The 57,671-nt window shown below is 42.4% G+C and carries 40 protein-coding genes and 1 pseudogene (1 of these 41 running past the window's edge); 3 read left to right on the top strand and 38 right to left on the bottom strand.

Annotated features, from left to right (window positions below; translation table 11 throughout):
* Nucleotides 1-123 precede the first annotated feature (123 nt).
* The 25 genes from WFI24_RS01140 to WFI24_RS01020 all read right to left on the bottom strand — a co-directional run bounded on the left by WFI24_RS01140 (nucleotide 124) and on the right by WFI24_RS01020 (nucleotide 40,961).
* On the bottom strand, nucleotides 124-2,286 hold the full coding sequence (locus WFI24_RS01140; protein WP_336758118.1) for an alpha-galactosidase: 2,163 nt from the start codon (nucleotides 2,284-2,286) through the stop codon (nucleotides 124-126).
* A 65-nt stretch (nucleotides 2,287-2,351) separates the two neighbouring features.
* Entirely contained in the window at nucleotides 2,352-3,923 is a 1,572-nt protein-coding gene (locus WFI24_RS01135; protein ID WP_336758117.1) for a glycosyl hydrolase, read from the bottom strand.
* 231 nt (nucleotides 3,924-4,154) lie between these two features.
* Nucleotides 4,155-5,702 (bottom strand): response regulator transcription factor, encoded by a 1,548-nt coding sequence (locus WFI24_RS01130; RefSeq protein WP_336758116.1) that lies wholly within the window; start codon nucleotides 5,700-5,702, stop codon nucleotides 4,155-4,157.
* Nucleotides 5,680-7,482 carry a sensor histidine kinase gene (locus WFI24_RS01125; protein ID WP_336758114.1) on the bottom strand — a complete coding sequence of 601 codons (1,803 nt, stop codon included), beginning with the start codon at nucleotides 7,480-7,482 and terminating at the stop codon, nucleotides 5,680-5,682. The genes WFI24_RS01130 and WFI24_RS01125 overlap by 23 nt, the downstream gene beginning before the upstream one ends.
* Nucleotides 7,483-7,851: 369 nt before the next feature.
* Nucleotides 7,852-8,568, bottom strand: a complete 717-nt coding sequence (locus tag WFI24_RS01120; protein ID WP_336758113.1) for a class I SAM-dependent methyltransferase — start codon at nucleotides 8,566-8,568, stop codon at nucleotides 7,852-7,854.
* A 130-nt stretch (nucleotides 8,569-8,698) separates the two neighbouring features.
* Nucleotides 8,699-8,845, bottom strand: coding sequence for a hypothetical protein (locus WFI24_RS01115; protein WP_336758111.1), 147 nt, complete (start codon nucleotides 8,843-8,845; stop codon nucleotides 8,699-8,701).
* 153 nt (nucleotides 8,846-8,998) lie between these two features.
* Complete coding sequence (locus WFI24_RS01110) at nucleotides 8,999-9,958, bottom strand: NAD(P)H-dependent flavin oxidoreductase (protein WP_336758110.1); 960 nt, start codon at nucleotides 9,956-9,958, stop codon at nucleotides 8,999-9,001.
* Nucleotides 9,959-9,997: 39 nt separating this feature from the next.
* Nucleotides 9,998-10,579, bottom strand: coding sequence for an LLM class flavin-dependent oxidoreductase (locus tag WFI24_RS01105; protein ID WP_336758109.1), 582 nt, complete (start codon nucleotides 10,577-10,579; stop codon nucleotides 9,998-10,000).
* Nucleotides 10,567-11,124 carry an LLM class flavin-dependent oxidoreductase gene (locus WFI24_RS01100; RefSeq protein WP_336758107.1) on the bottom strand — a complete coding sequence of 186 codons (558 nt, stop codon included), beginning with the start codon at nucleotides 11,122-11,124 and terminating at the stop codon, nucleotides 10,567-10,569. Before WFI24_RS01100 ends, WFI24_RS01105 begins: the two co-directional genes overlap by 13 nt.
* The gene (locus WFI24_RS01095; protein ID WP_336758105.1) at nucleotides 11,100-12,185 is read right to left on the bottom strand and encodes an LLM class flavin-dependent oxidoreductase; all 1,086 of its coding nucleotides are present in this window, start codon (nucleotides 12,183-12,185) and stop codon (nucleotides 11,100-11,102) included. The genes WFI24_RS01100 and WFI24_RS01095 overlap by 25 nt, the downstream gene beginning before the upstream one ends.
* Before the next feature lie 336 nt (nucleotides 12,186-12,521).
* Nucleotides 12,522-13,373 (bottom strand): PRD domain-containing protein, encoded by an 852-nt coding sequence (locus WFI24_RS01090; RefSeq protein WP_336758103.1) that lies wholly within the window; start codon nucleotides 13,371-13,373, stop codon nucleotides 12,522-12,524.
* A 17-nt stretch (nucleotides 13,374-13,390) separates the two neighbouring features.
* Nucleotides 13,391-14,833, bottom strand: coding sequence for a glycoside hydrolase family 1 protein (locus WFI24_RS01085; RefSeq protein WP_336758102.1), 1,443 nt, complete (start codon nucleotides 14,831-14,833; stop codon nucleotides 13,391-13,393).
* Nucleotides 14,834-14,892: 59 nt separating this feature from the next.
* Nucleotides 14,893-16,851, bottom strand: coding sequence for a beta-glucoside-specific PTS transporter subunit IIABC (locus tag WFI24_RS01080; protein ID WP_336758101.1), 1,959 nt, complete (start codon nucleotides 16,849-16,851; stop codon nucleotides 14,893-14,895).
* Between the two features lie 284 nt (nucleotides 16,852-17,135).
* On the bottom strand, nucleotides 17,136-20,939 hold the full coding sequence (locus WFI24_RS01075) for a GH32 C-terminal domain-containing protein (RefSeq protein WP_336758099.1): 3,804 nt from the start codon (nucleotides 20,937-20,939) through the stop codon (nucleotides 17,136-17,138).
* A gap of 154 nt (nucleotides 20,940-21,093) precedes the next feature.
* Nucleotides 21,094-22,680 carry a glycoside hydrolase family 32 protein gene (locus WFI24_RS01070; protein WP_336758097.1) on the bottom strand — a complete coding sequence of 529 codons (1,587 nt, stop codon included), beginning with the start codon at nucleotides 22,678-22,680 and terminating at the stop codon, nucleotides 21,094-21,096.
* A gap of 593 nt (nucleotides 22,681-23,273) precedes the next feature.
* Nucleotides 23,274-24,290, bottom strand: coding sequence for a zinc-dependent alcohol dehydrogenase family protein (locus WFI24_RS01065; RefSeq protein WP_336758096.1), 1,017 nt, complete (start codon nucleotides 24,288-24,290; stop codon nucleotides 23,274-23,276).
* Nucleotides 24,291-24,580: 290 nt separating this feature from the next.
* The gene (locus WFI24_RS01060; RefSeq protein WP_145325419.1) at nucleotides 24,581-24,883 is read right to left on the bottom strand and encodes an ArsR/SmtB family transcription factor; all 303 of its coding nucleotides are present in this window, start codon (nucleotides 24,881-24,883) and stop codon (nucleotides 24,581-24,583) included.
* A gap of 256 nt (nucleotides 24,884-25,139) precedes the next feature.
* Nucleotides 25,140-30,206 (bottom strand): golvesin C-terminal-like domain-containing protein, encoded by a 5,067-nt coding sequence (locus WFI24_RS01055; protein ID WP_336758093.1) that lies wholly within the window; start codon nucleotides 30,204-30,206, stop codon nucleotides 25,140-25,142.
* Nucleotides 30,207-30,478: 272 nt separating this feature from the next.
* Nucleotides 30,479-31,687, bottom strand: coding sequence for a GDSL-type esterase/lipase family protein (locus tag WFI24_RS01050; protein ID WP_336758091.1), 1,209 nt, complete (start codon nucleotides 31,685-31,687; stop codon nucleotides 30,479-30,481).
* A 17-nt stretch (nucleotides 31,688-31,704) separates the two neighbouring features.
* Complete coding sequence (locus tag WFI24_RS01045) at nucleotides 31,705-33,921, bottom strand: FAD-dependent oxidoreductase (RefSeq protein ID WP_336758089.1); 2,217 nt, start codon at nucleotides 33,919-33,921, stop codon at nucleotides 31,705-31,707.
* 99 nt (nucleotides 33,922-34,020) lie between these two features.
* A complete protein-coding gene (locus WFI24_RS01040) occupies nucleotides 34,021-35,640 on the bottom strand; it encodes a response regulator transcription factor (RefSeq protein WP_336758087.1) in 1,620 nt (539 codons plus the stop codon).
* A gap of 2 nt (nucleotides 35,641-35,642) precedes the next feature.
* Nucleotides 35,643-37,382: a sensor histidine kinase gene (locus tag WFI24_RS01035; protein ID WP_336758086.1), complete on the bottom strand. Its 1,740-nt coding sequence runs from the start codon at nucleotides 37,380-37,382 to the stop codon at nucleotides 35,643-35,645.
* A gap of 92 nt (nucleotides 37,383-37,474) precedes the next feature.
* Nucleotides 37,475-39,061, bottom strand: a complete 1,587-nt coding sequence (locus WFI24_RS01030; RefSeq protein ID WP_336758084.1) for an extracellular solute-binding protein — start codon at nucleotides 39,059-39,061, stop codon at nucleotides 37,475-37,477.
* A gap of 69 nt (nucleotides 39,062-39,130) precedes the next feature.
* Nucleotides 39,131-40,000: a carbohydrate ABC transporter permease gene (locus WFI24_RS01025; RefSeq protein WP_336758083.1), complete on the bottom strand. Its 870-nt coding sequence runs from the start codon at nucleotides 39,998-40,000 to the stop codon at nucleotides 39,131-39,133.
* A gap of 13 nt (nucleotides 40,001-40,013) precedes the next feature.
* Nucleotides 40,014-40,961 (bottom strand): ABC transporter permease, encoded by a 948-nt coding sequence (locus tag WFI24_RS01020; RefSeq protein WP_336758081.1) that lies wholly within the window; start codon nucleotides 40,959-40,961, stop codon nucleotides 40,014-40,016.
* A 269-nt stretch (nucleotides 40,962-41,230) separates the two neighbouring features.
* Here WFI24_RS01020 and WFI24_RS01015 point away from each other — a divergent pair, with 269 nt between their 5' ends.
* Nucleotides 41,231-42,601 (top strand): amino acid permease, encoded by a 1,371-nt coding sequence (locus WFI24_RS01015; protein WP_336758080.1) that lies wholly within the window; start codon nucleotides 41,231-41,233, stop codon nucleotides 42,599-42,601.
* 52 nt (nucleotides 42,602-42,653) lie between these two features.
* Here the strand turns inward: WFI24_RS01015 and asnA are convergent, their stop codons facing one another.
* The 5 genes and pseudogenes from asnA to WFI24_RS00990 form a co-directional block, all read right to left on the bottom strand.
* The gene (asnA, locus tag WFI24_RS01010) at nucleotides 42,654-43,667 is read right to left on the bottom strand and encodes an aspartate--ammonia ligase (protein WP_336758079.1); all 1,014 of its coding nucleotides are present in this window, start codon (nucleotides 43,665-43,667) and stop codon (nucleotides 42,654-42,656) included.
* Nucleotides 43,668-43,801: 134 nt separating this feature from the next.
* Complete coding sequence (locus tag WFI24_RS01005; RefSeq protein ID WP_336758078.1) at nucleotides 43,802-44,437, bottom strand: LysE family transporter; 636 nt, start codon at nucleotides 44,435-44,437, stop codon at nucleotides 43,802-43,804.
* A gap of 81 nt (nucleotides 44,438-44,518) precedes the next feature.
* Nucleotides 44,519-44,668: pseudogene (locus WFI24_RS01000) on the bottom strand (winged helix-turn-helix transcriptional regulator); the annotation flags it as partial.
* 259 nt (nucleotides 44,669-44,927) lie between these two features.
* Nucleotides 44,928-45,158: an XRE family transcriptional regulator gene (locus tag WFI24_RS00995; RefSeq protein WP_336758076.1), complete on the bottom strand. Its 231-nt coding sequence runs from the start codon at nucleotides 45,156-45,158 to the stop codon at nucleotides 44,928-44,930.
* 115 nt (nucleotides 45,159-45,273) lie between these two features.
* Complete coding sequence (locus tag WFI24_RS00990) at nucleotides 45,274-46,878, bottom strand: alkaline phosphatase family protein (RefSeq protein ID WP_336758074.1); 1,605 nt, start codon at nucleotides 46,876-46,878, stop codon at nucleotides 45,274-45,276.
* A 266-nt stretch (nucleotides 46,879-47,144) separates the two neighbouring features.
* Here WFI24_RS00990 and WFI24_RS00985 point away from each other — a divergent pair, with 266 nt between their 5' ends.
* Complete coding sequence (locus tag WFI24_RS00985; protein WP_336758073.1) at nucleotides 47,145-48,239, top strand: hypothetical protein; 1,095 nt, start codon at nucleotides 47,145-47,147, stop codon at nucleotides 48,237-48,239.
* 94 nt (nucleotides 48,240-48,333) lie between these two features.
* Complete coding sequence (locus WFI24_RS00980) at nucleotides 48,334-49,431, top strand: hypothetical protein (RefSeq protein WP_336758071.1); 1,098 nt, start codon at nucleotides 48,334-48,336, stop codon at nucleotides 49,429-49,431.
* Between the two features lie 188 nt (nucleotides 49,432-49,619).
* Here the strand turns inward: WFI24_RS00980 and WFI24_RS00975 are convergent, their stop codons facing one another.
* The 8 genes from WFI24_RS00975 to WFI24_RS00945 form a co-directional block, all read right to left on the bottom strand.
* Nucleotides 49,620-51,359 (bottom strand): ABC-F family ATP-binding cassette domain-containing protein, encoded by a 1,740-nt coding sequence (locus tag WFI24_RS00975; protein WP_336758069.1) that lies wholly within the window; start codon nucleotides 51,357-51,359, stop codon nucleotides 49,620-49,622.
* 143 nt (nucleotides 51,360-51,502) lie between these two features.
* Nucleotides 51,503-52,885 carry an erythromycin esterase family protein gene (locus tag WFI24_RS00970; protein ID WP_336758068.1) on the bottom strand — a complete coding sequence of 461 codons (1,383 nt, stop codon included), beginning with the start codon at nucleotides 52,883-52,885 and terminating at the stop codon, nucleotides 51,503-51,505.
* A gap of 251 nt (nucleotides 52,886-53,136) precedes the next feature.
* Nucleotides 53,137-54,168: an alpha/beta fold hydrolase gene (locus WFI24_RS00965; protein ID WP_336758067.1), complete on the bottom strand. Its 1,032-nt coding sequence runs from the start codon at nucleotides 54,166-54,168 to the stop codon at nucleotides 53,137-53,139.
* 180 nt (nucleotides 54,169-54,348) lie between these two features.
* Nucleotides 54,349-54,993, bottom strand: a complete 645-nt coding sequence (locus WFI24_RS00960; protein WP_336758066.1) for a response regulator transcription factor — start codon at nucleotides 54,991-54,993, stop codon at nucleotides 54,349-54,351.
* Nucleotides 54,980-56,152: a sensor histidine kinase gene (locus tag WFI24_RS00955; protein ID WP_336758064.1), complete on the bottom strand. Its 1,173-nt coding sequence runs from the start codon at nucleotides 56,150-56,152 to the stop codon at nucleotides 54,980-54,982. Before WFI24_RS00955 ends, WFI24_RS00960 begins: the two co-directional genes overlap by 14 nt.
* Nucleotides 56,153-56,346: 194 nt before the next feature.
* Nucleotides 56,347-56,454: a cysteine-rich KTR domain-containing protein gene (locus WFI24_RS34485; protein WP_442956187.1), complete on the bottom strand. Its 108-nt coding sequence runs from the start codon at nucleotides 56,452-56,454 to the stop codon at nucleotides 56,347-56,349.
* Between the two features lie 16 nt (nucleotides 56,455-56,470).
* Nucleotides 56,471-57,097 (bottom strand): ABC-2 transporter permease, encoded by a 627-nt coding sequence (locus tag WFI24_RS00950; protein ID WP_336758062.1) that lies wholly within the window; start codon nucleotides 57,095-57,097, stop codon nucleotides 56,471-56,473.
* A 55-nt stretch (nucleotides 57,098-57,152) separates the two neighbouring features.
* On the bottom strand, nucleotides 57,153-57,671 hold the 3' portion of the coding sequence (locus tag WFI24_RS00945) for an ABC transporter ATP-binding protein (RefSeq protein WP_336758061.1). The gene runs 282 nt beyond the window's last position; the window shows 519 of its 801 coding nt (coding positions 283-801); its start codon lies beyond the right edge, outside the window; its stop codon occupies nucleotides 57,153-57,155.

Genomic DNA, 57,671 nt, shown 5'->3' with positions numbered 1-57,671 from the left:
TCTAGTAGGATTTCATTCAATAATCCATACTGTTTTCAGAAAAATAAATTTTGTTTTCATAAGTTGGTATAATAAAAATCCCCTGCATTAATATAATGCAGAGAATTTTTAACCTCGCCATATTTATTGAGTAGCGCTTAACTTGAACCATACACTGGTGTAATCTCCTGTAAGAGGAGGGATCATCAAGCCTGCTTGCATTAAACGATCCCCGCCGAAAGATCCCATGTGTCCACTCTCTCCACTCACCTCATAAGTATACGAATGATTCAACCCTTTGAGCTGAAGTACATCAGCAGCAGGATTGGGCTTGGCTAAAACACGAAAGTAAAATACGATAGCTTCCAATCGATTGTCCGAGACGAACATCCAGGAAGTTTCATTGCCTTGAAAAGGGCTCCGAAGTCTAAATAAATCACCCTGTTGTATGAGAGAACGATGTTCTTTGTACATGGCAACCTGTTCTTTCACCTGGATTTTTTCGGCATCTGTGAATTTGGTCAGATCAAGTTCATAGCCAAAGTTCCCCGACATCGCAACGTCCCCTCTGAATTTAAGCGAGGTATCGCGGTGGACTTGATGGTTCGGCACAGCGGAGACATGAGCTCCGATGGTACTGACGGGATAAACCAAACTGGTCCCGTATTGTATTTTTAAGCGTTCCACGGCATCCGTGTTGTCACTTGTCCAAGTCTGCGGCATATAGTAGAGCATTCCGGGATCAAACCGACCTCCGCCGCTGGAACAACTTTCGAATAAAATTTCCGGAAATGCAGCAGTTAGTTTATTTAAAAGATCATAGAGTCCAATCACGTATCGATGTGCAATCTCCTGTTGATTCTCCGGTAAAGCCGTTGCGGAACCAATTTCGGTCAACGCGCGGTTCATGTCCCATTTTACGTAAGAAACAGGTACGTTGGTGAAGATTTCAGCCAGTGCATCATACAAATAATCACGGACTTCCGGCCGTGAAAGATCCAATACCAATTGCCAGCGGGCTTCCGTCCGGCGACGGCCTTCAACGTGCAGGCACCAGTCGGGGTGCTTCCGGTATAGATCACTGTCGGGTGAAATCATTTCAGGTTCAAACCACAATCCGAATTGCAAGCTTTGGCGTTCAATCCGCTCTGCCAAATCACGCAGGCCATTAGGAAGCTTTCTCCGATCTTCAACCCAATCTCCCAGCGAACTATTGTCGCTGTCACGTTTGCCAAACCAGCCATCATCAAGCACCAACAGTTCAATCCCCAGTTGCGAGCCTGCTTCGGCAATCGCTTCAATCTTTTCTGCAGTGAACTTAAAATAAGTTGCCTCCCAATTGTTCACGAGAATCGGTCGCTCCTTGTCCCTATGCACGCCGCGACATAAACGGTTCCGGTAGAGTCGATGATAGATTCGGGACATGCCTCCGATCCCTTCATTTGAATAGACCAATACAGCCTCAGGAGTTTGGAAGGATTCGCCAGGAGGAAGCAGCCAACCAAAATCAAATGGATTCAGACCAATGCCCAAACGAACGACACCAAAAGCATCCACTTCCGCTTCGGCATGGAAATTACCGCTATACACCAGATTTACAGCAAAAACCTCCCCATGATCCTCATCGGCTCCCGGGCTAACGACAGCCGCAAAAGGATTGTGCTGATGACTGCTCATTCCACGTCTGCTCCCAAGACTAGTACCTCCTGGGCCTAGAGGCCTGCGTTGAAGATGCGCCTCTCGAGCCCAATGACCCGCGAGATATAACAATTCATAATGGCTCTTGCCATACAAATCAACATTGGCACTAAGCGCACGTAAAAGTTTGATCGTGCTGTGACCGTTGTTCTTAAAGTGAACTGACCTGGTAATAGCACCATCCCTGAAGATACAATATTTCAGAAGAACGGTGATTCCTGCGTACGCATCCTCCAGTTCTAGCTCCAAGGTATCTGCTTCATGGTCTGTTTCCGTATACACATACGGCAGACCATCAAGTGCTGGTTTACCAGCGCCGGTTGAGTACCCTTTGAAGCGTAGCTCTGTAATGCGGCTCCCGTCTTCAAGTAGAACTTGATAGGCAGGCGATCTGAAGTCACCTGTTCCATATTGCGGATATTCATGAGGCATGGAGCCTAGCTCCGTTTTTTCCAGACCTGGTACAAGTTTTTCAAGGTTTCCTTTCTCGGACAATCTTTGTCCCCAATATACCAGTAATGGAAAGCCGTCTACGATTTGAATAACATAACTGGTTACACGGGATTGCAGATGAAAAATATGCTGTGACTCGTTAATATAGATAGCCATTACATGATTCACTCCTGTTAAACTAGATTGTTCCTGCTCAATAATAAAATGTATTCCTTTTCGATTTAGGGACTACCATACAATCCTTCGGGAAGTTCATCTAGCGTGATTACGTTGTCATGATTGTATACCTTTTTCAAATATTCCTTTGTATTCGTTTTTCCGTCGCGCAGATAATCGCCAGTCCAGGTATTGAAAAAGTTCCAATGTGCGCCGTAAGTCTGGAGCAGATCAGGATCCGGAATAGGCCCGTTTTCTGCAAGCGCTACAAGTTTTTTGTGCTTGCCCAAAAACAAGAGTTCATCATACTTGGCAATGTTTGGGCTATGATCGCCCGCTGGATTGTAAACGTCGATACTTACAATGTCGACCATATCATCGCCCGGGTACCACTCCTCCTTCACAGAGTTCCAAACCCAAATGAGATTGTTTAACTGATGGTGATCGGTCAAACGTTGGTACATTAGTCTATATAATTTTTTGGCAGGTTCGGGCCCTTTGGCTCCCCACCAAAACCAGCCGCCCTCTGCTTCGTGCAGTGGTCTCCAAAGTACGGGAATGTTATGATCCTGTAATCGCTTCAACTGAACAGCAATGGCATCAATGTCTCGAATTAAAAGCTTGTAATCTTCCGATCTCGGATGATTCAGGGCATATTCTACATCGAAGGTCGTAAACTCGGTATTAAAACCTCGCCACCATTCGCGGCCCGGTTCGTTGCCGCCTATTCCATTCGGCGCATTCCAATGCCAGCTTAATGATACTATTCCTCCACGTTCGTACCATTCAATCATCTTCTCCACCTCGTTTGAGGTGCTTCCGTTTTCAACACGGGATGGAGAATAATCCATTAAATCACTGGAAACCAATGCAGGGAATTTTCCTGTCTGCTTGTAGATCCACTTCGCATCTTCCAGTGTTTGCTGTCCTGAAATCATCTTCTTTCCATACTGGCTGGTCATAAAATCCAAGAGTGCTTTCGTTTGCGGAGTTGCTTTGGAATTACTCAAGGTATGCATCTTTATTTGCTGTTTGGAAACATTGGGATTTACACGTTCCAGTTTTAAATACTCAATGCCATAGTATCCCCACCCCCGTAAGATTTGGATGGAGTTGCTGCCTTGGTTCAGAAGCACTTTGGTCACCTTTTTTTCAGCACGGACCTGCCCTGGGTTGGGAGCATTAAGCGTCAATTCACCAGCACCTGAACCATTCACTTGAATAGAGGTCGTTTTGTCCCCATTCCCTTCTGGAATGTAATATCCCAAGCTCAACTCATACAGGCCATCTTCCGGTGCTTCAACTTTGAACGCAGCGCTTCCTTTAGCTGAATTATCCTCTTCAAAAAAATAAGAAATGTAACCTTTACCATCATATGATCTGTCCATTGCTTTGGCAGTTTTCTCGTCCCGTTTCTCAATCCCGTACCCTTCTAGCTGAGCATCTTTAAATGTTACTATTAATGCTTGTGTTTGATTAGGTTCAACAACAAATCCGGGTACCGTAACGGCTGCTTCCACCCTGGAATGAGTGAAACTCGACATGATGATGCCTAAAAAGAAAAGGGCCGATCCTAACATTAGATAGGTTTTATTTGACGCTGCATACCTTATCATTGAACCTGATTTAGTCTTCATTTTATGCCTCCCCTCCGTTCATTACATTCCTGTTATCGCTTTCATTTGTTATGGTCCCTCCTTTCGTATCAACTATATTGGCTGAGGAGGCTCTCGGACATATCACAAATCTTAAATCCTTTCATTCTAAAATCATTTGTATTTTCAGAAAATCATATTTCTTTTCATTTAGAGATTAGAAAACTCCCCTCCGGTTTGTTTACTTCCGTTAGTAGAGGAGTTTGTTTAAAATTATTGTTTTTTTTGATAAAAAGAAGGCGACTCCCCTTCTAGTTTCTTGAATTTGGTATAGAAATAATTGACGTTTGAATATCCTACCCTTTCAGCCACTTCGTAAACCTTCATATCCTGAGCCAGTAATTCTTTCGCTTTTTGAATCCGTATCCGATCAAGATAGGCATTGAAATATTCCCCTGTGTGACTTTTGAATAGTTGGCCCAGATAGGAACTACTGTAATTAAACAATACGGCAAGCATTTCTAACCTTAAGTTCTCCCCATAGTGCCGATCCATATAATCCAGCAATCGCTTCATTTCATTGTCTTTACTATTGTAATCTGCGCATCGAGCGAGCCTCTCCATAACAACAGAAATACGGTCAACGAGATCCTGAATATATCGGGAATGATATACTTCACCAAGGAATTGCGCCGGGTCTCCTGGATAATCGCTTAAAGACCAGACACGGGAATGAATTTTTCGAACCGTTTCATTAGCAAGGTAGAAGAAACGATCACGGATCTCCTTTTCATCAGCTTGATTAGCTACTTGTTGTAATGCTATTTCGTTTAAAAAAGAAGAAATCGCACTTGCATGCCCAACATCTACCAGATAATGCAACCTGAAAGCTTCTTCCTCCTTACTTGATAGAGATAATACGGAAGTTTGAGCGATTTCTTTTTGAAAGGTTTCCGTTGTTTCCTCTGTTAGCAACCTCCCTCTCTCATAAAAGAAACTCCGCTCCAGAAGGGATCGTGCAGTTTTGAAAGAATAAATGATTTCTTCTAGAGAACGAACAGGTTGGCCTATCGCTACGTCCATTTCAAATCGAAGTTCTCCTGATAACAGCTGGAGATTCTTGTGAAGTTCATTCCATCCCAATTCGCCAACAGGAGCATCACCAAGCAAAAGGACAATGTATGGAGCAAAATATAAAACGATCCCTTTACGCTCCAAAGTATACGTTTTACTCAGTACCTTCTTGAAGTTATGAATCTGTTCGCTTTCTTCTTGATGTGAACCTGAAAACCCAATCAAAAGAATTTGAAATGTTCTCCAACTCACCTCAAATGAGTCGGACCTTTCAATCAAAAAGGAATCCTCATAAGCGTTTCTTCCAGATAGTAAAGAGTAAAGTATCCATTCTGGCGTATTTGTCTTTTGTAACATACTTTTTTCCTGCAGTTTTGAGAGTTGTTCATGAATCTTTTGAAGCGATGCTGAAAGTTCTTCCTTGTTTACAGGTTTGAGCAGATATGCTTCAACACCGAATTGAAGAGCTTGCCGCGCGTACTCAAAATCGGCGTAACCACTGAGTATAATGACATGACTGATCCAGCCACGGTGACGGATCTGCTGAAGGAGTTCCAATCCGTCCATGCCTGGCATACGTATATCAACCAACAATACGTCGGGAATCGTTTCTTCGAATATTCGGAGAGCCTCATTTCCACCAGCTGCCGTTCCAATCACTTCAAATCCCAATTCCCTCCAAGGTATTAACGTTTGCAACCCCAAACGTAGTTTGGGTTCATCATCAACAATGATCACTGAGAACATTAGGTTCCCCTCCCTCCTTCGGAATACAAAATGTGATGCAGGTGCCTATGCCCTCTGTACTTTCAATTGAAAGCCTTGAACGTATACCGTAGGTAAGTTCTAATCGGTCGTTCACGTTACGGAGACCAATACGATTTCCAGCTTCATCGGAGTTCATTAACTGTTTTTGTAACGTCTTCATTTTCATTGGAGGAATACCCGCACCATCATCTTGGATTTCTACAAATAACATCCCCTGATCGTTGACCTTCGTTCGAACCGTGATCAACGTTGGACCCTCTTTGCGATCTAACCCATGGAGTATCGAGTTCTCAACCAAAGGTTGAATGATAAGTGGGGGAATTTCAATGTGTACGCTTGCTGGGTCGATTTCCATAATGTATTGAAGTCGGTCTTCATACCGGAATGTTTGAAGTTCCAAGTAACACCGAACCATATTTAACTCATCCGAAAGTGGAATCTGGCGACTTCCGACCTCTAAACTATTTCGGATCAACACGCTAAGCTGCCATACAGCTTGGGCCAAGCCCTCTTCCCCACGAAGATGTGCTTCCATTCGAATGGACTCAAGTGTATTAAACAGGAAGTGGGGATTGACCTGGCTCGCTAACATCTTAAATTTAATATCATTTTGTTTTTGTAATAGTGTCTGTTTCTGCTGGTTACTCTCTTCCACTTCCAACATTAGTTCACTGATTCGATGAACCAGATCATTGAATTGTCTGGAGAGTTGGCCGATTTCATCTTTTCCATCGAGGTCAAGATAAGTATCCCAGGACACCGTACCTATTCGGGACATGTGCTTACTAAGTCGAAGCAATCTTCTTGCAATAAATGATGCCGAAACATAAACAAGCAAAACTGCGATGATTAGACATCCACCTATAACAAATGTAGCCAAGCGAATGATAGCGTTTGCATCATGTAGAATCTCAGACACGGTAAAAACGGAAATGATACGTAGTCCATTCCAGCTATTCTGTGGAGTTATGTTTGCAATGACCACTTTCGAATTTTTCCCATCCATGATAGCTTCATAGCTGCCCTCCGTTTGAGACAACATATTACTCCCGGCATGCACAGCGGCAAGGTTTTTACCGTAGAGATCAGGGCGGTTTGCTGCCACAATATTGTTGTTGTCATCCACGATCATCGTTGAGAAAGTCTCTTGGGATAGAATAGAGTTTAGCAAATCAGAATTCACATTAATCACCAAAACACTTTCATTTTTCAACTCATCCAGATTGATTTTTCGAACCAGACTTAGATAATGTCTATGATCACGCTCATCCTGAATATAGTCCCAACCTGCAAGCCCCTTTTGACTCAAGGCGGATCTATACCACTCAGACTGTTTCGTTTGGTCTTCTGGCTGCATAAATTCCCAATTATTGAGCATCGTTGAATTAGGCGTATATAACCGAATTGATTTTATTTCCTTATACAGCCGCATATAATCTCGAATGTCAGTATATTGACGATAGGTTTGGATAACTTCGTTATAACTTTCATAATTGCGGCTTGCTATGGACTTCATTCGGTTATCATTGGAGAGTTGATAGGAAATATCAATAGCTACATTGATAACTTCCTCGGTCCTTTTTTGTACACGCTCCACGTTATTGGTTGCTTGTTCAGCGGCATTCAGGATCATGACTTCCTTCAGCTTGCTTGTTAGATAGATACCACTTATTAAAAGCGGGAGTACGGCCACGGTTATAAAGATTAATGATAGCTTACTTTTAAGTCTGATGTCATTTAGTATTCGGATAAAGCGCATAATACGGGCCTCTTTCCTAAATTTAGTTCCGATAATTTTGGATGAAATTCACAAATGATTAATATTATAATATTTCCTTTTAACATAAAGCCAAATCTACTCTTCTCTTTTTGAATAGTCAATGAAACATTTTATATGGGATCGAGAGGGTCCGATTGGTTCAGTAGTAGGTCAGAGTCATTTCATATCGAGTTTTTCTAACTAATAATGAAAATAGCAGCCGATCATATGATCGGCTGCTTGGTTGTGTAAGGATGGCTGTTCATCGCATTTTCGACCTAATACTAGTAGTTAGGAGCAGATTTCTTGTCCTTAGCTTGGGACAAATTAAAACAAAAAGAGCCGCATTTCTGTTCTATTTCAATGACTCTATTTTACACAATGATAAATAAACGATCCATTCTCAGAATTTGCATATTTAAACTCCCAATCGCCATATGTTTCAATTTTCGAAAAACCTATTTGTTTCAGCGACTCATCATAATCTTCTTGATTTCGGAACCTTAGCTGCATTTTTTCATGAACTAGGACTTTGTCTATTTTAGTATTTTTTACAGTTTCATAGAATGTATAAATATCTCCCTCAAACCCTTCATATTCTGTATAGATTTCTAGAGGGTCTCCACTTTGCTTATCTTTAGCTAAGTCAGGATTCGTGTCCTTCTCCCACTCTTTCCATACTTTTACCAAAGGGTTTCTTGTATCAAAAATAAAGTGACCGCCCTTTTTTAGGGAACGAAATACGTCAGCAATTACTTGCTTCCAACTATCATCTGTAAGAAATACCTGCGCAACATTGGCTGTCATAACTACCGCATCATAGGTATTCGTTTGTAAATCTGAACTATCACCTACAATCCATTTCACATTGCCTGAATCATCTTTAATTCTCGCCACTTCAATCGCTTCTTTATTGGGATCTATAGCTGTAATATTATAACCGTGCTGAACAAGATGAATAGTCCATCTTCCTGTTCCACAGCCTAGGTCAGCTATAAATTCCAGTTTTAATCTCTTTAGCAATGCAAGGAAAAATTCATCGTCTTTTCCCCAATGGTTAATCTGGTCGTATACTAATGGAATCATAAATAATGTCTCCCCACGTTCTTATAATAAAAAAACCTCAGCTGGGTTAACCGAGCTGAGGTTAATAATTAACTATTTTGTGTTTTTCTTTATTTGATTCTGTTGAATACTAGAGTCGCACCTAGCTTCTTCATTTAATAACTTCAACCTTTTTATCCCCTGCTGACTTGGCTATCTCTAACGTTGTGTTACCTTGGATAGCGACTATCACGCCAGTAGCCAGCATAGAAACGATTAAAGCTGCGCTGAGGGCTGTGGAAATTTTCTTCTTCACCATAACCATACCTCCGATATCGTTTGCTTAGACTCACTGATAAATTGAAATATTTAACTTTTTTGATGGGTAATCCACCTGGTGATTGTATTATAACGTACTGACAATGATTGTAAAAGGTTTTTTCCTTATGCCGCTGTGTTAGCGACTTGGCAATTAATTAAAATCTTGCATTAAGTCATCAATGACTGCTTTTACAGTTCTAATCTCTTTAATTGGTGTAATTCCTGTGCCGACAGTAATATAACCATCGTCTGTATTGCCTTCTAGCATTCCGATACGCATTCCAATTGATCCACGCATCAATTTTGCTGTTTCTTCACGACTGGCACCTTGTTTATCCATTTCGACTAGTTTATTCGCCAATTTAGTAGGTAAAGAACGATAGTATGCTGGTAAAGTACGGAACATTAGTAAATCTTCTGCTGTAGTATCTACAATCATTTGTTTCACCTTTTCTGCTGCTGGATTTTCTTTTGTTGGAATAAAGACACTGCCAGCAAACACACCTTCAGCGCCTAAAGCAAATGCGGCACGAACTCCTCTAACGTCTCCAATACCACCAGCTGCCATTACAGGAATATTTATAGCATCTACAATCATTGGAACAATCGAAAATGTTCCAATAACTCGTTCTGGAACCGTACCACCTTCATCAAATCCAGTCGCTACATAAACATCTATTCCAAATTTTTCTGCAGCTTTTGCATTTTCAATAGTAGGCGTAAGGGGTCTATAAACAATTTTAATATTGTTTTCTTTTAATGGTTTAAAGATTCTTTCATCCAGTGTATCATTCACCAGAACAACAGGAACTTTCTCGTCAATAACTGTTTCTATAAGTGGCCATGTGTAAGCTAAATCACGATTCACGATCACTGGAATTCCAAATGGCTTATTCGTTAAAGATTTTGTTTTTTGTATTTCAGTTCTCATTCTATCCGCACTTATTTCGGGTGAGCGAGTTATATCAACCTGACCGGCATTTGGACCTAGAAATCCTAATCCACCCGCATTGCTTATTGCTGCAACAAATTCGGCATTAGTAACCCAAGACATTGGTCCTTGTATAATTGGCTTTTTAATATCTAATATTTCACATACTCTGTTAATCATTTTATCTGTTCTCCTCTTGTTAAACGAATTTCTATATTGTTACTTCGTGTATTTATTTTCTGGGTAAGGTAGACCTAAATTTCCCCGAAGTGTGTCGTCCTCATATTCCTTACGGAATATGCCTCTATCTTGCAAGATAGGAACAACCAATTGGATAAAGTCCTTAAATCCTGCAGGATGATCTTGTCTAATCAGCAAGATATCCATGACGCCTTCTCGATACCAATGTTCGATTTGTTCGGCAACCTGCTCTGCCGATCCTATCAACCCAGGTTTCGGCATTCGATAACCTTTAGGCATCCATGATTCAATTTCCCTTAGCTTTTCCAGAGCTTCTTTTTCCGTTCTACCAACGATTGGGTTGTGAGAAGGCATCATCAACAGGTCATACGGTGAACGCCCTTGATTTTGAACTTTACGTTTAAGTTCATCAGTGAATGCCTTGAGATATTCCAAATCATGTCCTGGTGCCATGATGACTTCGGCATGCTGTGCAGCAATATCCATGAACTCCGGTGAAGTGCCCGCTTGAAAGACCACGGGTCTTCCTTGCCTTGATCGACTGATATTTAAGGGTCCCTCCACGGAAAAGTAATTCCCGGTATAATCTAGCGGATGCATCTTACGCGGGTCAAAAATACCCCACGTTCCTTATCACGTATAAAGGCATCATCTTCATACGAGTCCCAAAGTCCTTCAACAATCTCCAAGAACTCTTTTTTCATGGGATAAAGATCTGCTTTCTTCAGATGGGACCGACTGTAATTGGCTAATCCTCCAGGATTGGAGGTAATTGCATTCCACCCTGCTCTGCCCTTGCTAATCTTATCGAGGGAAGCGATTTGCCTAGCAACGGTAAAGGGATCAGCATATGAAGTCGCTATCGTTGCGGTTAAACCAATGGAATGAGTTACCATACTCAATGCAGATAAAATAGATACACCCTCAAACATGCTTAGATAGTGCGGGATCATGCCAGGTCCGATATGACTTACGTCTGCCAAAAAGATGAGATCGAACTTTCCCTGTTCAAGTTGTATGGCTTTCTGTACGTAATACTCAATATTTTCACTGGCATCTGCTGGAATATGAGGGTGTCTCCAACCCGTGTAATTCCACCCCACACCATCAATAATTCCTCCTAGTTTAAGCTTTCTTTCTTCCATAATTGAATGATCTCCTTTTCACGAGTCCACTTATTTCCTTGTAGAACACCTAATTCCTTAGCCAATAATTTATGCCCTTTCTTCCGACTATCTTGATTTGGATAGAAGTCAGCAATCATGATTTCATCCACTAAACTTGCTTTCGCAATTTGTCTAAGTTGCTCCGCAACCTGTCCAACACTTCCAATCACAAAGCGATCCTTGTTACGTTCCCTAGCCAGCTCTTCATGAGGTGTGTATCTGTGATTTTTAGCTTCTTCCGGTGTAGGGAAAGTAAGATTTATTGTCCCTGTGCTCATCTGTGCCCACATTAATTCCGCTGGTCCTGCGATATATTTAGCCTCTTCTGCCGTCTCAGCTGTAATAACGATCGTCGCTAACATACTTTGGGGCCCAGTTAAATAAGAAGAGGGTTTAAAATTAGAACGGTAGGCTTTTAACATAGGAATAGCCCGTTGGGGTGCCAAATGAGCTGCAAATACAAATCCTAATCCCTTTTCCAAAGCAAATTGTAACCCACCCTCGCTAGATCCCAGCATAAACATATCTGGAACCATTGAACGATCTCCGGGAGGATGGATGTGACTAAACGGGTGGTTTTCTTTAAAGTCACGGGCAAAGAAAGAAAGCAGGTTATCTAGTTGCTCTGGAAAATCATTAACCTCCATTAATGCCTGGGATCTTAATAATGCCCACATTGTTCTGCCATCCGTACCAGATGCTCGGCCAATCCCGAGGTCAATACGTCCTGGATACAACCCTTCGAGAAGCGTAAAGTTCTCCATCACTTTCAAGGGACTGTGATTCGACAACATAACCCCTCCGGAACCTACTCGAATTGTTCTAGTGTGAGCTGCTGCATGTAAGCTAAGCAAGTCTGGTGAAGTACTCATCAAGGTTGTTGTGTTATGGTGCTCTGTAAACCAATATCTGTTGAACCCCCACTGTTCTGCTAGTTGAACCATTTCCGTCATATTTTGAAGACTTTCCGTAGCCGTGGTTCCGTTATAGATATGAACAAATTCCAAAATCGAAAGCCTGAGCTCATTTGCTGTACTCACATTAATTACTCCTTGCCTTCTTGAGTTTATTAGTTAGCTTGCTAAATAAATTTGAATGGTTTTGTTTGTTTTGGTTGTTGAGCCAATCTTAAGTGTAATCGTTTCGTTTGCAAAGAGGGCAATTTATATGAACATAGTACATCTTTTTGTACCTATAGATTAGGAGTGATTTGAATGAGGGATGCAACGAAAGGATTTGAGCAAGAGTTCATGAACGAAAAACCCAATTCATCGTGATTAGTTTCAATCAAAAAAGTCGCTAAAATAGCGACTTCAATCGGGATATGTTTTTGTCCCTCGACATTTATTCACACTTTTCTATCGTACCCTCATGTTTTATAATCGTCCATCATTCTCTTGCTCTTCCTGCACTATTCGAGCAATGTGAATGATTAAATATAATAATTCTTCGTTTGATATCGTGATCTCCAACATATTTTGCACGTAGGTTTTAATCATCTCCGCGCATTTGTATTCAAGGGGATGCTCTTTCACCATGTGTTGGAATATAAAATCTTTTGACGAATTGCCTAAGCGCCCTTCTTGTAAACGTTGGATAAAAAATTGCAGATGCGTGACTAGTCTCACATAATGGATGGAGTTTTTGTTCAATTGCATATCAAAGCTGTATTGAATGAGATTAAAAATGTCTTTTAACATCTTAACGGATTGCATCGTGCGTTCCATATTCTGCTCGTGTGTCTGGGCATTCACGAAATGAAAAGCGATATTGCCTGCTTCCTCTTCCGGAAGTTCAATATTAAGCTCTTGATTCAACATAAGGACTGCTTCAAGGCCGAGTTCGAATTCGAGGGGATGAAACCTCTGGATTTCCCACAACATGCGATTTTGTAATGATATCCCCTTTTTCCATCGTTCAATGGCAAACGACAGGTGATCCATAAGCGTAAAGAAGATTTGATCGTCAAGAGACAGTTTTTCTTTCGCATTGGAAATGAGTTTGTTTATGACATTCACATGTGATTCGGGCATGTTTTCGATAGTTCGAACGTAAGCCTGAGCAGATGGATTATTTTGCAAAATGAATCGTTTCTGGATGTGTTCTTCATCAAGTCGCTCGCCGATTTTGCCTTTGAATGCCAAACCTTTGCCCATGACAATCACTTCTTGTCCTTGTTCATCCTTGGTCAGAAGTAAGCTGTTATTCAATATTTTGATTACTTTCATGCCTTCATCACGATCCTTTATTCTTTCGTGACCGCCTGATCCGAATTACCGATACATCTGCCGTTCTGCCTTATGACCTGCTGATACCACGAGAAGCTTTTCTTTTTCAAGCGCTTCAAGTCTTTCAGATCCTGTTCACCACGGTTTACATAGATTAGGCCGTAGCGTTTCCCGTAACCCTGATGAGTGCTTACCACGTCAATAACAGACCAAGGGCAATAACCAATCACATCCACCCCATCCGTCAGAGCCAGTCTGATCTGCTCCAGGTGTTTCTCAATAAAATCAATCCGGTACGTATCATTAATCGTATGATCTGCTTCCAGTACATCCGGAGCCCCTATGCCATTTTCCGTAATTATAATTGGGAGACCATAACGTTCGCATACCTTACGCAATGTTAACCTTAGACCAACCGGGTCTATAACCCAGCCATATTTCGTTTTTTCTGTATAAGGATTCTCCGCTGCCCGGTAGACTCCTTGCTCACCAAGCATAATTTGTTGATCACCCGCACGAGCTGTAACATCCGATGCATCGCCAGTACTGGCGGCAATGGTTGCCGTCGAATAATAATTGATAGCCACCAGATCGGGACGGCCTGCCTTGATGTCCTCCAAGTCGCCCTGTTTAATAACCGGCTCGATGCCACGTTCCTGCAAATAACTCCAGAATAATGGATTATACCGTCCCCACACCGATAAGTCGAGAAACCCCCATCCGCGAATCGTCTCCCAGTTATGTGCAGCGATTGCATCTGCTGGTCTGGAGGTTGCCTGATACATGGAAGTCATGTTTAATGCAGGACCGATCTTGCCTTGCGGGAACATGTCATGAAATAACCGCATCGTTCTGCCTTGAGCCACAAACATGTGATGATTTTGCTGATACAGTTCCTTACTGGAAAGCAAACGTCCGCCCTTCGGTGTACCAATGGCGCCCGGATGAAGAATCATCGTATTTTGCTCATTAATGGTCAACCAATACTTCACTTTATGCCCGTAATGCGTAAACAAGATACGCCCATAGTCGACAAAGGCATTGACCGTTTCTCTGTTGTTCCATCCTCCGGTTTTCTCAAGTTCGTAGGGTAAGTCAAAATGATACATGGTCACAATCGGTTCAATGCCATGGAGCAGCAGTTCGTCAATCAATTGGTGATAAAACTGGAGTCCTTTCTCATTAATCGCGCCTACGCCTGAAGGCAAGATTCGAGTCCATGCAATCGAAAAACGATACGCTTTGAGGCCCAGCTCTGCAAAAAGCTTCACGTCCTCTCTGAATCGGTGATAGTGGTCGCTAGCAACTGTGAAATCGGCAGTTCCATCCGGATGGTCACACATATCAATTACGGACAGACCTTTGCCATCTTCATTCCAGGCTCCCTCCACCTGATAAGCAGAGGTAGAACCTCCCCACAGAAAATCATTGGGGAATGGTTTGATGTGTTGATATAACATCTCAAGCACTCCTTCATATTAATGCTATTTAGAATAATGACAGATCCGTGTTCCGGTTGTTACGAAAGTTGGATAATGGTTGTTCCAACCTTCACAGAACTCTGCTTCTCCAGCTTAATGTCTGGGAAACGATCCGAATTGGCGATAATGATCGGGGTTATGACTTCGTAACCCTCCGCCTTGATGGCATCGATATCGAAGCTGATCAACAAGTCCCCTCGATGTACCCGATCCCCCACTTTAATGGAAGAGTCGAAATGCCTCCCCTTCAGGTTAACGGTATCAACTCCAATATGAATCAATACTTCTTCTCCATCATTACCATTTAATTTGACCGCATGTTTGGAGTCCATGAGAGCCGTAACTTCACCTGCAATCGGTGCATACAGTTCTCCTTTTTCAGGAATAATTGCAGCTCCCTTACCCAGTAATCCCAAAGAGAAAACATCGTCGGGTACACGGTCCAGATGGACCAATTCACCTTGCATCGGGCTTGCGATCGTAAGTGGGCGTAATTCATTTTGGCTTGGTACATTCGCATTGGTTGTTGAAGCAGACTGCGTGCTTGGGGTGTTGTCTTTAACAATCTGCTCGGAAAGCGTCTTGTCATCGTTAACGTTGGCATTGCCTTCTTCCTCATCGTCTACTGGATCATCGAAACCAATGATCCATGTCAGAGCAAAGGTAACAACAAAGGCGATTATACAAGTCACAATAGCATGAACGATGTTCATCGGATTGCTGCCAATGAAAGCCGGTAATGCAGCTAGCCCGGGAGAGACGAAGGCATAACGTACTAATCCCGTCAGACCAGCGTATACCCCTGCTACGCCACCACCGATCATTGCGGCAATCAAAGGCTTCTTCAGTTTCAGCGTTACACCGTACAAGGATGGTTCTGTGATGCCCAGCACAGCGGTGAAACCGGATGAAGCAGCGAGCTGTTTAAGTTTTTTGTTTTTTGTTTTTAAGGCTACAGCAAGCGTAGCCCCACCTTGAGCAATATTGGACGCGAGCATCCCCGGACCGTTGATCATTTCATAACCACTTTTGGTCAGTTGGCTAGTTGCAATCGGCGTCATGGCCCATGCAGTGCCTGTCACAATCAGGAACGGTTGCAACGTTCCCATTAACAACGGAATCAGCCAACTGGCTCTAGCATTAATCGCTTCTGCACCCATGGCAACCAGATCATTCAGATACGTTCCGAAAGGCCCGATTGCCACCAATGCAAGTGGTGCTGTAATCAATAGCACAAGCATTGGTTTTGTGAAGAATTTGATCATGGAAGGTGATACCCGATCTGCGAAACGTTCAATATAGGACATGAGCCAGACGACGATGATAATCGGCAGTACGGAGCCTGCATAGTCGGTTAATCGAACTGGAACACCGATGAAAAACACGTCTTTTCCTTCCGCCATTAGGGCGCTCCATCCGGGGTGTAACAACACACCGGCAACCGTCATCGCCAGGATTGGGCTTGTCTCAAATTTAATGGAAGCTCCGTAAGCCAGCAGAATGGGCATGAAATAAAACGCCGCATCCGCAATGGTGTTAAGGATATAATAGTTTTGGCTTTCCGTCGTTACGAGACCTGTCAGTACAAGTACAGCTAATATCGCTTTGATCATACCTGCGCCAATGATTGCCGGTATTACCGGAGTAAATGTCGTCGAGATCACGCTGATGAATCTGGAAATCCAGCTCTGTTTTTGTTTGGGTCCGTTATTCTTTCCAGAATCCGATGTGGAGTCCCCATTTCCAGTTGCTGAACCCATCTGCTTAGTGATAACGCGATAGACTTGCTGCACCTCATTACCCACGACAACCTGGTATTGTCCACCGTTGTTCACAACGGTAATCACACCTGGAAGTGCTTTGATTTTTTCTGTCTCCGCTTTGGAGATGTCGTGCAATTCGAACCGAAGTCGGGTTGCGCAGTGTGTAAGCCGAGCGATATTATCCTTCTTTCCAACCAATTCCGTAATCTCTTGTCCCAACTTACGATAATCCATACCTTAGCCCCATTTCTGAATTTGGATATAAAAAAGACCAAAACGATATGCCTTCCCCTACTCACATAAGGAAAATGCAAAATCATTTTGGTCATGCCTGCTTTACCAGTAACAGCCAAACACTGCTAATATTCAATTCATTATTGATGTAAACGTTTACTGGACCCATGCTATCACACAATAAGTCAGTTAGCAATCACTTTATTCGTCATTTTTCTACATTTAGACTTAAAAATTTCATTAAATCATCACGCAGCTGCATAATCTCATGGGGTATATTTTGATTATTTCGCTAATATCCATTTTTGTCGATTAAGAGATGGATTCAGTTCACTCAGGAAGAGTTGGGTCCCATCTTCCGATACTTCTAATGCTTTTTGATGATGAGCTGAAGTAATATGAACGGATCCGTCTTCGTTCTGGTGAAGGACCCAACGCTGGTTGTTATATCCTAAGTAATGATACAGCTGAAGTTTGTTTTGCCCTATATCCAGATCAAGCGTCTGACCGGCTGTAGTACGAATCGAATACGAACCTGCTTCGTCGCCTGTCGGAACAAATACCCACTTTTGAGTGGAAGCTGCACTTGAATCCTGCAAGGTAACGGGCTCCCCGTTGACAAGGTTAAGTGTATAAATGGATTTCTGTGTTGCGGCATTTACAAGGCTGGACTTGGTGAGGTTTGCAGGTTCACCGTTGCTCACATTGACGTTCTGATAAGATGCGTAGCCGCCAAATACATTGAGTCCAAAGTGGCCTTCTGCAAAAGTACCATCCATTACATCTATGACTTTTTGACTATCTACGTGTACTATAATATGCGGACCATTCGCTTCTATTTTCACCTTATACGTTTGACCTGGCTGAATGAAAGTTGGTACTTTCGCAAGAACCTGCCGTTCTTCAAATCCTCCGTTGATTTTATAGAACAGACGGATCGCCTTCATGTTAGGGTCTAGATTCAGATAGTAACCACTGCGACCATCCTCGCTAGCCCTGAACAAAATAGAACCTGCCCCTCCTGTTTCACCGAGCATCATGTCTGCTTCATACGTAAAATTCCCAGCTTTCTCTTTGGCAATATAATTCGCATCGCTAAAATATTTACCCCGAATCCCATTTTCACTAACTAACCATGAAGCAGCAGACAGATCTTTAGTCCATCCATTCAGGTTTGTCCGGAACTCGCCACCGGTTACTTTAACGAGCACACTAGTGGAAGTTTTGCCATTCGGAGTAGATACGGTGATCGTGGACTCCCCTTCTTTTTTCGCCTTAATTACTGCGTGTGATTTGTCTACCATGTCTATGGCTATTACTTCTTTATTACTGGACTCCCACTTAAGCGGTTGAACACCTAAACCTGGTCCATATTCGACCATCGCCTGCAGTGTATCCGACTCCCCTACCCCCAGTTCCCGAACCCTCGTATCCATCTTTATTTGAGCTTTTGAAGGAATGTCCTCATTCCAGACAGATTGAAGTTGATGCACTTTCAGGGAAACAACATTCACATTCCCGCCTTTCACGTAAAAATTCATCGCTCTACTAGCAGGGTCCGGAAATATAACATCTGAAAAGACGACTTTACCGTCGTTACCAAAGGCTTCAACGGAAGACTCATCCACAAGAATACGCATCTTGATCCGTTTATTTTCCATTTGCATAGGTGCTTTATGTTTCTTACTGAAGAGGTTAGAAAAATCCGTTTCACCGGATGCAGTTCGGTCCACAAACATACGACTATCGCTTGCCGTATAACCCACGACCGTCTTCTGATTTGAACCCTCACGAATGTTAAAGCCAAACTCGGTCACTGTGCTGGCTTCAGGGATTTCAATTTCAGCTTCAATTTCGTAAGCTCCTGAAATAATACCTTTTAGCAGATTACCGGAAGAAGGACTCACCGATTTGTTAGAAGCAGAGTACAGAGGTTTACGCAGTGATTCCAATTCTTTAATTGGACTTTGCACCATCCGAATTCCATCTTCGGTCGTTACCAATGATGCTTCTCTTGGAATGGTTAGTTCACCTTTCCAATTGGACGTTGGGAAAGCGAACGGATAATCCCAATTCGTCATCCACGCCATCATCACTGTGCGATGATCAGGCATGTTAGCGAAAGACATCGAAGCGTAAAATTCTTTACCAAAATCTGTTCTTAGCACCTTACCCGCCGGATTATCGTTCACGAATTTACCATCAGCTGTTAAATCACCGATGAAATACTCGGCATCTGATCCGCCTGTTTTTGGATTCGCTCCTGTACTGATCATCATAACCCACTTCTTCTGTGACGTTCCGTCTACCGGAAGCTGGAACAAATCAGGGCATTCCCATACTCCTCCGCGGACGTAAACCCCGTATCCCCAATTATCTGTCAATGTCCAGTCAAGTAAATTCGTTGAAGTATAGAAACGAATATGATCTCCTCCGGACACAACCATAACCCATCGATTATTCTCATCATCATGGATCACTTTCGGATCGCGGAAATCCCAATTTCCAGCTTCATTTCCGCTCTTACCTGGGTTCTCAATCACAATCGGGCGTTCCTTCGAATACTCCCAAGTACGACCTTGGTCTTTGCTGTAAGCCAGACCTATACGCTGGTTCCCATTGGGGCTATCCGGATTAAAGGAAGTGTAGTATGCAATAAGGCCCTTGCCTCCTGAATCTCCGAATAGACCAGATGCATTCGTCATATCCGCAACAGCCGATCCAGACCAGACATGTCCGTGATCATTCCACGGAAGTGCAATCGGAAGCCGTTTCCAGTTCAACATATCTTTACTTACAGCATGCGCCCATGTTCCTCCATCCTGATGGAAGAGATGATATTCTCCTTCGAAGTATACAAGTCCATTCGGATCACTAGCTGAACCACGTATTGGCGTGTAGTGATACTGTGGACGATATATCTCATTATAATATTGGCTCAGTTCCGTCACATAAGTATCCTGGAAGTAAGCCGTCCCCTGTTTGACGATGATTCCGATATTTCCATTCGTGTAAGTTGAATCTTTCACGTCAATCGCGGCCGGAGTGTATCCATCCATGAAGACCTGAATTCGATCTCCCTTTGCCTTGATTTCCACATGATGTTTGGCTCCCATCTGACTCGGATAAGTACGTGGGGAACTCGCAATTGTTGTTCCTTTTGTATTCGTCAAACTTACACGGACCTGATCTCCTTCCTTCGTAAGAGTAGCTTCATATCCTTCAGATCCCTCGGTGGAAGAACGAAATGCAAGAGCTGCAATAGAATTAGGAAGAAGGGTAATATTCCCTTCATACACCATATCAGCTGCCTGTTTAGTATAGATTTGTTGTGCTTTGTTCTCATGCGCTATCGTCCCTCTTTTGCCGCTAATATCAGGTTGCCAGCTTCCCTTACTTGCAACTACCGTACCTAGATTACCATTCAGATCGCTCACCATGATGTTCGAGAACAAGGCGGATCCATCCCATACATGGAGTCCAAGTTTCCCACTTGGATACGAGTTGTCCTGAACATCAATCAATGGTTTATATTGATTGCCCCAATATACTATTAACGAGGAACCCACTGCCTTCACTTTGAGATGATAGATCTGACCCATTTCTACAGAAACTTTACGCTCCTCCTTTAATTTCCCATCTCCATTTCTTGCATCTCTTAACCGAATCAGACCTGCGTCCGGAACGATTTGCAGCATGTACGAGCTAAAGCCATCCTCATTAGAACGAAACAACAATGTTGCGTCTGCCTTCGTATCCCTGATCATGACATCAGCTTCATAGATAAAATCATCGGACACCGTCTCTGAGATGGCCATTACATTTTCTTTAGGCTGTGAAGTTAGCAAGATTCCTTCTGAAGTATCCTCTAATCCCCCTTTTCCTCTCACTTGCCAGCCTATCAAATTGGTATTTGATTTGGATGCGCTTTCAAAAATATCAAGCCCCTCCTTTGCCTGTTTATTTGTTTCCTCATCAGCGAGCACAGTACTGGCCGCAGCTGATTTAGATGTGAAAATACCGTTTGAAGTCATAGCTAGTCCCATTGCCATCAGAAGACATATTGCGAATTTAGATTTATCTTTCATAGCTTACCCTCTTTTCTAATGAGTTGGTGAAGCAACTAAGGACAAAATCATAGGTAGGAGTGCGAAAGAAGCCCACGTAGGAACTTCCTTCACGTTAAGGTGAGCAAGCTGGAGCGGAATGAGATATATGATAATCCACGGCTTTGCCTTTACTCTACACGCACTCATTTTCCCAAATGCTTACAAGATCATTGATTTGAAGCGAAATAACCTTTAGTTCTCCGCCCAGAGTATAGAGTTCTAATCCTCTACTTTCCAAGTCGGGGAAAATCATGTCTGAAACGATTACTTTTCCTTTATTGCCGAAGACCTCGACACTGGACCAATCAACGTAAATGCTCAATTGTATTCGTTCATGCTCTGGCTTCATGGGGGCATTGTGTTTTGCAGCAAAGTCAGGATGGAAATCCGTGTCGTTCGACTTTGTCCGATCAACAAACAACTCCTCTTTCAAGATACTGTATCCGATGATCGTCTCCTGATTGGCAGATGTTCTTACCTTGAACCCGAATTCTTCTGCAGTACCGATTTCAAATTCCGCAATAATTTCAGCCTTTGCAGTAGAAATATCAGATAAGACGTTGATACCTGGCTTGATCGTTAAATCTTGCAGAGACATAATCGGTCTTCTAAGTTGACTTAGCTCATCTATAGGTACTTGAATTAAGCGAATTCCTTCCGGATATGTCTTAAGCAGAATCTCTCGGGGGATGGACATGTGGCCGCGCCATTCCTTTGAAGGAAGAGTGGAGGCATAACGCCAGTTGTTCATCCAGCCGACCCAAATCTTTCGCCCGTCTTCTTTCGGAATATTGTCCCATGTAACAGCCGCGTAAAAGTCAGATCCATAATCTATCCATCTGATAGCATCTTTAGATTCCAACGTATCATCTGGTATGAATGACCTGCCATCAAAGTTTCCTATGAAGTACATCATACCGGAACCGCCAGCCGGTGGTTCTGGATCCTTTGGATTCACACCATTCCGATCCCCGACGCTTAGGATCAGAATCCACTTAGTTACATCAGGTTCCTCATCTACATGAATTTGAAATACCTCAGGACACTCAAATACTCCTCGGTGAATACCAGCAATGTCGGAACCGAATTCGCTTGCATAAGACCATTCCTTAAGATTCGGGGAGATGTAAAATTCGACACGGTCCTTTACAGCAAGAACCATTACCCACATTGAGGATTCTTCATGCCAAAATACCTTCGGATCACGGAAATCTAGCGTTTCCGTTGGGAATAATACAGGGTTACCTTCATATTTTGTCCAGGTTCGTCCCTTATCCCTGCTATAAGCAATGCTTTGCACCTGTGGTTTTCCGTGCTGAGCATTGTTGCCATCATTAGTATATATGGCAACCAATCCTGATCCGTTTTCGTTGAAAAATCCACTTGTATTGTTTTGGTCGACTACCGCACTTCCCGAGAAGATCGCTCCATCTTCACCAGGAAGAATTGCCGGAGGAAGTTCCTCCCAATGCACTAAATCCTTGCTTACCGCATGCCCCCAATGCATGCTGCCAAAATCAGGTTTAGTATCATGAGGCGTATGTTGGTAGAAAAGGTGATATTCTCCTTCATAGTAAACCATACCGTTGGGGTCGTTCATCCAATTTTTCTTAGGCGAATAATGTAACTGGGGCCTGTATCTATTCTCATAAAAAATAACCTCTGATTCTTTTCTACTGCTCATATCTCCTGATAAATGTAATTCATTAATATTAATCACTCTCCATCTGATATTGGAAGATAATTGCTTCGAAGAGTTATAACACTCATCTCTATTAACAAAATAATCCTATAGAGTGCATTTGTCAAAGTTTTTTTCTATTTTATGTACATATTTTAATGTTTGTCAACCCGTTTACTTTACATTTGCACATTTTTCTATAAATTAATTGGAAATATCAGCTTGTTATTAAGTTTATATACTCTTTCGTCTATAATGGATAATCAATTTGTTTACAAATGCACATTAAAAATATAATCTGTAAGCGTTGATCTAGATTAGCGAGCATGCGCTATCTAGCGATCATATTCACAGTAATGCAATGAGCATAGGAAATCTTGTTAGCAATCATATTCGCTGAACCCAGCACTCACGCTTTCTATTATAAGAATGTGTTGAGCAGTGCTACATGACGTGCCCGTGAGTTGAACAAAGACAGCCGATCATGTTGGTCGGCTGCCTCCTCTTTTAACAATGTTAAATTGTCCCTTTAGTGTAACCTTTCAATCACAATTGTCGAACTAGGTGAAACTGATTAATTGAGGTTGAGTTAACGTTAGTCAAATCAAAGTTCAACAGAACGAAATACAGCGTTACTCAGAGACTTTAATTACAATCTTACCAAAAGCTCCACGTCCTAAGTGCTCATAAGCTTTAATGGCTTCATCAAAGGAATAAACCGTGTCGATCACTGGATTAGTATTTAATTCATTAAATGCCTTATTCATTTCATCAAAAGATTTACGATGTCCTACATAGATTCCCTGTACGTGAGCTTGTTTAGCTAACAAAGAGAACAAATTCACTTCTGCTGTCATGCTCTCTAGGAATCCTACAATATAAATATGACCTTGCAGGGCTACCGCATCAATAGAACGATTAATACTGCTCCCGCCAACAACTTCAATAATATGTTGTGCACCTTCACCGTTCGTAAGTTTTAACACTTCTTTCTCCCAATCCGGTGTTTTCACATAGTTAATAATATTTTTAGCTCCAAGTTTACGTACACGTTCGCCTTTCTCATCACTGCTTGTTGTAACAATGACTTTAGCTCCTAGTGCGGAAGCCATCTGGATAGCGAAAATAGATACACCACCCGTCCCCTGAACTAGAACCGTGTCGCCCGCTTTAATCTTTCCATACTCCACTAAAGAAAACCAAACTGTCAGGGCTGCAATAGGAAGTGTAGAAGCTTCTTCGTCCGTCATATTTGATGGGGACATTACCGCTGCATCCTCATCCAAAAGCATATATTCAGCAAGTCCACCGTTGTTTGGTCCGCCAATAGCAGTGGGAGCATAGTCTTGACTTGGTGCACCATCAATCCATTTTGTATATAGATGAGATACAACTCTGTCGCCATCTTTAAATCGAGTTACGTCAGATCCTACGCTTACCACAACCCCGGCAGCATCAGACACGGGTACAAATGGCTTACTCATCAAGTCAGGTAAGTAATCACCGTCCATAATTGATTTATCACGGAAGTTTAGCGAGACTGCTTTCACTTTAACTAAAATTTGTTTGGGGCCTGGCGTGGGAATTTCTAAGTCAACCAATTTTAAATTTTCGAGTCCTACACCTTGTTTTTGCCATGCTTTCATCATTTTTTATCTTTCCTTTCTAATCATTAGTTTATTTGAAGGGAATGAAGTTAAAAACTCTTTCCCTAATTGTTCATTGACTTCCTCAACGGCCGTCTATTGTTTTAAGAACTAATATTACATGATTTAAACCAATTGATTTTAGCTCTTCTAAGTATTTCACCCCCTTTCAAAATATACATACATTAATGTATTGCAAAATATCAATATGTTAATCTAAAAAAATGTACACTTTGCAAATTGTCAAAATGTACTCTGAAGAAATACTGAATTCCTCAGAATTCAGTTTTCTTTTAGGTATTCTTTTTTAAGAATAAACCAATTTGATCAATAGCATCTTCATTTCTTTTGTAATACGTCCACTTTCCTAAACGAGTGGCACTAATTAAACCGGCTCGCTGCAACATCGACAGATATTGAGAGGCTGTAGATTGATTCATCTTTAATTTTTTTGTTATTTGACTTACGCAAACCCCCACATCAACTAAATCAATCCCTTCTTGGGGAGAAAAATTAGCTTTAGGATCTTTCAGCCAATCTAATATCTGAAGACGTGCTTCGTTAGACAATGCTTTGAAGACTTCAATTTGTTCCATTAGCTTATTATATAGTCATATTGTAAAATGTCAATATGTTGTTGTATACCAAGTGGAATTATTCACCTTAGCGACATGTTGTTGAATGCTTTGTTGGGCATTGCAGCTTCTGCTGTGCTAAACAATATCGGTTTCAATTACTTCTGGCACGCCCTTCCGGAATTCAATAACCATACATGACGAGAGTTTTCTCTAGTCCAAACGAAAGAGCCACAGAATGCGTGGCTCTTGTCTCTATTAATATTAGTGTCTGTCACTATTCAGAAAGTGTCGGTGTACCTGGCTCTTCATCTGCAGGCAGCTCAGTAGCAACGGAATGCCGTTCGAACTTCACTGCGTCAACCCTCGTATAGATCATATCTGCAGGAAGCGTTGGCGGATCTACCGTTGTTGGAGTCTCCCTGGTTAAACGAACATACTCGCTGCCGTCTCCCGTAAAGTCGAACGTCCCTAGATCAACCCAACCCGATGGACCGACCGTTGCATCGATATAGGTGACCTCAGTACCCGTCTTATGCTTCACTTCCACTTTGACATGATTATCGTTCGCCGTCGTGTGGACGAGCTTGTAGATCGAGACCGTATATTTCCCCTCTGGAAACTGGCCTTTCCATGTTGCTGATGATCCTTGAACAGTAGTATAACGGGACTTAACCCCAATTTTGTATCCGGCTAAATTGCTTTGGCTCCAAGATCCTTCTGTCGTGTATAACCCCGTTGTATCTGTACTGTCCACGATAACCGTTAGGTCCTTAATCGTTATGTTCAAAGGTGGGGTTGTTAAGGTCACTCCATCAATCGTGACAGTTGCCCATACCTCAATGTGATCCGTTTCCCCATCGAGATGTAGCAGGGTCAACAACCCGCTGCTGTCCACTTCAGCCACATCCGTACGATCAACGAAATACTGCACATTGGCCTGTGTAAGATCACCAATTAAACCGTTATCCAAATAACCGGTTACGCTCAATTGCGCGGTTTGAGTCATCTGCAGTTCGTTCCGATCGGACGAGATCATAGCAGATTCCAATTGTGGTATCCGGTTCGGGTCCACCCACATGATCGCATCGGCAACGACCCTTGATTTGTTGGCCTTGTTGGTTAGTTCCACGAACCCGCTATCGCCTGCAGCAAAAGGATAATCCCCCAGATGCACCCAAGTACCATTCGCTGTTGTCTCATCAACGGTAACCGTCTCGGAGCCCCCGCTATAATAAACGGTAAATGAGGCATTTGTTGCCCAATTTTCACTTGCAGCAGTTATTTGTGGAAGCTTGTAATACACACTGTATGTGACACTTTCCGGCAGCTCAGGCCGCCATCTCATCTTGCTTGTCGCTGTACCGGCCGTCGATTTCGCATATACATAGTTATCGTAGTAATAGTCATTCGCCGTTGTATCCCTTATCCAGACGCCTTCTGTCTCCGCTTCCGTATTATCCACAATAATAGATGAACCATCCTGCCCATCATCGGGTTGGACTGGCGTTTCGGTTACCTGATCCGGTAGATAAAGTGTCCGCTTGCGGGTCTGTTTCCCCTCTGATTCCAAGTAATACGTGAAGGTTTGGGATAAATCGTTCACCCGTATCGACCATTCCATCGGGTATATCGTATCTGGAATCGTTGTATAGGTAGCCCCGCCATCCAAGGAATAATGGATTGTCGCTGGTTTCGTCGTTTTGGCTTGCACATAAGCATCATAAACCGTTTCGTCGGGCTTAACGATCAGCATGCCTTTAACTGCATCGATTGGACTGTGGATATCGAAGAAATAACTTGCATCCGATGTATCAGCCGTTCTAACCTGATGCAGCGGCACATCAATATCGAGACCCTCTACAATAATAGCGGTAATTCCCTTTGCTGAAACCGTCGCTTCAATGGTTCCGCCACGCATAACGGTTTGCTCTGGTGTACCATTGTCGCGGATGATCGTTACGGTATAATCTTGTGCCGGGTTGAATCCAATGATTTGTTCATTCAATTCAATTGGAGTCTGTACTTCATCTGACGATGCGTTGCTCAGCCCAATGTAGAATTTATCCCCACTCTCACCCGTTATCCAGTTCAATTGAGGATGATTGGTCTTAATAATCCCCTTGGGCATCCACAGCCAAACGTCGGAATTACCATAAAATTGACCTGGTTTATTCCCATAAAGATGATATTTGAACCATAAAAAATTCGTTTCAAATACGGAAGGAAACGTAATACTGCCGTTCGATTTCAATGATTGTTCGCTGATCAAATAATCCATCGTTTGCCCGAGCTGCCCCGGTATATGGTGATAATAGATGGATGTTGCCCCGCTAGGGCCTTCCAGAGGAAAATCCGGTTCAAGTTGGCTAACGGCGAAGCCTTTGTAGTAATAACCTGGATAACTGGAATATCGACCAATCACCGCATTATGAGCGATATCCTGCAGCAGTTTATCCCCTGTATAGAGCGACAATCTCAGCATAAAAGGAGCTTCCTGAGCATTCATCCGATAATAGCCGGTTGTACTGCCTGCTTCAAACGTCAATCCGCTCGGTGAAACAAGCCAATGATCCGCTGGTACCCCTCCGGGTACATCTTCCGGGAGCTTGATCCGAGGATATTGAAATTTACCGCTTTCCGGCCAATGGAACGACTCCGCGTAATTATACGTCTCAGGCTGCGGAATCGTAACGTTTCCTTCAGGAACCGGACGAGCAACAAACATGGTTGCATACCGTTTGGCTTCCTTATAGGCAGCATTCAAGTATTTGGGGTCCTGAGTTTCTTCGTAAAGCTCCAAGATCTCCATCCACAGCTTGCTATAATAATAAATGAACTCATTTTTACTCACATCGACGGATGCTGGCGTATCGATATGCTGCGTGATATAGCTGTCGGCCGCATCCTTCGCAGCCTGTAAATATTGGGCATCTCCTGTCATACGATACATCATCAGAGGCTGAATGACAGGGCCCCGATCTTTCTGGTCAGGATCACGTACGAGGTACTCTTCCTGTGCCAGCGCCCCAATTCCTGCCGAAGTGGCCATCATCTGATTGACAGCGGCTACGCTTGAAACATCGAATGGCAGGGTAGCCATTTTCCATAACGAAGGTACGCCGTATACTTTCTTCTGCGTCGGCGACCAACCGATACCATTTCGCGATACGCCATACTGAACGGACGGTAATGCTCTCGTATCGTATAGCTGGTCATCCTCCGTCAAATAGTAAGCTCCCAGAAGAACTGCATTCGAGCTTGTTCGAACGCTATCTTCGTTTTCGATATCAATAAAGCCCTTTGCACGGCTCCACCACCCGCTGGGTGAAGGGACATAATCAACAGAGTCATCCCCTTGCGGCTCTATCTTAAGCAGATCGATCATATTAAACATCGCGTCAGTAAGCGACTGATCGGATACATTTTCCCGGTATGCCGAATAATCGTACTCATTGCGAAGAATATCCGCGTAGGATTCATACAAATTGTTTTTTTGAGCGATTAGCCCCATATGAAATTGATACGTGCTTTCTGCGGTCATTTGCGAATAAGTCCCTAATTGAGGCGCATAGAGGATAGGCTGCACGCTGCCTTCGTTGTTGACTAGGCTCATGCCAAGCCGCTGTTTCGTAACGCCTCCCGTCGGTTCAAATTCAACCGGAAGCTCTTCCGAAGGTACAAATACCCCATACGTCAAAGGATTCCCTGAACCATCATTCTTCTCAACCAGACTCATCGGAGCGCTCAGTTCCCTCAAACTTGTTGATTCTACGGTACCTACCATCTTGGCATGCGACCTGAATCCATTTAACACTTCATTGATGCCGGAGACTACCTCTGTTGTGAAGGACTGATATCCAATCACATAGTTGCCGTCGCGGCGAGGTGTAAACGCAAAGGAAACATCTGGTTTATCCCCTGCCATGGACCAGTTCACTTCAAAATCGTAATCACTCTCATGCGAGGAATCGGTTAATACCGCCGTGTGGTTGTCGGGAAAAGTGATCCCGTCAAATGTAATCCAGCGTTTGTTCATCGTATCGTAGTAATTGGTTCGACTTCCCGCATTCCCATCCAATAAAACCCATTGCTCCTCGAGTCTTTCCGCCACAGTATTTATCGGCATCCAGTTTCCCGTGTCCGTGTTCTTGTAGAACATGTCACGAACGATGGATTTGCCCCCATCCCATGCTGCCTCATAGAAGGTTGCCTTATAGTTATCATTTTCGATGCTGCCTTTTTCCGTGTAACCGAGATTGGATAATGTGCGGCTCCGCAGCGGGGGCAACGGCGGTGCCTGCTGCCGGATATTTCCTTCGAACTTGACTGCATCAGCCCGAGTAATAATTGTACCCGTCGTAGGTTGGGTTCGAGTCAGCCTGACAAATTCGCTATCATCACCACTGAACTCATACTCCCCCAAATCAACCCATCCGACCGATGGACCTGACGAAGGTCTAAGGTCCATAAACTTCACATCCGTAATCCCGTTATGAACAATCTCAATCTTCACATTACTATCTGCTTTATCCGCCCAATCCAGCTTATAGAACGATATTCTCGCCGTCCCTGCTTCCAGGCGTGGATTCCATGTGATGCTTCTATTTACGGCGTCTGTATATTTGGAGCTGGAATTATTGTAACCCTTCACTCCCGCACTTGTGCTCCAATAAGGGGCGGAAAATCCGTTATTAGCGTTGCCGGAATCAACCGTGACGACATTATCAATCGTGAGGCTCCCGTCATCAATGATGATCGTCTTATGCGGCTCTTTCTGCCTTATATTTCCTTCGAACTTGACCGCATCAGCGCGCGTAAGGATCGTGTTCGTCGTACTGGTAGACCGAGTCAATCGAACGAATTCTTCTCCAACTCCGGAAAAATAGTACTCTCCCAAATCAACCCATCCCGCTGGATCACCAGATGAAGGTCTTAGATCCATAAAGACTACATCCGTCGTTCCATTATGAACAATTTCGATTTTTACATTACTATCTGCCTTATCCGCCCAATCCAGCTTATAGAACGAAACTTTCGCCGTTCCTGCTTCCAAACGTGGATTCCATGTTATCGTTCTGCCTGCTGTACTCGTATATTTGGTGCTGGAAAGATCATACCCCTTCACCCCTGTGCTTGTGGTCCAATTTGGAGCTGAATATCCGTTGTTCTCGTTACCCGCATCAGGTGTCACAACATCATTGATCGTGATGCTCCCGTCATCGATGATAATCGTCTGATAAGGTAAGGTCTCCGCATAAGCGGCCCTTATTCCGATCAGGCTGAAAGGAACTACGATCGTCAACATGAAAACGATGAAGAAAAACAGCTTCCTTTTGACCATACAATTCACAGCCTCTCCTTTTAATGACAACGCTTTCATAATGATCTTGCCCTTTGCTCGAATGAGCGTAAAGAAGCAATTAGCCTAACCCTTAGGCCTTCTAGCTAATCCCGCTTCGTCGTTTGTATCATAGCATGTCATATCACCGTGAAATTTCTTTTATTTTAAGCGTTTCTTATAAGATTTTAAGTAAAAAGAAACCTACATCCTCATTGATTGCTCCATTGCAGTCAGATAGGATGTAGGTCTCCCAAGAGAACATGACACATCAATTATAATGGCGGCTGCACCAATAGCAACTTCCCAAGCTGAATGACCGTTTGATCATACCAAGCTGGATGCTCCCGAACATGTTCCATACTTCTTTCATTGCCGCTTGCTTCAAACACGGCTGCTTTGTCTGTCTTTTCGTGATCGATTTCGAAACGAACCGTATGTTTCCCATTCGGTAGCTCCGGCAAGAAAACATACTGATTTCGATTATGATCGTTATAGGGTGTGAATCGATCGACAAGAAAGGGTTCCCCTCCATCCACCGACACCTTCAATCTGCCTGAATCCGGCCCCCCGATATCGAATAACCCGATGTGGGTTCCCTCGAACTCCACCGTGATCGCCTCTCCGGGATCGACTGCCCGCCATAGACCGGGGAACAACCAATCGTACTCGCGTACTAAAGCAAAATTATCTGGGGTCATGTAAGACCATCCTGCCGAAAAAAGAGTAAGACGATCCAGCGGCAGCATGGTCGCATACTCCCAAGGATTGGCCGGGACCAAAGGGTCCTGCGGCAAGTGATGTTCGACTTTTCCCACAAGATCTCGAAGTTCGCTCATTTTCTCAAACGACCGGGTGATGGTATCCGTGTAGATCTGGTGTCCTTCGGGAATAGTGGGATGGATCGAATCATGCGTAAAAATAACGGCTCCGGGAATGGACACGTTTGCCCTTGAGGTGAAAATGAGCTTTCCCTCCGAAACCAATTGACTGACCGCTACGCCCAGATGAATCGAAGGAATGCCGTAATAGTCGGCGACTTCCTCTTGCATAAGAGCGCCCTTTTGGTATTCGCCGGATTGAAATAAAGGCACATCCCGCTCCTTAACCGTATATACGAACAGGATATCGGTAAACCGGCTGTGCTTGCGGATCTGTCGCACAATGCCTTCGATCCGCGCCTTGGATTCGGGAACTCCGCCATCGTTACCGACAAATTCAACAAACACGAGATCAGGCTGATGACGCAGTACATCTGTCTCCACACGGGCGCAACCGAGGTCCGATCCTGTCCCGTCAATACCTGCGTTCACAGAGCGAATATCAGCATTAGGATATTGTCCTCGCAGCCAATCCGCCGTCATGACTCTGTATCCGTCAGAACGCGTATTACTTCCGCCAAAATAAACGATGGTCACGGTTTCTCCATTTTCCAACTTCTGAATGACATTAGGCAGCCCTCTTCGTGGGGAAAATTCCTTCATCGCGATTTCACCTGACCTCACTTAGCGTTTTTAGGAGCAAAACATTTTACAGCAAACACTTCAAAATAAGGCGAACCATAGGTTGCATAAAAATTAAACCGAATTCGGGTTACACTGTTTGCATGCACCTGATGTTTGTTCAACGAAAGATAATTCCCGCGGACTTTAATTTCACTCTCGGTTCCGTCTGCCAAGGTTAAGGTCACATTATAATCTTGGATCAGTGGTTCGATCAGATCGTCGAAATGCTCCAAATTCAGCTGCGAATTGAAAACAAGGTGGATTTCATCCAGATTCTTGGGGCTTGCAAAACCAAATTCCAACCATTCCTGGCCTTCCGTACGTTCAGAGATCCAGACGTTCGGCAGACCATAAGGTCTGGAGAAGCCGTTGGCGACGTTGACGGGATTATACATATCCTGGGATGGTATCAGATCCTTGAAGCAAATGCTCTTATTAAGCTTCTTTAACCTGGACGGCACTTCTGGTCTATAATGAAAGCTGACCGCCCCTGTTATTTTCTCTTCATTACCGTATACGGCAAGGCTCGCCGTACCTTCCAATACGATGTAGATTTTGTCGTCAGCCGGCTTCTTGCAGCTGAGGTCCAGTGTAATCCAGTCATCTTGACCCGCTGAGATAAGCAAGCAGTAATCTTTCAGTTCGCTGGTCGGAATATAGTTTTCCTTCCGATCCCCGCCATACAGCTTTACTTGCAATGTTTCCGATTGCTTGGATCTATTTTTAATTTTGATCTGTACGCTTTCAGCCACGGATGTCTGAATCGGCAAGACCAAACATAACGCTTTGTCCAGGGAGATCTCTTCGGTTGGTTGAAGATTATTGTAGCTTCTCTGAGACGAGGCACGAATCGTTAATCCGTCAGCGTAATAAGGATCCAACGGCTCTTGAAGTCCTACAATCGTTTGCCCGTCTCGAAGCAGCTGCGCTTGAAGCTCACTCATATGGGCTTTGACGATGGTCGCAGGGTCTGTCTCGTATTTTGCGCATAACGCAGCAGCCGTTCCTACCGCCTGCCCCATACAACCACAGGTTGCCATGACCCTTGTAGACCCGAAAGCCACATGGGTAGCGCTTATATTGCGGCCAGCAAACATGAGATTAGGAATATTACGTGAAAATAAGCTGCGGAAAGGGATATTATACAATCCAGGCACGTAATTCCACGCTGTAGCCGGCCCCTCGTCGTAGATACCTTTATTCGCATGCAGATCCATATACCAGCCTCCGACGGATACAGCATCTTCAAAATGAGGCTTTGCTGTGAGATCGTTCTGAGACAGCATGTGCTCCCCTATAAACCGCCTCGACTCCCGTTTTCCCGGAATCGGACATACATAATCCAAGATAAGATTGTCGACATCGTCAAACTCACCGCTATTTTTGATATAATCCCAAATTCCGTACACCAGTTTTCGCAGTTCCAATGCGATGTCTTCATTATTCTTGATAATATCCATATGTCCACCGTATTCCAGCCACCACAGCCCGCCAAGCCCGTTGATTTTCCTTGGAAAAGACCGATGGTTTAATCCTTTTCGGATACTATCGAAAAAGGCCAACTTCGTAATATCATACGCAAAGCCAGGCCTTTTGTAAGGAACGGAATAGTCTACGTCACGGGCTTGAAACAGAATCGTATCACCCATGGTGTAATGATCTGCCACTTCTGGAGCGAGCTGCTCCTGATATTCATGCTTCGCCTCTCTTCCCCATCGGAAGTGAGCACCTGCTTGGTATCCCACAATTCCATCACCGGAGCAATCGATGTAGGTAAGGCTTTCAAAACGAAATTTTCTTTCGGAAGCCAATTGAAGGCCCTCTACCCATTGAATTCTGCCGTTCTCCATGCCCGTTTCATGCACGCATGTATTCAGGAATAGAGAAATGTTGGGTTCATCATAAACCATATCGAGCAAGACCGTATCCGAAAGCGAAAGCATAAGCTTCTTATTGTATAACGGATTATAATGAAAGATTTTCAGTTTGAGTTCTTCTACCACCCCGCCCTCGCGAGCATAGTAGGATGGACTGTTTCCGAGATATGCCGACCCGTTGATATGAACCCTGACCTCGCTGCTCGCATTTCCCCCAAGAACCGGCCGATCATTAATAAGTGAAACCTGCAGTCCTTGGCGTGCGGCGGCAATGGCAGCACATATCCCGGCAATACCTCCGCCTACGACGGTTACATCTGCTTTTATAAGCTCCATTTGGATAACCCCCATGATTAGATGCTTCTATCATGGTAATGGTTTTGGTCTCTTTTTTTTTACAGGATTTCGCGAAAAAATCATACATTTTTAGCATCCTTATCTGGATTCGTAGCGAGTCATTTTTATCCGGTATTGCTTAGGTGTATCCCCCGTATATTCTTTAAATAGTTTGCAAAAGTAACCTTCGTTCACGATGCCTACTTCCTCGCACAATTCCAATAAAGAATAATCCCGTACATTTAACAGCTCCAGAGCTAATTGGATTTTTTTACGATTGATATAGCTGATCACGCCTTCGTTCATTGTTTTCTTGAATAAGCTGCTAAAATACGATGGTGCTAAATTCACTTCCTCGGCAATAGCCTCCAGCGTTAAACGCTGTTTCAGGTTTTTCTCTATAAAATGCATAGCACTCATGATTTCTGCACGATGTAATAGTTGGCCCGCGTGTACGTATTCGAATGTGAAGTCGCCAATATAGGCGAGCTGTTCCTGAAATGCCATAAATTCCATGGGGAATTCTTCTGCTTCTGTGTACAGCTTGTTGCCCGGTTTAAACTTCATGGTAATGTCTCTGTACAAGTCTCTAATCATGGGCACCATGATGGACTTGTGGATTTTATGGTCTGTAACAAATTGGTTCAGATTGGCGAGTGCATTCTCCAACTCTTCTTTGGTAATCTTCCTGTTCACCCATATCAGAAAATCAGCCAGTTTCTGCTGAAAGTCTGCTTTTTTGTCATTGTGGTACTGGAACCGATGCATGGGTGTCTTTACGACTTTCTCTGTATGGTAATAGAAATCCTCACTCACATGTTTTGCTTCCGTGTACGCTTGTTTGATCGATTCCCAGCCTCGATGTGGACCTCCAAAAGCGACGGATACCCTTTGATTCAAATATTGATGCAAATAAGAGACGATCTGCCCTCCCAATGATTGGCAAGCATATTCCGTTTCCATATCACTGCGGTTGTTTTCCCAGGATAGAAAGCCAATAAAACGATGATCTGACAGATCCGCAGCTACGCCATTGCCGCCATTCATCACGGTTTCTTCGATAATATTCGTAATGGCATATTTCAAGATGTTTTGATCAACGGCGGAGTATTCGTTTCGGAAACTTCCATACGTATTCATCTCAACAATGAAGCAGCAATAGTTCGCTTGAAAGAAATGAAACTGCATGCGATTGGCAAAATCAGATGCTCGATGAGAAGGAATTTCACCTCGGATCAGTTCATTAAAAAATTGCTTGCGCACTCTATATTTATTTTCAAGCACCGATACGTTTAACGATTGAAATTCTGCTTCTTTTTTCTTCAACTCATTTAAAATTCCGGCTGCCTTATCCAAAGCTCGAACCAAATCCGCTTCCCTCAGGGGAACCTTTACGATGTACTCTAATACGTTGGCTTGAATTGCTCGTTGGGCGTATTCAAAGGATGAATAGGCGGTCAGAAGTATGTATTGGGTATGAGGTAGCTCCGCCTTGAGCTGCTCAATCATGGAGATTCCATCCATTCGCGGCATAACGATATCGGATATGACGATATCCGGTTTAAGTTTTATGATCTCCTCGATCCCATTCAGCCCATTATTTGCTTTTCCCACTAGAACATATCGCTTATCCCTATGAGAGAGCTCATTAAAAAACAATTCCAATCTTTGAATGATCAGGTCTTCATCGTCAACAATGAAGCAGGTATATTCTCTCATCACTATGCATCTCCTTTTTGCAATTCTGCCGGGAATAAGGCGCGTACACGGGTTATTTCCTTAGAGATGCTGATGATCTGGAGCCCGAATTGATCTCCGTAGTGAAGTCTTATTCGACCATGAATATTATTTAGCCCGATTCTTTTCCTTTTCACTTCCATTTCACTCGGTTCTGAAATTAAAATAGACTTTATTTTATCAGCGGGTATTCCCTCGCCTTGATCAACGACTTCTATGATGACGATACTGTTCTCCTTGTACGCATGAATCGTAATAGGGCCCTCAATTCCCCCTCCGTTATAGCCATGGAAGATACTATTCTCGACAAGAGGTTGCAGCAGCATTCGAAAAACCGGAAAATCCATTAATCCTGATTCGATATGTTCAATCAAGTGGAAGTTTCGGTTATACCGAATGTTCTGGATCTCGATATAGTCGGCTACATTTCGTAATTCCTGGCGAAGGGACACCTTCTCTGAGGCATCGTTTATCCCGTATTCCAATAATGAAATGAGCGACCCGATCACCACATCTACTTTCTCTATTTGTCCGAGACGTATGACATTGCTAATAGAACCAAGCGTGTTATACAGAAAATGAGGGTTAATTTGAGACTGCAGCACTTGGATTTCCAGCTTCCGCTCAAGTTCATTATGAAGTTCCGCTCGCCGAATCAGCTCTACAATCTGCTGCAGCATACGATCGAAAGCTCGTGAAAGATCTCCAAATTCATCGTTTCGGTTAATCGTTATTGTCGTTGTGAGATTACCCTGTTCCACCCGTTTCATTTTTGTTTTGAGCGCATAGAGCGGATTTCTGATATATTTGGCAATCAAAAAAGAAATGAACAAACTTAAGATAAGACCTGCACCCAGAAGTTCGATATAATAGTTTTCCAATCGGGATAAAGCTGCTTTCAATCGTGATTCATCGTTGAGTGAAATCATGGTCCAGTTAAATTTCTCCGTTGGCTTTTTTAAAAGGGAGACCGGAATGCCATCCTTGGTATGCAGTTGAAGGCTTGTTTCTGTCGCATCCAGGATTTGTTCTGCTGATGTCTCTCCTATCGAAAACGTATGATCTTGAATATTCAGTAGTCCTTTATGATCAGAAAATCCAGCAATGATCTTACCCGACGCGGTAATCAGAGCCAGATTCATTTGTTCTTGTTTATTAATCTTGAACAAGGTTTCTTCAATGGCATTTAGATCCAAATCAACCGCAATGGCCATAGGAAACGGAGCGCCGTTCAGATACCGAACCATTGTAACCGTCCAGCCGGAATACTTCGATTTGTAAGGTTCACTAACAAAGGTAGTCCTTCTATTCTTGTCAGCCGCATCAAATAAAGGTGCTCTTTCAGATAAAGGTTCATCGAATATTCGAGTAGGTGTACTTCCACCCAAAATGGATAAATCGCTTTTGATCAAATAAATATTACTGACATAAATACTGTTGAGTTCATACAGCTCCCTTAATTGCTTTTTAATCACTTCGGTATTGTTAATGTTGGCTTTCACTGATGTTTCAACTGAGAAGAGAATCGTCTGGAAGGAGGAAAAATTAACGGTGAAATACTGGTCAACCTTGTCTAGTATTTGATTGGTGTAAAAAATGTCATTGGTTCTTATTTCCTTTTGCACATAGCGATAAGACAATTGGCTTATCAAGATGATGCAGCCTAATACAAAGGCAAACACGATCAAAAATAATTTTAAAGGCAAGCTGATTCTTCTTCGCATCCATCATCTTCCTTTTAGTTCCGTTTTAAACTAAGAATAGCATATGCTAATAAAGAGAGGGGCTACGAATAGCCACTCTCTCTTCGTTTATTTTACTTGATAAGGCCGGCTTCTTTAAATTGCTGGATTGCGGTTTCCTTATATTTCTGCATGTCAAACTTGGTATCCAGCGTCTGGAGGAAATTGTCCCAGTTGGATAGAGGCTCTTTGCCCGTCATGAATTTAACTAAGCTTTCATTAATGAAACGAGTGCGGTCAGCATCCAAGGTATCGCTAGGGTCTGGGGTCAATAAATTTCCGGGCAACGTTGGCCCCACATATTGCTGATTGTCCTTGAAAGCTTCCGCTGTCTTCGGATTCTGGAAACTGAAGTACTCTGCATCATCACCACGGCGTGGCATTCTATAATGATCAACCCACAGGTACTTTTCTTTCATTTCTTTTGATAACTCGGAGGTTTTGTTCTTGATCTTGCCGTCTACGACATCCCAATGGATGCCTTTGATTCCGTATGCAAAGTTTGGATAAGCTTCTTCATCCGTAAAGAGATAATTTAGCATGGACAAGATCCGAATGATTTTGTCCTCGTCCGCTTTTGCGGATATGGCCCATGAATTGCCCTGGAATGATTTTCTCTCTACAATTTGATCCCCGTAAGGACCTTTCATCGGAGGGATAACGATCCATTCCGGTACCTCTCCACTAATTTCTTTCATTTTCTGTTGATAATCCGGCTCCAGTCTACGAGCATCTCTGATCATGAAGCCAACTTTACCCTTAAACATCTTTTGGTCCAACAGATCAGGCGAATTCATCGTCACCCAGTCCGGGTCAACCACCTTGGCTGCCATCATTTTATTAATGTAAGCAAGCGCTTCTTTCATTTTGGGATCGATAAACAGAAATACTGGTTCATTATCTTTTATCTCAACAGCCGAAGGAGGATTGACGCCAAACATCCACATCAAGCTATCGAAGCCGTAAGTTTGCAGATTGCCTTCTTTATTCATACCGCCGATGAATCCGTACGTATCGTTTTTACCATTCCCGTCCGGGTCTTTCTCTGTAAAGGCTTTCATAACTTCGAACAGCTCGTCAGGTGTCGTTGGTACTTCCATATTCAGCTTTTTCAGCCAATCGTTGCGGATGAAGAAGCTTCGACTGATACCGTTTACATTATCATAGCCTGGAACTCCAATGGTTTTTCCTTGATAGGACATCGCCTCCCAGGAGTCGTTGCCAAACCGTTTCTGTAGTTCAGGGAATTGGTCCATATACGGTGTCATATCCGCAAGAACACCTTGGTCGTAATATTGCGCGAGATCAGCACGGCTCTTCAAGAAGATCAAGTCTGGAATATCCCCGCCTGCAATGAGTGTATTCAGTTTGGTTGTTGCTTGACCCGCTTGAGGAATCATCATATCCAAGTCGATGTTCATCTCTTCTTCCAACATTTGGCGTTGAATATCTTCTTCACGTGGAGGTACCGGAGCAGCAGCATTAAAAGTGCCTTGGTTAAACATTGAGATTTTCATTTTGGTTGCAAACTGGCCAGACTCGCCTTGCGAACTACTCGAAGTTGTCGATGTAACTTCTTCATTTCCCCCACATCCTGACAAAAGCGTTCCCAGTCCTAAGATTGCCGACAAAATAGCAAATGAAATCTTCTTACGCTGCATATTGACCTCTCCTTTGCTTGTATATTATCACGGTTTCCCCGTAATAAGTTAGTTAGTTTGGAACACCTTTTAACCTTTAACGGATCCCAGGAGTACACCTTTGGTAAAATGCTTTTGCAAAAACGGATAAACGATCAATATCGGGACCGTAGTTACGACAACTGTAGCCATTTGTACAGCGAACGTACTGACTGCTCCGGAATTGGCGAGCGAATCAGCGCTTTGAGTTGCGACGTTAAGCAGGATGTTGCGCAAAATAACTTGAAGTGGCATGTAATTGGTATCATTGATATAAACAATGGCATCAAAATAACTGTTCCAATGCCCGACTGCGTAAAATAAGGAGATTGTAGAAATTACAGGCAAAGAAAGGGGCAAAATGATCCGCCATAACGTTTGAAGCTCACTTGCACCATCTACTCTCGCTGATTCCTCGATTTCACCAGGCAATTGTTCAAAAAAGCCTTTAATGATCACCAGATTAAATGCACTAATGAGATTTGGAATAATCAATACCCAAGGACTGTTTAACAATCCCAGAGAGCGGATTAGTAAATATGTCGGAATTAACCCCCCACTGAACATCATGGTAAACACAATGAAGAGTAAAAACGGACTTCTTCCGGGCAAATATTTTTTGGATAGCGGGTAGGCCGCGATTACCGTAAAAAATACATTTAACGCAGTCCCTACAATCGTTCGGAACAACGTAATTTTATACGCCTGCCAGATCCCATGAGAAATGAATACTTCCTTATAGGCCAGAAAGGTAAAGGATTCTGGTATAATGACAATCCCTCTTCTTAATACTTCCGATTCTGGTGTTACGGAGACAGCAACCACATATAGGAAGGGCAGCACGCACAGTAGGGATAACAAAATAAGAATCACATAAACGACGGTTTGCCAGACTTTTTCCCCGATTGTCATATGGATCATTCTAAAGACCACCTCACCAGATTTGCCCATCGAATTTTTTGGCGAGCTTATTCGCTGCCAACACTAAAGCAAATCCGATGACAGCTTTAAACAACCCTACAGCAGTAGCCAAACCAATCTTGAGACGTTCCAACCCTTCACGGTATACCCATGTGTCGATTATGTCGATCTTTTCCTGGTTAAAGGTGTTGGCAAACATGAATATTTGGTCAAAGCCCGCATCCAGAATATGGCTTAATTTGAGGATCAGCATCAGAATAATAACGCCTCGAATGCCGGGTAAAGTGATATGCCAGAGTTGTCTCCATTTGGAAGCGCCATCCATTCGAGCCGCTTCATACAAGCTTGGATCAATTCCTGCTAATGCCGCAAGGTACAATATCGCCCCCCATCCAATATCCTTCCATACTTCAGATAAAATGATCAGCAATCTGCCCCAGGCAGGTTCCGTTAGAAACGAGATGGGTTCAATACCAACGTCCTTTAAAATCATGTTAAAGAGACCTTCCCCTGGGGCTAGTAATGCCACCATAATTCCATAAACAATGACCCAGGACAGAAAATGAGGCAAATAAGTGATCGTTTGTACAATTTTCTTAAACCATTGTGAATACACTTCATTGAGGAGTAAAGCAAGTACGATGGGAGCGGAGAAACCGAACAATAGCTTATACAGTGATATAACAATCGTATTTCTCATGATGTCCCAGAAATAAACGCCGTTCATAAAATCCGTAAAATTTTTGAATCCCACCCAGGGGCTATCCCATAGTCCCAAAGCCAGGTTGTAGTTTTTAAAAGCAATCATGATTCCCGCCATAGGAATGTATTTGAATACGGCAAAGTATATTAGGGCCGGTAATAAAAGAGCATACATCACTTTGTGCTTTTGTATCGTCCTTATCCATGACTTCCGCTTTTTGGAGAGGGGAATGGCGTCCGCTGTCAATTTCGCTTGCATATCATCACCTCATCTTTATTTGTAGTTGTATAATAGCATCCTCCTATCGGATAAAATTCTGAAATCTCACGAATTTCTTATAAGATCTATCGTAATTGGGTTATGGATCGTCATGGTAAATCCCAATTGTCTTCACTATCCGTTATGTAGCGGTAAATTTTTATTAGCATTCCTGCCTAAGATTCGCTCATGACACAAGTTTTCTATGCGTGTTACATATTTTATTCTCTAAAGGACCACCTTATCTGAGAAGGAGAGGTGGTCCTATATTGACGGATTTAAGTTGCGCTGCACAAGATGCCTCCTCTTCATCTGAAGGTAAGGAGAAGGGGCAGTTAAAATGGTGGCAGCTATCCCTGCTTGGCATAGGTTGTACGATTGGTACCGGATACTTTCTTGGTTCGGGAATAGGCATCAAGCAGACCGGACCTTCCATGGTGCTGTCCTTTTTGATTGCAGCATTGGGTACCTATATTGTGTTTCATTTCCTGGCAAAAATGACCACAGCGGATCCTCAGGAAGGTTCGTTCTGTTATTATGCCGGTAAAGCTTTCGGCCGTTGGGCCCGCTTTGGTTGCGGGTGGAATTATTGGAGTACCAAAATTTTAATTATGGGAAGCCAGTTGACAGCCTTGTCCATTCTCTCTCGATTTTGGTTTCCAAATGTTCCGCTCTGGATTTTCGCGGCTGGTTACGCCGTGCTGTCCATTTTTGTCGTCTTGCTCGGGACACAGTGGTTTGACAAAATTGAGAATGTTCTCGCTGTGGTTAAAACGGCAGCCATTGTCATGTTTATTCTGCTGGCTGCAGCTGCACTCTTTGGCTGGATTCATGGGGGAAGCAACGGACGGCCTGGCATGCCAAGTTCAGCAGCTGAACTGTTTCCCGGAAAGTTCCCTGCCTTTTGGTCATCTCTTCTCTATGCGTTTTACGCATATGGCGGTGTAGAGACCATTGGGCTCATGTCCATTCAGTTACAGGATAAAAAGGATGCCCCCAAAGCTGGAAAGGTCATGCTGACAGGCCTTTCAATCCTTTACATGTTATCCATCGGCATGGCGGTATTCATGGTGCACTATACCAAGATGAATGAAAAGGAAAGCCCATTTGTCACAGCTCTATCGTCGTATCATTTGGCTTTCTTTCCCCATGTATTCAATGGGGCTATCATCTTGGCCGGCTTTTCAGCCATGAGTGCTTCGTTATTTGCTGTTGTGAACCTTTTGGTGACCATGTCCAAGGATGGAGACGCGCCTAAGTTATTCAAGGTGAAGTTGAAATTCAAACAACTTCCCCTACCTTCTCTTGCACTTGCTGCGGTTGGACTAAGCGCATCTATTGTGACAGCCCTGTTGCTTCCGGGGAAGATCTATGAATACATCACTACCGCAGCAGGGATATTACAGATGTATAACTGGTCCTTTATCATTATTGCGGCGTTCAAAATACTTCGCATCCGGACCCGAGATGTGATACTTGGCATATCAGGATTGATTCTATTATTAGGAGCCGTTAGCGGCACGTTAATCAAACCGGACATCCGAGTGGGTTTTTTAGTAAGTCTAATCATGATTTTTGTTATTGCTATGGTCACCTGGATCATGACAAGATGGTGGAAAAAACATAAGGTCTCCACATAACAACAAAAAGAGGATATCCTTGACGGGATATCCTTTCCTGTTCAATCGATATCTATAACAGAGGAATATTGCCCTCCTCGCATTCCCGCCACGTTCTATGGTTCCACACCGAAGCCTGCACCTCACCAACATGAGCTTTTCGCAACAGAAACATACACAGTCTGGATTGACCAATCCCGCCTCCAATCGTGAAGGGAAGTTCACCATTTAAGACAGATTGATGAAATTCAAGAGCAGCCCGTTCATTTGCTTGGCTGAGGTCCAATTGCTTTTCAAGTGCAGCGGCATCGACACGGATTCCCATGGATGAGACTTCGAGAGCCTGCTCCAGTACAGGATACCATAATAAAATATCTCCGTTTAGAGTCCAATCATCATAGTCCGGAGAGCGGCCATCATGAACACTTCCTGAATTCAGCAGCCCACCTACCTGCATGATAAAAACAGCACCGTACTGGCGAGCAATCTCATTTTCACGCTCTTTTGGGGTAAGATCGGGATATTGGTTTTCCAACTCTTGCGTTGTAATAAAGAAGATCTGATCGGGCAGAATGGGTTCAAGGCATGGGTATTGAGTGCAGAGTTCCTGCTCTGTGACTTGAATTGAACGATAGATCTTGCGTACTTCTTCCTTCAGAGTCGCCAGGTTACGTTTATCTTCAGCAATGACCTTCTCCCAGTCCCATTGATCCACATAGATGGAATGCAGATTATCCATCCATTCATCCCGTCTGATTGCATTCATATCAGTGTATAATCCTTCACCCACCTGAAATCCATACGTCTTCAGAGCCATCCGTTTCCACTTGGCCAATGATTGAACAACTTCAATCTGCCCCTCATCCAGATCCAAGGCATCGAAAGAAACGGTACGCTCTACTCCGTTCAGATTATCATTAATTCCTGTACCTTCCTGCAACAGAACCGGTGAGGGTACCTGTATCAGATTTAACTGCTGTTCCAATCGTTCCTGAAATTTCTTTTTTGCAAAATGTATGGCCTCAGCAGTTTCCCTTAGATTTAGTATCGGTTTGTACTTGGTTGGCACAACAATCGTTCGCAGCATTATAGTACATCGTCCCTTCAGTTTGATTATCATGCAGTTCCCTGCATAACTGATGAGAGCAGTCTATGTGCCTATCATCGCTGTGTCGCGTTGTCCCAATCCGGCATTGCTGCATTTGGGTATAAGCCCATCCTCTAAGAGAGCAACGCACGTAGCCCTTGAAGAGCAAAATATACCCCGAAACCAACCAGAGATAAACCGGATACAACCGATATGATGGAGAGACTTTTTTGATTGAGATAACGACGCATACCTGTGGTTAAACCCGCAACCAGCAAATCCCAGAGCGTCAGTCCAATAAAGATCATGCTGCTGTAAATCAGCAAATGACTTGTCCCAAATGACACTGCCGTTTTGGCCAGAATGGATCCATAGATCCCTAACCAAAAAATGATGGACATCGGGCTAGTGAGGGACATGAAAAATCCAAGCATAAAGCAGTGAAAGAGGGAATCTTTTTGATTGTTCTTCAAATGCAGCTTCAATTTGTTGATCTGCAGGATGCTTTCAATTCCAGTATAGGTTAATATGAAGCCGCCAACGAGCCAGAGGGGAATTTGTACCATGGGGATGTTGAGGAACTGAACCAAACCTAGATAAATCAACAGCATAAAGGTAGCATCGGCAATCATGGAACCTGCTCCAACCATCCAGGCATGCCAAAAGCCATTTTTGAGGCCTTTGTCCAATCGGGCTGAATTGACCGGCCCAATAGGAGCAGCAAGCGTCAAACCAAGGAAAATATAACTGATTAGAAGTTGAACACTCAAGACTCCCTCACTCCTACTCGCTCGTCCAGTTTATTTCACAGTTTATGATGCCTATTGAGTTAAAATAACAAAATAAAATTTTTAGAAAGGATTTTTATTAGGACTGACATAAAAAAGAAGAGAGTATTCAACACGAGGTGGCATCTCAGCATAAGCTACTCGGTGTACTAGTCCATCTTCCTCAAGTTCACGCAATTGCCGTGTCAGTGTGGGATGCGTCACGGTGAAGAGTATTTTTGTAGTTTTCGTATAATATTACGGACTTTCAATTCGTTTTCAGGTGTTCTGAATCCGTAACAATCGACTTGCAACGATAAACTAAAAAAGCCGCTAAAATAGCGACTTTCAATAGGACAATGTTCTTGTCCTAGACAGTTTTCGATTAATGATTCAATCCTTCGGCCTCTCCAAGGCCTACAATTCATAGGATTGATAAGCATTTTCTAAGCCAATAATGACATCTTTGATTTTCATATATCCCTTGCTCCAGTTACATTTTCCTGTTAGCCTCTTCCGGAATTAGTTCATACAAGGTACGAACATCACAACCGATGGAATCGGCGATTGATATGGCAATTTTGAGGGGCATCACTCTTTTGTTTTCAATAAAGTCGAAAATGCGTTCCGGTTTAAAAAGTAATTCTTTTGCCAGCCATTCTGCTGACTTTCCGTTTTCAATCAATCGTTCATTCAATAAGCAGCGTCCTAGTTTAAATTTCAAGAAGCAATAACCTCCATCGTAACATCATATTTAACCGTATACGTTGGTTATTCATCACTGACCAGTGCATTTACATTCATAAGGCAAATTGATTTGAATCTCCTACTCTTTTTACCTACTGTATTCCTTGATTTTTTCTAGTCAAAAGGTTTAGCAGGTAAGCTTTTAAATCGACCATACGTAAATACTCAGGCTTTTGATCTGTACCACTGATAATCAAGGGAACAAGAGATTCCATTTTACGGATGGAACCGTGACCTCCTCCTCCCTTATGCTTTGGTGAGCTACCGCTAGTAAATTCATACCCTGGTTTTGCGGTGATAACCAAAAATTCGCCTTGATGTGAACGGAGTGCGCTTGACAATCGTTTCAGAACATCGGGATACTGATCGTAATTTAAGGAGTGTGTAGACATATTTAAGTTTAGATCCAAGACCTCTTCGTCCTGTTCGACTGTCCATGATTGGCCATATGGATCTGTCAGGTTGCCTCCTGCTTTAAATTTGATCTGATTGGCTGTTGATCCTTGCATGGCGTAATTCCAATCCTTTTCTTTCCAAGAGATGAAATCGATACGCCGGTCTTTCATTAAAAGGTTCGCCGTATCTCTCAGGGAACGATCTACATTTAATGAATACACATAGGCCATCGTTTCATTGACGGCAAGAATGATCTCAGTGTCCTTCGATACAGCTTCACCAGGACGCAAGATTTTGGCATCTCCAAGCAAGGAAGGCAGATCAATGACCGGATTCTGTTCGGCAGGCAGAATACGGGTCATGCCGCTGTCCCCTGCAATGATAAAGTTGGCATGCTGCAAGGCTTTCTCCGGAGAACCGAATGACTCCAAAACAGATTGAAGTTGTTGATCTAACTCTTTGACCCCATGAAGCCCCGCAGGGCCTTCTTTATGTAACTCCCGGTCTAAATCCGGCAAATAGACAAACAAAAAATCCGGTAGTTTATTGGATTGAATCAAATATTTCACAGCTTCAATAGCAAAATCATTATTGATACCCATCCGCTTCGTTAGGCCATCCGGCAAGTTTTTGATACCTTGAAACGGATTAGACAATGCACCCAGGGACAGGAAATCTGGCCCTTTAACATGGATTTCTTTTGGTAAGGATGTAGTAGCTTGCATCCAATCAGGTATCGACAATTTATGAGCGGACGCCCCTCTGTATATCAGCCCGTTGATCGAACCAGACTTTAACCCTTGCTGCGCCAAATCCTCATAAATCGTGGAATTATCCTTGTTCAAATGACTTTCATTCAAATGGAATAATGCATCAGTCATAACTGGACTAACTCCGAGTTTTAGCACTTCCATGGGTCCGGTTCCGTAATTGATCATTTTCTTGTTGTCTGCAGAATACCAAGTTAGGCCCGGCACACGGTGAATGTCTGAATACGCACCAGTAATCAGCGAGCTGTCGATTGTGACGGACATCGTGGGAAAAGAACTGACCAAATTTTTGTAATATTGCCCGTGTTCGATCAGGAATTTAAATGCGGGAAGTTCCTGTTTACTGATCCCTTGGTCGATCGCTTGATACATCAAAGAGTCCACCATCAGGAAGATGACTTTCTTTGCATTTTCTCCATTCGTGGAGTTTATCCGCATCAAATCCTGTTCTTTCGGTTTCGAGTTTTGGCATCCGATAAGCATGATCATTAATAAGATCGAAGCTAACATCTGTTTCCCTTTTTTTCTCATCCAGTTCACCCCGTTTATGTAAATTGTTCATCGAAAACCTTGGAGATATTCGAGGTTTTTTTTACCAAGTTTATTTCTATCAAAGTGCCTCTCTAGTAAGAGGTTATGATGTTGTGTTGTTGAGTTATATTCGTAGTTATGAAACTATGATTTGCATAATACTGATAACATTTAAGGCTAAAGTTGTATATTAAAAATAATACTATAATGGTAAAATAACCCTTTGTTTTGCTATTTATATACGATTTATCGGGGAGAGAAGCTATTTGAAATCATTGAATCTTAACAAAACCTCTTTAGGAAAAGGAACTCGTTACATTATGCCTGTAACCGTGATGATGCTGGCTCTTTTGGGAGGGTGTGATGCTCCTCTAGCGGAAAATGTATCGGAAACAAACAATATATTGAATGAGAAGGTGGAAGATCTCAATTTGTTTTCCAATGACCGTAAAGTTAGTGTGACTGTACCGGCAGATTGGAAAACTTTCACCAGTGACAAAATACCAGCTCTCTTAAGCGTCGTAAATAAACAAGGGGATTATAATTTTGTCATACAACGCAACAGCCAAGATGATGTGGTTTCTGATATCACATTGGAAGAGTATGCATTAGTTGCCCCAAATGGCATCTCTTTTGGTAATGAGGTTATGCTAGAAGCTACAGATTCAAATACGACAACGATCATAGATTCAGAAGAATCCTATATGAGCGAAGGATCAATGACTTACGGCGGTATGGCGACCAATTACATAAGTGCTTCATTCAAAAAAGAACATCATTATTATCGTGCCCTTTTGATCATTCAACATGAGTTAACCGAAGAGGATAGGGTTCTGTTCCATCAATTGATCTCTTCCCTACAAGTCGTCGATAATCAACCGAATTCAGATCGTATCGACTCTCATTCTACGACCCAAGTGGTAAAAGATGTTGATAAAGAAGTTGAATTTCAGATTCCCTCCAGTTGGATTACAAAATTCAAACAAAACAAGGAATCAACTATTAAAGCCATGGATCCGACAGGTAATGAACTTTTAACCCTAGCCAGATATAGAAAATCAGATTTCGGTGACTCTTCTCCACCTCTTGATTTTATGGCAGATTCCCATATCGAATATATATCGGAAAATTTCAAAGATGTTAAGCAATTGAAATCAAGTCAGGAAGAGATAGACGGTAGAAACGTGATTCAGTACGAATTTATGGCCACGGTCGGCAAAAGTAATCTAGGTTATCTGGTATCCGTATTCGATTACCCTAAAAATTTTACAATTATTGAGTTTATTGCACCGGCCAGCACTTTTGAACAAACAAAAAAGGCTTACCAAAATCATACCAAGAGTTTTCATGAGTACCCTTAAATGCCTGGTTACTTGACCTGTACTAGCAAATAAAATAAAAATACCTAACAATTAATGTTGGAATACATACGTTGTTTAAGGAGCGTTGTAAATATTGATATCCTCCAATAAAATCATGCAAGTTGCTTCCGTTACCGGCATCTTTTTAGCACTTGTAGGTTGCACTACCAATAAAAAAAATGTGGAAAACACATTTACTGAAAATCAAGAGCTTGAAATTCAAATTCAAGAAACGAATCCGATCCATCAAACCATCTACTCCAAACACAAGGAAATTCAAATCACGCTACCTAGTGCATGGAGAGTACAAGATGAACCAAATTCAATCTCACTGCTTCATGCAGCTTCATCTGACGGAAGCAAAACCTTAAATGTGAGTCGATATAAACGCAGTGACCTAACTTCAAAAATTAACCTCACAGATTATATTGGAATACAACAAGAAATCACAGATTCTAGAGCCAGTTCATCAAAGAAAGATGAACGATTGCTCCGAACAAGTGAAATAACCATTGACGCTTACACTTCCTATCTAAAAGAAACGGAAATGGATTACGATTCAAGTCAAGTCGGATATATCTCGGCTTATTTCGAAAGCAAAAACCATTTTTACACTATTTCATTAGAATCACACGGAGGGCTGACAGATGAGGATCGGGCTCTCTTTGAAGAAACTGCAAAAAATGTTCGTATACATCATGATGAACCTACAGAAGTCTATAGAGATGAATCTCCAGTAGAGCTGATAGATCATTCACTAGATAATTCTTCCCAAATCACTCTCCCATCCAGTTGGGCTGTTGATCCACAAACACAATACTCAAAAGAGCAGAAATTCAAGTTCTTTGTTTATTATAGTACCTTCGATAATGAATCTGCGATTATTGCGCGCTATCCCAAATCTTTTGGGACGACATTAACTCAATTCTATTCCTCCGTGGTTAAGAGCAGCATAGAGCCTAATAGCTTAATGCCTCTTCCGGCTCCTGCCGCCGTCGAGATTAATGGTATAAAAGGGCTTCAGGTGGAAAACTATTCGGATACTACTAAATTGAAAAATGGTGAATTATACACCTTCTTGGATACTCCAAAGGATTTCGTAATTATCATTTACACATCGAAAGCCAGCCGTTTTGAGCGAGTGAAGTCTGATTACATCAAGTACACACAGACTTATCGAGAATTGCCATGACATATATAACGGACACAACGGCGGAATTTGCCCAAATAAATCTTTGACTCCGGCAAGAGCTATCAAGAAATGAATGTAGTAAAAAGACACTGATATTTTATTCATCAGTGTCTTTTGTATTGATACTTTTTCCACAAACATTAGGTTTCATCGTTGAAAACGAACTAATTCACTTTAGCCCTTTAGTTTTAAAGCAACTTAATCAGCTCTTCTAGCTCATCAACCAAACTCTTTGCAAGTTCAAAATTAGTATCTTTTAAAGCCAATTCAATTTTCATTTCAACAGACTTTTTCTTTTGTTCATTTTCTAGATAGTTTTCATCAAAATGACTCGCATAAATCATCTGTCTGAATTCTTCTATACTCATTTTACTAATCGTTTTGTCCTCAATAATTAAGACATAATCCATACCATTTACAACCGAATAGAAATCATGAGAAATCATGATAATCGCACCTTTGTAGTCTTCAATGGCTTTCTCCAATGCGATTTGTGTATAGATATCCAAATGGCTTGTTGGTTCATCCAGGAGCAATACGTTGGCTTGACTGGCAGAAACTTTAGCCAATTGAAGCATGTTTTTTTCTCCGCCAGATAACGATTCAATCTTTTGATCAAGGATTTCTCCTTCAAAGCCATAGTTTGGAAGATACGATCTAATTTCATCATACGTTTGAAACCCGGAATCTATGAATTCATTTAGGATGGTATTCGAATCCTTTAACATTTCGCCTTGAACCTGAGATAAATAGGCCACTTTAACATCGGTATCTATTTCAATGGAATCCTGATTATTTTTAAAGATTTCTCGGAGTAAAGTCGTTTTTCCGGTACCGTTAGGACCGATCAGGGCTACTTTATCTGTCGATTTGATTTCAAAGTTCACATTTTCCAAAAGCAACTCGTCAAAGGAAACGCTATAGTTATTGACGTTAACTACAACGGTGTCTTCCATTTCCTTATCGATCCCAAAACGGATATTCGGCTGTTTGATATCGACAAAGGGTTCTTTTATTCGACGTGCTTCCAATCTTTCTTGAAACTTGACTCTGGCTTTTAACGCTCTGCCTCTCGAGGCTTCCGAATTATATGTGGCGATCTCTCTAAGATTGTCGATGATGTGATCGTATCTCTCAATTTCTTCAGCTTCAGCAACCGCGATTTCTTGCAGTTCAATCTTAGACTGAAGCAGTGAGAAGTTATAATCGATATATCGCCCGTCAAACTCCTGGAGCTCTGTGTTTTCTAGGTGTATGATTTTGTTGAAACAATGATTCAACAGATACCGGTTGTGTGTAACGACCAGCAGCATTCCCTTGTGGGAGTTAATCAATTTTTTAAGCGCGTTCAGGTTTTCAAAGTCTAGAAATACATCGGGTTCGTCCATAATCATGAAGTCTGGACGATTCAGCATTTCCTTCATCACTTGAATAAGTTTGAATTCCCCGCCACTTATGGCGGATATACTAAGATCTTTGAGCTTCATGAGGTTGGCAAGGTTTAACTGTTTATTGATGTTTTTTTCGAAATTGTCCCCATCCATCGCTTCGAAGGCATCCAAAGCCAATTGAAGCTTTTCCATCAGGGAATCCATATCCGATGTGGTGGCCATCTCCGCATAAATCGCTGTAATTTCATCTTGTATCTTGATGAATTCTTCTGCGATATATTCAAAAACGGTCATTTCTTTTGTTTTGTCTACTTGCAAAAACTGACTCACATACCCGATTCTGCAATCGGGGTCTATCTCTAACTTGCCCTCGAACAAATATCGTTCCGGATCCATCAGGATATCAATCAGTGTACTTTTTCCACTTCCGCTTGTTCCGATAAAAGCACAATGTTGTGCCTCTTCAAACGTAAATGAAATGTTTTTATATAGTTCCTTTTGTGGAAATGAGAAGGATAAGTTTTCAACTTTTATCATAGTGTTACCTTTCTTTAAAACTAAATTGGTGGCTAGTATTGAATATATTGTCGAACACAGACTTTTAGAGTAACACTGTTTACCACCAAGTACAATCGATTTTTAGCCCTATCCCTCACTTCGAAAATTGAGTACGTACTTTCCTAGTGATTAGAGGGATGGATTTTATGAATAAGTAATATTCCATCATACTGATCGCGAGGGATCATCTTCTCGTCTAAAACTCCCCATGCTTTGGCAATTCGAGGTGTATACATCCACTCCGTTGTTGGACTTAACGCCTTGTCCTTCATATTGATGAACCGGGCTGGGCCCATTTCAGTTCCTGCAATATCTTCAAGACTACCTTTTTCATGAGGCAGGACTTGCTCTTCCTCTCCATTGTTTTTATATGCGCTTCCTTCATATGCATACAAACCTATAACATAACCAGCTTGCTTGAGTGAGTATGGAAGCATCTCACCCATGGTTGGATATGGGTTATTATCATAATCGTAGCCGTTATGCTCTGTGATCATTGTGGAATTATTCTTACGTATATGATAATTGTGTCCCCATAATATCATTTTTTCCTCAGGATAAACGGTTTCTGCAAGCCATTCTACATTATCCGCCATCACGCGATCTCGTTCATAACTTCCTAATTTCAGATGCTTCTCGGGGTCTACTCCTGCTAGCAGATTTACAATATGAGGATGATAGTTATCCAGCATGTCTAACCTATTTTGTAAGACACGATCTACCAGAGATATCAGGTTGAGTTGCTCATTCTGAGTCCGACTTAATTCAACGTTGTTGTCCCTTACAAACTTTTGGAGAGTCATGTATTTTTCTTTAATTTTCTTCTTTTGAATATTAAAATCTTCTACTTTGTTAACCATGTTCAGCTTTAAATACCAGCGTTCCGTTTGTGCAAATGCTGTAGCTTTATTCTTGTCGACCTTAGCAAACCACGCCTCAACGAATTTAATAAAAGACTCCGATGTACCTTGTGAATCAAATCCAGTTAATATAAGCGGATGATCTGTGTTGCTTTGTTGTGCAATGTATTCAAATAAAGGTAAGTTCTCTTCAACCTGCCACACGCCATAGACGGAGCTTTTCATCAATTCCTCTGGCGTTGTATTATGTACTTGAGCATATGCAGCAGCCGTATCGGCTAGATTGGATTCAAATGCAATGATATTATATCCTAGTTCTTCATGCAAAAATTTTACCAGCCTTACTTTCATTGAATTGTATTCTGATGTTCCATGCGATGCTTCTCCCAAGCTAACGATTCGTTTATCCGTTAAAATAGACTTTAGAAACATCAAATCAGAGTACTGATCATTTTTCTCTGCGTTAATGGATGTGATCGTATTTGCATTTGAGCGAACGCTTTCTTTCCAAATTAATTCTGAAGATATCGCATTCTTCTGGTCTACTAAAGTTGATCCAGACATATATGCCACCGGACCAATAGACATCACACTGAAACTGCACACCACTGTAGACAATAACACTTTTCTAACCAACTGATTCATTAGGCTGACACTCCTCTGTTTTTATGTATATCAGCTTAACATCTGGAGTTTAAAACCAATGCACGTTGCGTTTAAGAATTGTTTAAGAATATATCAAGTACTATGGGCTTTAGCTCTATAACGCTCTGTAAATGTATACAAAAAAAATCGTCAGCATTTCTGCAACGATTCCTAATGTCATTCTCTATTTGAAAACAGCAGCGGATCACTTTTTATTTACGCACGTTTCTCTTTTTAATTTCTAACAAATGTTATGGATTGAACGTATCTGTCATCCAATTGAAGAATCTTTCCTTTTCTTCATAGTGTGGGTAGTGAGCCGATTCTTTATAAGAAATAAACTCTTTCTTGTTAGCTTTAATTCCGTCAAAAAATTGCTTGGCAGCATGCGACGAAGTCATAAAATCATAATCTCCCATTACAAAATAAAATGGCAGATCCAGCTTCTTAATTAAGGAAGGCAATGGACGACTCATCACTTCACCAATTAGAATTCCTTGTGAATAAGTCATTCCTTTATGATAACGGATGACATCGAGCATGTTATATTCACTGCTGAACGCCATTCCAAGGAAACTGTCATCAGGATTATCCATCAATCTCGCAGCACCATTGTATCGTGTAACAATGTCTCTCGGTGTAAATGTCTGCCCTTGATTAATGGCTTCAGAAACCTGATTCAGTCTTGCTATGTCATCATCATTACCTGCAAGCTGAGCTTGTCTCATTACATAATTCCAACCGTCTATCTCACTCTGCTTAGTATCTCCTACCTGACCAATTCCGATGTAGGCTTCATATTTCTCCGGTGCTTTATGGGCAGCCAAAGAACCAATGTAAGTACCGAAGGAATGGCCGATCAGGATCACCTTTTCCTTGCCAAGGCGTTCAGAGATATAATCCGTGATGGCCAGTATATCATCAACCAACAAGTCCGTTGATAAATTGGAGTAATCCTCAAATAAATGATAAGACTTTCCGCTTGCTCTTTGATCATAGTTCACAATGGTAAATCTGGATTCCAATACATCCTGATATTGCTTGGCGTGCGGAATTTCAGATGCGCTCGGCCCACCGTGTACATACAGAATGACCGGATTCTCTACATTTTGACCGCGGATCATGATTTCATGACCTGTTCCATTGATCTCTACTTGTTCCAGTACACTAATACTATTTTCCCCTTTTATTTTCGGAGTCCATGTTGGAAAGTAAAGAACCACCATTGAAAGTGTTAAAACAGCAATACCGATCCCAAAAAATAATTTCTTCATTTTTTTCATCCGAATTACCCCTCTCTGCGCTTCAATCTTCCGAAGTGATTGTTCCGCTTGTTATAAATTTAGACTTTAAAAGTCATATAGACATAGTGCGATTTAGTCATGAATTGACCTATGACATAAAAAATCGGCAACTCCAATGAGTTGCCGATTTTTTATGAACATCAGTAATATTCTACCTGTTTATTCTTCCATCATTCCTGAATCTCTGGCTTTGCGAGTTGCCTCCCTCCTTCCTTTCACATCCAATTTGGAATAGATGGAAGAAATATAGTTTTTAACGGTCCCTTCACTAAGAAACAAAGCTTCAGCAATATCTTGATTGCGCAAGCCAGATGCCAACTTGTGAAGCACTTCAATTTCACGTGCGCTCAATCCATACTCATTGCTCTTTGGAGCAGCAGACGGGGGTATATTTTTTATCATTTTGGCCGCCATTTCCTGAGAAATCAATGTACCTCCTGTATGAACCACACGTATTCCTGCAGCCAGCTCCTTGGGACGGATCGCTTTGAGCAGATACCCCTCTGCTCCATGGCTTAATGCCGTCAAAACATAATCCACTTCCTTATATGAGGTCAGCATGATGATCTTAATCGCCGGAAGCTGTTGCTTAATTCGTGACGTTGCAGCAACGCCATCCATGACGGGCATATTAATATCCATTAGCACGATATCCGGCTGAAATTGTTTACTGCCTTCAAGGGCTTCTTCCCCATTTTTGGCTAATCCGACAATTTCAAAATCTTCTTCAAGAGACAGGACAATATGCAGACTCTCCAGAATAAGCTCTTGATCGTCGACAATTAATATTCTAATCTTCTGCATGTAACATCACTCCATTTAACGGAATTTCGCATCTCACCTCGGTGAACGACGTGGCTCCAGATGAGGATGAGAGGGTAAGCTTACCTCCAATCTCCTGAATCCGTTGCTTCATCGTGGTTAAGCCAAAACCGTATTCCAATTTGTCCAATGGCTTACCATTATTTCGAATAACGATATGTAAGGCTTCCTCAACAAAGGAAAGCTCCAAATTCAGCTTAGACGCTTTTCCGTGTTTTAGCGCATTCGTAAACGATTCCTGAATCATGCGCAGAATAGCTTGTCGCGCTTTAAGAAGCATTGCATGTTCTGTCATAGGCAGATTCAATGTAACATTCGTTCCAGTGTGCTCGGCAAAGCTATCAGCAAGTACCCTAATCTGTTTAAAGAGGCTATTATCGTCTTCTCCCATTTCGTGAACAACATCTCTCATTTCGTCGAGATTTCTCTCGGCTAACGCTCTCAAGCGAATAAGTCTATCTTTCACCTCAGCAGGCTTATGATCCAATAGAGCAATGGCCGCATCCAGACTCATGATCAGAGAAATAAAGGAATGCCCAAGTGTATCATGGAGTTCCTTGGACATACGGCTGCGTTCTTCCATTAACGTTAATTTCTCGACCTGAGCGGCATAATGGCTCAACAACCTGTTCTGATGTTCAACTTCAACCGCCAAGGCATTTTTCTGACGATAAGCATTAGCTATGAAGCTTACCCATATACCAATAAAGCAAAATAACAAGTTGTCGAACCCCATACTCATGCTCTGGTTCAAGGTGTATCCTTGATTGAACAGGAAGACGAATGGTATCAAAAAAACAGTAGGGATAATCCAATATGTCTTTCTGGTCAATAAGTAGCCCATGGTTAGGCTGGGAAGCAAGTAATCAGGCGAGGAGATGAATTCAGAATGGATAGTCATATTCACATAATATGAGCCACCAAGAATGACTTCGGTAATACAAAACCACAGATTGTTCAACCGCAGTTGTGGAAACCAAAATAAGATCGGGACAAGGAAGGCCGCCAAAAGCCAGATGATCTCCAATTGAACGTGAGCCGAGTCTCCGGGCACAGTCAGAATTAGAATGGCAAGCAACAAGTAATGATAAAAACGAAGCGAGAATATACTCCAGTCCATGAAAGCAATGATTTTTTTCATTCTAGCTCCTAGATAACGAGAATCATTGTAAGATGACTGCTCTGACTCCACGAAAATATTTTTCCACTCCCTACTCACCAAGTGTTATCCTACCTAAAATAAATCTTAGATTATTTCGTAAGAAAAATACAGTTCTTTTACAACATGTTTTGAACGAATGCAAAAAAAGCCGATAACTGCGAATCTGCTCGCGGTCATCGGCTCTGCACTTGCGTCTGGCTTTGAGATAAATTGAAATTTTCCACCGCTGTATCTTCCCTCATTTTGATTCTTGGTTTTTGATCACATACTGGGCAGAGTATTCCATCATGTTATGCATCATAATTCTTTACGGCTTAGCCATCTTGGGCATATGATCCATGAGAGTATATATACCACAACACTAAATCCAGCTACTATTCCATATACTAAAAGCAGATTTTCTTCTATATTCATATAGTAGCCTAGCCATGTTCTTAATCCTGCAATTGCAAGAGCGGTAACTACATAAGAAAGGATTATTCCGGCAATACTTTTTTCTCCATCAAGTAAAAAAGAACTGGGAATGTTCACACTAGCTGGAAGAAATGCAAGAATAAGCGCAAAGGATACATTCACATATACAGCGGATAGCTCAAAGTTAGATAATATAATTGAAGCAATAACACAGATGACCGTGGCAACCAGAATTCCAAATAGACTAAGGATCACATACAAACCGTATTTACTTGAAGCGCTCTGAACCCTTGAGACAGGAAGTGTAGCGCAAAATTTATCCCACTGCGCTGTTTTGTCGCTTTGAATGCTCATTACCGCCATCATTCCAAATGAGGTCCCGGCGATCACAATCAAAAGCCAGGGAGAACTTACGACGGATAGAACGATTCCAATAACGACCATGATCAGTAGGGGGATAAGCAACGCATCCCTAATAGCGTAGAAATCTTTAAGAATAAGTCCTCTCATTTCCTCTCCCCCTTTATATACAACAGCATAATATCATCAATTGTCGCAGGATCAATCACTGCATTTGGGTATTTTTTTGCGCCGAACCTTTATCGGCAACTAATACTTCCCAAGCATAATCTTGTTTTCGGTAAGCGACAATATCTTGTTTATCAAGGGCATCAAACTGTGCCGCACCACATTTGATGATCCCGTACTTATATCGTAATTCATCCTTTGGTTTGTTGAAAACAACCTTGCCGTTATGAATGAAAACGATATAATCAGCGACTTTTTCCAAATCACTTGTGATATGCGAGGAGACCAGGATAGAGTTGCTTTCGTCCTGAACAAAATCCAAAAACATATCTAAAATATCATCACGGACAACAGGATCAAGTCCACTCGTCGCTTCATCCAATATAAGAAGCTTGGAGCCGTGAGAAAGTGCGACTGCGATAGACAGCTTCATTTTCATCCCTTTAGAAAACTCTTTGATCTTTTTGCCTGCAGGTAAGGATAATTCATTTAGTAAAGAATAGTATTTTTCTTCATCCCAAGCTGCAAAGATATTTCGGAAGACATGGTTTAGTTT

The organism is Paenibacillus sp. USHLN196 (genome assembly GCF_037144955.1).
Lineage (GTDB): Bacteria > Bacillota > Bacilli > Paenibacillales > Paenibacillaceae > Paenibacillus > Paenibacillus xylanexedens_C.
This window is presented reverse-complemented; position numbering and strand designations above follow the sequence as displayed.

Bases quoted from the DNA above. Each gene is read 5' to 3' on its own strand.
- WFI24_RS01030 (WP_336758084.1), bottom strand. From the start codon at position 39,061: ATGCAGCGTAAGAAGATTTCATTTGCTATTTTGTCGGCAATCTTAGGA.
- WFI24_RS01115 (WP_336758111.1), bottom strand. From the start codon at position 8,845: ATGGTGAAGAAGAAAATTTCCACAGCCCTCAGCGCAGCTTTAATCGTT.
- WFI24_RS00950 (WP_336758062.1), bottom strand. From the start codon at position 57,097: ATGAGAGGACTTATTCTTAAAGATTTCTACGCTATTAGGGATGCGTTG.
- WFI24_RS01025 (WP_336758083.1), bottom strand. From the start codon at position 40,000: ATGATCCATATGACAATCGGGGAAAAAGTCTGGCAAACCGTCGTTTAT.
- WFI24_RS01035 (WP_336758086.1), bottom strand. From the start codon at position 37,382: ATGCGAAGAAGAATCAGCTTGCCTTTAAAATTATTTTTGATCGTGTTT.
- WFI24_RS01135 (WP_336758117.1), bottom strand. From the start codon at position 3,923: ATGAAGACTAAATCAGGTTCAATGATAAGGTATGCAGCGTCAAATAAA.
- WFI24_RS01090 (WP_336758103.1), bottom strand. From the start codon at position 13,373: ATGAAAGTAATCAAAATATTGAATAACAGCTTACTTCTGACCAAGGAT.
- WFI24_RS00975 (WP_336758069.1), bottom strand. From the start codon at position 51,359: ATGATAAAAGTTGAAAACTTATCCTTCTCATTTCCACAAAAGGAACTA.
- WFI24_RS01075 (WP_336758099.1), bottom strand. From the start codon at position 20,939: ATGAAAGATAAATCTAAATTCGCAATATGTCTTCTGATGGCAATGGGA.
- WFI24_RS01105 (WP_336758109.1), bottom strand. From the start codon at position 10,579: ATGCATCCGCTAGATTATACCGGGAATTACTTTTCCGTGGAGGGACCC.
- WFI24_RS00960 (WP_336758066.1), bottom strand. From the start codon at position 54,993: ATGCAGAAGATTAGAATATTAATTGTCGACGATCAAGAGCTTATTCTG.
- WFI24_RS01140 (WP_336758118.1), bottom strand. From the start codon at position 2,286: ATGGCTATCTATATTAACGAGTCACAGCATATTTTTCATCTGCAATCC.
- WFI24_RS01120 (WP_336758113.1), bottom strand. From the start codon at position 8,568: ATGATTCCATTAGTATACGACCAGATTAACCATTGGGGAAAAGACGAT.
- WFI24_RS00965 (WP_336758067.1), bottom strand. From the start codon at position 54,168: ATGAAAAAAATGAAGAAATTATTTTTTGGGATCGGTATTGCTGTTTTA.
- WFI24_RS01085 (WP_336758102.1), bottom strand. From the start codon at position 14,833: ATGTTATATCAACACATCAAACCATTCCCCAATGATTTTCTGTGGGGA.
- WFI24_RS01110 (WP_336758110.1), bottom strand. From the start codon at position 9,958: ATGATTAACAGAGTATGTGAAATATTAGATATTAAAAAGCCAATTATA.
- WFI24_RS01045 (WP_336758089.1), bottom strand. From the start codon at position 33,921: ATGGAGCTTATAAAAGCAGATGTAACCGTCGTAGGCGGAGGTATTGCC.
- WFI24_RS00955 (WP_336758064.1), bottom strand. From the start codon at position 56,152: ATGAAAAAAATCATTGCTTTCATGGACTGGAGTATATTCTCGCTTCGT.
- WFI24_RS01050 (WP_336758091.1), bottom strand. From the start codon at position 31,687: ATGAAGGAATTTTCCCCACGAAGAGGGCTGCCTAATGTCATTCAGAAG.
- WFI24_RS00990 (WP_336758074.1), bottom strand. From the start codon at position 46,878: ATGAGAAAAAAAGGGAAACAGATGTTAGCTTCGATCTTATTAATGATC.
- WFI24_RS01065 (WP_336758096.1), bottom strand. From the start codon at position 24,290: ATGATGAAAGCATGGCAAAAACAAGGTGTAGGACTCGAAAATTTAAAA.
- WFI24_RS01060 (WP_145325419.1), bottom strand. From the start codon at position 24,883: ATGGAACAAATTGAAGTCTTCAAAGCATTGTCTAACGAAGCACGTCTT.
- WFI24_RS01020 (WP_336758081.1), bottom strand. From the start codon at position 40,961: ATGCAAGCGAAATTGACAGCGGACGCCATTCCCCTCTCCAAAAAGCGG.
- asnA (WP_336758079.1), bottom strand. From the start codon at position 43,667: ATGCTGCGAACGATTGTTGTGCCAACCAAGTACAAACCGATACTAAAT.
- WFI24_RS01125 (WP_336758114.1), bottom strand. From the start codon at position 7,482: ATGCGCTTTATCCGAATACTAAATGACATCAGACTTAAAAGTAAGCTA.
- WFI24_RS01055 (WP_336758093.1), bottom strand. From the start codon at position 30,206: ATGGTCAAAAGGAAGCTGTTTTTCTTCATCGTTTTCATGTTGACGATC.
- WFI24_RS00970 (WP_336758068.1), bottom strand. From the start codon at position 52,885: ATGAATCAGTTGGTTAGAAAAGTGTTATTGTCTACAGTGGTGTGCAGT.
- WFI24_RS01100 (WP_336758107.1), bottom strand. From the start codon at position 11,124: ATGGAAGAAAGAAAGCTTAAACTAGGAGGAATTATTGATGGTGTGGGG.
- WFI24_RS01040 (WP_336758087.1), bottom strand. From the start codon at position 35,640: ATGAGAGAATATACCTGCTTCATTGTTGACGATGAAGACCTGATCATT.
- WFI24_RS01080 (WP_336758101.1), bottom strand. From the start codon at position 16,851: ATGGATTATCGTAAGTTGGGACAAGAGATTACGGAATTGGTTGGAAAG.
- WFI24_RS01130 (WP_336758116.1), bottom strand. From the start codon at position 5,702: ATGTTCTCAGTGATCATTGTTGATGATGAACCCAAACTACGTTTGGGG.